The following is a 50,250-nucleotide window of genomic DNA, read 5'->3' as shown; positions in this document are numbered from 1 at the left end:
TTCTATGGTGAGAGATGGTGTCATGTGGGATCCTAAAATGGTTTAAAATTAGGAATTGACACCATAGTCACTTGTTAGCTATTTACGACTTGATAGCCTGATGTTTTAGCTTTTGATAAATAATATAAGCTAATAATTAAACCTACTACAAAACCAACTATATGACCCAGTTTAGGAAAGCCAGAATAAATTATATCTAAAGCCATTGCAGGAACAATACAAAAAATTAAAGCTAACTTTAACCATATAGATTTATTTAGCCCTTTAACCATTAATAATAAGCCACAAGCGGTTAAACCCAATACAGCTTGTGAAGCTCCTGTTCCAACATTATAAGGCGCAGGGATAAATATAATACTCGCTAAAGTACCAACAACTCCCGAAACAAAAAATAGTAAGGTAAGGTTCTTTCCGCCTAGTTGTTTCTCAGTAAAGTAACCAATGAAAAACAATGAGATTGCATTAAATAGCATATGAATAGGTTTAACATGAACAAATTGAGAAGAAAATAAACGCCAGAGTTCTAAGTTCCCTAATTGTTGAAATGTAACGCCACCATATTCTCGTAACTCTAAAATTTTAACTTTACTAAATATAGAGCCATGAACTTCATAAGCTACAAAAGATGAAATGCATAATACCAATATACAAAGTATTAATGTAAAGATAGGAAAATAGAATTTCACGCCGAATCATCCTTAATAGCTAACATCTTTATCAAAGGACACTTTCCCTATTTTAGCGCGAAAACGTCCTTATTTTGTGAACTTATATTAATAGCAAATAGTGTAAGTTATTACCAGCTATAAATATTATGCTTGCTGTAGGTTATTTCGCTATGTAAAAAAGGGAAAGTTTCCTCTTATTCTTACTAAGTTAATAACGACTCACCTGAATGACCGCTTATAGCTCTAAGCCGACTAATGGATACATGCAATTTGCAGATACTCAATACTTTAAAAACCTTCGCTATATTACCAAGCTGAAAAGTAACTCCAACAGCACACTATTTTGCCATTATAGGGGCTTGTTATTCTGTTTTTAAGACCATACTTTTGATTGGGTAAGTATTACTAGCACAAATAGTATCTCAGTGATCCCGCCAATTACAAAATTGGCATTTAATACAATACGCAAAAATACTCTAAGGCAGCATAATTGCACTAATATTAGTTACAAATCGTTACTCGAATACACACTTAAAATAGGGAACTTATAATCGGCAAACGATACAGTTACCGATTGTGTTTCGTTGCCTTTAAAACCGAGTTTAAATTCCATTGGCATGAATCGGCTGCCGTCAGCAAAAAGCGCAAGTAAGTGCTCCTCGCCTAATTCGCGATTGCCCGACGATAAGTTAGTTAGCGTTATAACAGCCCAGCGTTCACCCTCTTCATTGCTCATTAATACATAATTAACGATTTTAAAATCCCCTTTTTTAGGGGTTATGTTGCTATCGTTTGCAAACGATAAGTGCATGCTATTTGGTACTGCACGGTCAACATTTAGCGCTTTAATAGAGTCGGCTTGGGTTGCCCACGAAAGCACCAATAAAATAATCACTAAGACTTTATTCACTGTTAGTTCCTTTTTATTACCAAGTAACATACCTAGTAAATTACATAACAATAACTGTTTAAATTATATTCGCATTCCATACCTATTATGTAAACAAACAATCATCGTTATTTACCCAGCGCTTTGGCTGCGCCACTACAGACTAAGCGCTCATTCAGTGTGCTTGCGCTACTTTGGGGTAATAACGAGTGATAAGAGTAAATAATTCAAAGCTAACTTAAAGTAAAAAGCGCGATTAAACAGGAGTATAAACGTATGGCAAGCACACATAAAAACTCAACAATGAATTTATCTGATCCCAGTAATAGCATTCAAGTAAGAGGGGCACGCGTTCACAACTTGAAAAATGTAGACGTTGATTTACCTCGTAACGCATTGGTTGTTTTTACAGGAATATCGGGCTCTGGAAAGTCGTCGCTTGCGTTTGGAACGCTGTTTGCTGAGTCGCAGCACCGTTACCTTGATTCAGTATCGCCGTACGCCCGAAGGTTGATAGATCAAGTTGATGAGCCCGATGTTGATTCTATTGAAGGGCTGCCGCCTGCCGTTGCTTTGCAGCAGCAACGCGGCGCACCGTCGGTTCGTTCATCCGTTGGCAGCATAACAACTATTTCTAACGCGCTACGCATGCTTTACTCACGCGCAGGCGAATACCCCAAGAGGCAAGGTATACTTTACGCCGATGCGTTTTCGCCGAATACGCCACAAGGTGCGTGCCCAGAATGCTCAGGAATAGGCCGAGTGTTTGAAGTAACCGAAAAGCTACTTGTGCCAGACGATACAAAAACTATTCGCCAGCGCGCCATTGAAGCGTGGCCACCAGCATGGCAAGGTAAAAACCTAAGCCGTATACTTACCTCGCTTGGTTATGACATAGACACGCCTTGGAATAAGCTTTCTAAAAAAGCGCGCGATTGGATTTTATTTACCGACGAAACACCTACTGTGCCGGTATACCCAGATTACACCTATGAGCAAACACAAAATGCGATAAAAAATAACGAAGATCCAAGCTACATGGGAACGTTTTCAAGCGCTAAACGCTTTGTTTTACAGTCTTTTGCTACTACCCAAAGCCCGCGTACAAAAAAGCGCGTATCGCAGTTTATGCAAATATCGCAGTGCCCTACTTGCCAAGGTAAAAAATTAAAACAAGCATCGTTAAGTGTTAAATTTGCAGGGCTTGATATTGGCGAGCTATCTCAACTTACATTAAACGAGCTTGCTAAAAAACTAAGTAATGCCGCCAATACCAAAATAAATAAAAATACAAAAAATCCAGAGCAAGCCATTGTTACGCAGCGCATTGCCAGCGATATTCTTACCCGTATTGAAGCACTAACCATGCTTGGTTTAGGGTACTTGTCGCTTGAGCGCACAACGCCAACGCTCTCACCCGGAGAACTACAACGATTGCGACTTGCCACACAAATTCGCTCTAAATTATTTGGGGTGGTTTACGTGCTAGATGAACCTTCAGCGGGTTTACACCCTGCCGACACACAAGCACTTTTAAAAGCGCTCGACGAGTTAATAGCGGCTGGCAATTCTGTATTTGTTGTTGAACACGATCTTAGCGTTGTTAAACATGCCGATTGGATTGTTGATGTAGGCCCTGATGCAGGAGTGCATGGTGGCGACATTATTTACAGCGGCCCTGTTGAAGGGTTAAGCAAAGTAAAAAATTCGCACACTGCCCGCCACCTTTTTGCTAAAGACGCCAGTCAAAAATCTACTCAAAATAGCGCTCAAAAAAAGGAGCAAAGGCAGCCAAAAGCGTGGTTAAAATTGGCTGATATTGAGCGTAACAACCTTAAAAAACTCAATGCAGAATTTCCACTAGGTGTTATGACAACCGTTACTGGTGTTTCGGGCTCTGGTAAATCAAGCTTAGTAAGCCAAGCGTTAGTAGAGCTTGTTTACGAAGCGCTAGGGCAAAAAGTAGTAACACAAGCGCCAACCGACGAAGCCGACTTACTCGAACAGGAGCTGCAAACACACACCAGCGGAAAAATCATTGAAGGTATAAATAATATAAGCCGCCTAATTACCGTAAATCAAAAAGCGATTGGCCGTACCCCTCGTTCAAACTTAGCTACCTACACGGGTTTGTTTGATCACGTGCGTAAACTATTTGCTTCAACACAGAAAGCAAAAGAGCGCCGTTACGATGCTGGTCGCTTTTCGTTTAATGTTGCTAAAGGTCGCTGTAAAAACTGTGAAGGCGTTGGCTTTGTGAGTATAGAGCTACTGTTTTTACCTAGTGTTTATTCACCTTGCCAAGTGTGTCATGGCAAACGTTATAACGAGCAAACACTTGAGGTTACATATCGCGATAAAAACATCAGCGAGATCCTCAATTTAACGGTTGAATCGGCGCATACCTTTTTTGAAAATGAACCTGCAATACTGCGAGCACTCGATGCACTTATGCAAGTTGGTCTTGGGTATTTACGTTTAGGGCAACCTGCCACTGAGCTTTCGGGCGGTGAAGCGCAGCGTATTAAATTAGCAACCGAGCTGCAACGTGCGCAGCGCGGTAACACCCTTTATATTCTTGATGAGCCAACCACAGGTCTGCATCCATCGGATGTATCAATGTTAATGGCGCAGTTAAATAAATTAGTTGATGCTGGCAATACCGTCATTATGGTTGAACACGATATGCAAGTAGCCCGCAATAGTGACTGGGTTATAGATGTAGGACCCGGTGCTGGCGAAGAAGGCGGCTTAATTGTAGCGCAAGGGAAACCTACAAAGGTAGCTCAATCTAAAATAAGCCGAACAGCACCTTTTTTGAATGGCGCAATTTAGAGAGCAGGTGAACACTAAATAACAAAAAAGAGCCAATGGCTCTTTTTTGTTTTTAGCTTTTTAGCTTTTTAGCTTTTTAAAAAGCGTTCTATTTTAGGTTTTACCGTAACCGACATTATCAGCATTATAGTTAAACCTATTGGTAATGCAGCTAATAAACCTTCAGCCCATCCAGTTAAAAATAAACGCATATCCGCATAGCCAATATTATTAGTAGCGGTAACAAACGCCATCACCGACTCCATGATCAGCGCCATAAAAACACTAATCACTAAATTACGTTTAAGCTCACTGCTATTAGGTAATAACTGGGCAACTAGCGTATGTATTAAGGTCATCATTACAAAACCAACAGGCACCATTACAAGTACTGCACTTATAAATGAAGTAAACCAGTCTGCATAAAAATGCTCTGTAACACCCACATTCATATAAGTCATAATGCCAGTTAGAGTACCGCCAATTAAGGTAATAATACTAACCATAACCAGTATTTTATAAATTACAAGTGTTTTTTTAGGCTCAACCATTACTGGATTTGCTGATACGGATGTACTCATTTTTGGGCATGCCTCACACGTTAAATAGATGATAAAGTCAACTATAGCAAATTAATTGATAATATCAACCTTTTAGTTTTAAATGCTTTGGATCGGGAGTACGTAGCTTTTTTACCAATGGGTGGTTCAATATTTTTAGTTGAGTTAATACCAATTGTGCGACTTCGCGTGCACCAAGCTGATTTAAATGCGTATCATCTGTTACCCCAAATGGGTAGTTAGGGAGTAAATTTGCACCAATGTGCATAAAACGAAGTGCAGAACCTTTATCACCCAAAGATTGAAAATAAGCCGTGGTTACCTTTTCCATATCTATAAAATCAACACCTGTTTCTTGTGCAACCTGACGGACTTTATCAGCGTATATAGGGTGTGTCTCTTTTAAAGTACCCATTTTGTTAAAGTAACGACGCGTAATTGGAGTGAGTAAAATAGCATGTGCTTTTTTAGCATTAATATCATTAATGAAATGAGTAAGATTATCTGCAAACTGATCCGGTGAGGTATACCTATCTATTTTTTTCTTGGATTCATCATTGTGGCCAAACTGAATAAACACGTAGTCACCAACTTGAATATTATCTATTATTTTTTTCCATAGCCCTTCGGTTTTGAATGTACGCGTGCTGCGACCATTTTTAGCTAAGTTGACCACCGAAACTGATTCATTAAAAAAAATGCTGAATGGCATACCCCACCCTGTTTCAGGATAGTCTTTAACATCTTTAATAGACATGGTTGAATCCCCAGCCATATATATATGTGTTGTACCTTGTTTACTCATTGCAAAAAAACTACTTAATATTAGTATTGAGCCTACTATTTTTTTTATCATTATTATCTCCTGCTTACGAAATAAGCTATAACGCTTGGCTAATTGACTGATTTAATTCAAAGGCTTTTATTAAAAATAACACAACTGCCACCGGTGGCAAATAAAATAATATATAGTCAATATATTATTCAGTTGTGTTTAGAGAGTGTTGAACTTTTTGGATTGATATTTGTTCAACTTAGGGGCGATCAAATCGCTTTGCTCGGTTTTTTGCCTAGTGGGCTAAGTAAAAACCGAGCAAAGCTTCCGCATCCGCCTTGTCTAAACGGCTGCAAATTTAACCTCGAAAGATAAACAAACCCTAGTCTATCTCAGATAATTAAATGTTAAATTATGTGAACCAAGTATTAATTTTATTGTTTTTATTATTTGACAGTCGCTATTTTTAGGTATAGTTTTCATCGCGCGCCACCGGTAGCAATTTATATCGTTCATTCATTGGCATTTTAAATTAAATTACTTAAACATATATTTTTCAGTCATTTATGTTAAATATAGCAAACACATGGCAAAACACCGACACGGCCATGTAATTTATAACAATAAAACACAACTGGGATCGCAATGGCAGCAATTACACACAACTTTAAACTAAACACACTCATGACCTATCTTATTTTAGGTGGCGTAATTACTAGCAATGCTTTTGCAGCTGAGCAATCACAGCAAAAGGCCAGTGACGACAGCGATGACATAGAAATCATTCAAGTAAAAGGTTATCGCGGTAGCATTAACGCAGCTCTTATGGCAAAACGTGAAGCTGTTGGCACACGCGAAACCATTATTGCAGAAGACATTGGTAAATTCCCCGATTTAAATGTAGCAGACTCTCTTGCTCGTGTACCCGGAATTTCAATTGAAGAAGATGCCGGCGAAGGTCGTCAAATCACGATTCGTGGTTTAGGTTCTCGCTTTGTTAAAACAACTATTAACGGTATGGAATCAGCATCTGCTGGTGCTGCAACAGATGCTGCTGGCGGTTCAAATACTTCTCGTGCATTTGATTATAATGTATTTGCATCTGAGCTTTTTACTCAAATTGATGTCGATAAAACAGTTTCTGCCGAAATGGAAGATGGCGGTATTTCAGGTAATGTTAATTTACAAACGGCGCGTCCATTTCAGTATGATGGTTTTAAAGGTTCTTACAACGTAAACGCCCGCTACAACGACATTTCTGAGGATGTATCCCCTCGCATTTCATTTATGCTGAGCAATAACTGGGATAACAAATTTGGAGTGTTAGCATCGGTTGCTTACAGCGATGGAACAGTACAAAGCGAAGGATCATCAAGTGTGCGCTGGACCGTCAATAACCCAAAATACCAAGATGATGGTTTACCTGTAACGCAAGGCGGCACTAACTATTTAACGGCTTCGCCTAAAACACTATTACAAGAAAATGGTAACTATACTGATGATAATTTAGATGGCTTATATTTACCGCGTATCCCTCGCTATTCTATTTTTTCTAAGCAGCAAAAACGTTTAGGTGCAACGGTTGCTTTTCAATACGCTCCCACCGACAACCTGTCTATGAATTTAGACATATTACATGCAGCCCTTGATACAACAATGGATGAATATCAATACTCTGTATTGTTACGTGACCAAAAAGACATTGTTCCAGAAAACATCCATATAGATGATAACAATACAATTGTAGCGGGAGCCTATTCTAATGCAATTATTCGCTCTGAAGCTCGTCAAGATAAGGCTGAGTCTGACTTTGACCAAATAAGTTTTTCTGGTGATTGGTATATTAACGATCGCCTCCAAATGAACTTTTTAGTTGGTATGGGTAAATCTGATTTAGACGTTCCTTACTCTAGAACATTTGCACTCGATAGCGCAGGTTCGACTGTTGCTTATAGTTACGATAGTAATATTGACCCTTTGGAATTAATAAATAATCCAGGTGGAGTAGCAATAAACAGTGGTGAGTTAAATTCGACCATGCCTTCATTTGCATTTGCTGCTGGCCAAGCCCCTGGCGCCACATTTACACGTACCGATTTAGAAAATTCAATGGTAGATGGTAACAACTACGCCGCAGCTCTAACACGTAACCGCGCTCAAACAATTGAGAGTGAAAATAGTACAGCTAAAATCGATTTTAGCTACGAGATAAATGACCAATACACAGTTAAATTTGGTGTAGGTCAACGTTCGTTTGAAACAGAGCAGCATGATTATCGATCTTCGTGGAAAGACCTTAATATAGAAACAAATAAAACCAGTGGAAAAAGTGCTGAAACACGCGTTATGGATTTAGATAATTCACAAATAAATGGCTTATTATTTTCAACTACGTTAGATAAACAAGGTGTCAAATTTGGTAATGATGCTTCAGTACCTGCCACATCTACACTAAACGATGGCACATGGTTAACGCCTGATTACAATGCAATGATGGCTGCATTTTCAGGTCGTGATTTTTTCGAAGCTAAAGAAGAATATAAACGCACATATTATATTAAAGAAGAAGTAACAACAGCGTATGCTCAACTTAACTTTAGGCACGACATTTTTGATAATGAACTGCGCGGTAATATAGGTTTACGTTATGTTGATAATAAAAATACCAGTCGCATCGTTAATTTAGACCACATCTATAAAGATGGTTACACAGCAGGTCGCGGCGACGGTGCAAATTTTGATAACGGCTACAGTTGGCGCGAATCAGTAAGTAAAGGTGACGAATGGTTGCCATCGTTAAATATTGCTTACGATATCACTGAAGATCTAGTTGGTCGCTTTAGTTATTCACATGCGATAACTCGCCCTAAATTGTCTGATTTACGCTCATCGATTAGTGTTAATGTCCCTGATGAAAACGATCCTACAGCATCAATTAAACGTGGCGCGGGGCCCTCTTTACAACCCTACAAATCGAAACAATATGATGTAGGCCTAGAATGGTATTTTGCAGAAGAGTCGCTTATTGCAACTTCATTATTTTATAAAGATATTACTGGCTTAACTAAGGACAGTAGTGATGAGGTATTAACGCAAGATGAGTTGGATCGACTCGGGATTGATATTGGTGATATGGATCCAAGTACTATAACTTGGCAAGTATCTCAACTCGTTAATACGGATGCCGAGGGTATGTGGGGGGCTGAATTTATCTATCAGCAACCTTTTACATTTTTACCTGCACCATTTAATAATTTAGGTCTGCAATCAAACTATACCTACATTGATTATTCTCGCGATGTTGAAGACCCTTTTTATGGTACTGAGCTAAATTTGGTAGAAGAAGAAACGTCCAAAAATTCGTACAACATTACACTTTATTATGAAGAAGAAAGCTGGTCGGCACGTTTTTCTTATAACTACCGCAGTGGGTATAACAAACAGTACCTCAATGAATATAAGGATGAATCTACTTTTGTACGTGGTTATGATGCAAAAGCTAAACTTAACTTTTCTGCTCGCTATGAGTTGAGCGAATCGATGAGTGTGTCGTTTGAAGCAGTTAATTTAACGGACGAAAAACAAGAACAATGGAATGATATTTATACCCAGCGTCCTTATGAGAGCTTATCCTCTGGTCGTCAATTTTTAGTAGGCTTGCGCGGATCATTCTAACAATGATCTTACCTAAAATAGCCGGTAACTTTGTTACCGGTTATTTTATATCAAAAAGCTATAGTGATTTTAATTATCACAAAAACAAATTGCCACCGGTGGCAATGGCTGATAAAGTTAATTTATAATAACTAACTCAATAATATTTAATCGTGTTAGTTAAGCGTACCAACAGCACTACTAATAATAAATAAGGTGCCACACTGTAGGATACATACATGGATAATACACGTAGATTTTTTATAAAGGCAGTTGCATCTAGTACATTACTTGGAGGAGCGTTAATTGGATGTAAATCAGTCCCCCTTGTCGATATGCTAAGCAGCCCTGTAAAAGGTGATGACTGGAAAATGGCAGATGCGATTAAATCATCCATTAAAGTCCCCTCGTTCCCAGATAAAACATTTAATATTATCGATTTTGGCGCTAACGGCGATAATAAAACTAACAATACTGTCGCAATTAATAATGCAATCAAATCCTGTAACGCCCAAGGAGGGGGACAGGTAATTATTCCTCAAGGTCAATTTATAACAGGCGCAATTCACCTACTTTCTAATGTTAATTTACATCTAGAGGAAGGCGCTATACTCAGTTTTAGTACAAGCCCTGAAGACTATCTTCCAGCTGTATTTACCCGCTGGGAAGGCCTGGAAATGATGGGTTACTCACCACTTATTTATGCTTTCGAGCAAGAAAATATTGCTATAACAGGCAAAGGGATTCTTGAAGGTAATGCAAATAATACCACTTGGTGGCCATGGAAAGGTAAGCACAAAGAGGCTCACTGGGAGCTTTTAACTGACAATAATGGCCAGATAATTGAGCAAAAAACAGCTCGAGATAAGTTAATGCGAGATGCTGAGCAACATATCCCCGTTGAGCAGCGCATTTATGCTGATGGCGCTTATTTACGCCCTCCTTTTATACAACCTTATCGCTGTAATAATGTACTTATTGAAGGTATCACAATTAAAAACTCGCCATTTTGGCTAGTAAACCCTGTACTTTGTAATAGTGTTACGGTTTGCGATGTCACTTTTTCAAGCCATGGACCTAATTCTGATGGCTGCGACCCTGAAAGCTGTAATCACGTCCATATTAAAAATTGTGTATTTGATACCGGAGATGACTGCATTGCAATTAAATCAGGAAGAAACGCTGATGGACGCAGAGTAAATACAGCCTCACAAAATATTGTCATTGAAAACTGCCATATGAAAGAAGGTCATGGCGGCGTCGTAATAGGCAGTGAAATTTCTGGCGGTGTGAATAATGTTTTTGTACAAAATTGTACTATGGATAGCCCCCATTTAGAGCGTGCTATTAGAATCAAGACCAACTCAGTTCGAGGTGGTTTAATTGAACACATCCGTATTCGTAATATTGAAGTTGGTACCGTTAAAAATGCGATTGTAATTAACTTTTACTACGAAGAAGGCGATGCGGGGCAATTTGATCCCATTGTCCGCGATATAAAAATAGACAACTTACATTGTAAAAATGTACTCAGTAAAGCCCTTTATCTTAATGGCTTTGCCCGTGATCCAATTAAAGATATTACGCTAACAAACAGCCACTTTGACCAAGTCGGTGATGAATCAATCGTTAACCATGTGACTAATTTTACCATTGATAATGTCACACTAAACAAACAACCAATGTCATTAGCTAAAATAACCCAGTAAAAGGTAGTAAATGAATGAGCAATAAACCGTTTTCCGCATTAATGGCATCACAACCTATTTTACCAATCATTCAAGCTAATGATGAACAACAAGGTATTGATATAGCAAACGCAATGTACGAATCAGGGATTCATCTTGTTGAAGTTGTATTAAGAACAGAGCAATCGATTAATGCCTTAAAAGCTATAAAACACGCAATACCAAACCTTATTGTTGGTGCAGGAACGGTGACGAGTACACATATTTTGGACAAGGCACTTAACGCAGGTGCTGATTATATTGTTACTCCTGCCGTCTCTTCTAAATTACTGGATGCGCTTTCTAGCTGTGAAGTTCCATGCTTACCTGGTGTATCAAATACTTCTGACATATTACTTGCAACAGAGTTTGGTTTTAATGAACAAAAATTATTCCCCGCTTCTCTTGCTGGAGGCCAGCCTTTTTTAAAAGCAGTATCGAGCGTATTTAAAGATGTTCGCTTTTGTCCAACAGGTGGAATAAATCAAGATAATTATCAAGAATATTTAGCTCTGAGTAATGTTTTTGCCGTAGGTGGTACATGGGTAGCCAATCCTCAATGGGTGATAAATAAACAGTGGCAACTTATTACACAGGCATGTTCACACGTACTCGAAGCTAAATAATTTAAGTTTATAAAATTTGCCACCGGTGGCTAAATAGGTAAAAGAAATGAATGCAGGAATTTCCATGACGAAGAATATTGAACAATTAAAATTACACCCGGACCGTCTTTTCTCAAGTGATCCAAGCGTTATTAAGATTGCACGCCAACTGTATGAAAAAATAAAGGATTTACCAATTATTAGCCCACATGGGCATACGGATCCAAGTTGGTTTAACGAAAATAAGAACTTTGGCAACGCAACTGAACTCTTTATTAAACCTGATCACTATGTATTTAGAATGCTGTACAGCCAAGGTATTGACCTTACCACGCTAGGGATCCCCGAGCATGGCCTTGAAGGCGATATGGAACGCTCGAGAAATGCGGATCCAAAAAAAGCGTGGCAAATTTTTGCTGACAATTATCACCTATTTGCTGGCACACCAAGTGGTTACTGGTTAGATGCGGTATTTAGTGATGTATTTAACTTTACAGAAAAACTTTGCTCTGTAAATGCACAAGACTACTATGAAAAAATAACGGCGGCCTTAGCAACAAAAGCATTTAAGCCACAAGCACTGATGGACAGATTCAACATTGAACTAATTGCAACAACTGAAGGTGCTTTGGATACACTCGCGCACCATAAAGCGATTGCTGGTACATCGATGGAAAAACGTGTTATTACCTCGTTTAGACCAGATGATGTTGTTGATGCAAGCCGAGAAGACTTTATTGAAAATATAAAAAAACTAGGTGAACTAACCAGCCAAAATACTGCTACATGGCAAGGTTATCTAAGTGCAATTCAAACTCGCCGTGATTACTTTAAACAAGAAGGCAGAGCAACAGCAACTGATCATGGTCACCCTAGTGCACTAACTGCTGATTTAAGTTTAAATGAATGTGAAGCCCTTTTTGAAAAATGCCGTACAGGTCAAGCAACAGAACAAGAACAAGAGCTTTTTCGCGCCCAAATGCTAACTGAACTGGCTGGAATGAGTATAAAAGATGGCCTAGTGATGCAAATTCATCCGGGGGCACACCGAAATCATAACTTACCAATATTCAATCAATTTGGCCGAGATAAAGGCGCAGATATACCAAGTCAAACCGAGTATGTTAATGCACTTAAACCGCTGTTAAGTAAATACGGAAATAACCCAAATCTAAAGATTATTCTATTTACCCTTGATGAAACAACTTACAGTCGTGAACTTGCGCCCCTCGCAGGCCACTACCCTAGTTTAAAACTAGGCCCAGCATGGTGGTTCCATGATAGCCCCGCAGGTATGTTAAGATTTCGTCAGCAAGCAACTGAAACTGCTGGATTTTATAACACGGTGGGCTTTAATGATGATACGCGAGCATTTTTATCAATTCCTGCACGTCATGATGTAGCACGCAGAGTAGATTGCCGATATTTAGCCGAGCTGGTAACAAATCATCAAATTAATGAAGAAACAGCTCACACGTTAGCTTATCAATTAACCTATGGGTTAGTTAAAAAAGCATATAAATTAGATTAGCTTATTTAATTAACAGCCAAGTACTTTTTGCTTGGCTGTTATTATTGGGAGAAGATTATGACAATAAACGCCCCTTTAAAACAGTTTGCACTCACATCCGGTGCTATTATTTTTGCAAGTTTGTTTCTATCGGCTTGCCAGCAAAAAGAAAGCATTGCAGCATTACCAACACTTAAAAAAGCGCCCCCTTTAGCACAAATAGAAATCAGTAACCCCTCTGATTTTGCACGTCCTGATGAGCCTATCTACGTGAGCTACTACGACTTAGGCCTCACATCAAAAGAAGCATTCAGCGTTTTCAGTGCTGATGTGGAACTTCCAAGTCAAGCAGTTGATATTGACTACGATGGCACTGTTGACGGACTTTACTTTGTTGTTGATTTAAATAACAGCACACCTGTCAGTATTACTATTGAAAATACACCTGTTAGTGTTAAACCTGTCGATAAAGTAAAACGAGTACAGGCAGATCTTGCCCATAAAGTTGCTGGGCAATGGCACCCGCATAGTCGCCCCCCTAAACACCAAATAAATACAGGTAAAAAAGAATACGTTGGAGGTCATTTTGAAAATGTTAAATCACTTACACCGCCAGATTACTATACGGACCATTCAAATTGGATACGCTATGAAGGACCCGGTATTGAATCAGACAAAGTAGGCTATCGCTTTTATTTAGATTGGCGAAATGGCTTTGATATTTTCGGTAAATTAACACCAGAACCCGTGTTACACCAAGTTGGCTTAGATGGATATGAATCTTATCATCACAAAGCACGTTGGGGGATGGATATCCTTAAAGTAGGAAGCTCTCTCGGTGCAGGCGGCTTTGGTGTAATGAATACAAAAAACCAGCTTGAGCACGTCGCCAATGTAAAAACACGGACAGCACGCATTGTCGAAAATGGCGATTTACGCGCGAGTGTACAGCTAGATTATAACGACTGGAAAAGCTCATATAATCAACAAAATCTTGTTGCTGATATTAGTATGCATGCAGGTTCACGCCTAGCAAATGTAGCACTAAAGCTAAGTAAAGACTTACCGAATATGGCTACAGGCATTGTTAAACATGAAAATACTGTGTTCATACAAGGTGATTTAAGCAACTTAAGTAACTATGGCTATAGCTATATTGCTAGTTGGGGTAAACAAAGCTTAGATAAATCACCACTTGGTATGGCTATTTTTTTCAAAAAAGGCGATCTAAAAAAAGTAACTGAAGATAAAAACAACTATCTCGCGATACTTGAGCCTAAAGGGGATAAATCTCAGCAACGTGTTAATTACTATTTTGCTTCAGTGTGGCAACCAGAAAGCGGCATAAATAGTAAAGATGCTTTTATTGATTATTTAAACAAGGAAGCCGAAAAATTAACACAAAAACCACGTTTGCGAATTAAAACGCGTTTATCAGCAGCTCAATTCAAAGCACCACTTGATGCAAAAAGTGCTTTAAAGTGGACACAGGCATTAGCTGACACCGAGCTTTCTCATAAAGTACTTGGTTATCACTATATGGGCTGGGATGTAAACCGTAAACGCTTACCAAAATTTGAATACGATATCATTGGTATTCAGCCTTACGCATATAATCAGTTAGCTCTATTGACCGGAAAAAAACAGTACAGCGAAGTCATTGAAAAAGTAACCGCGAGCTTCATTTCTGATCAAGGTAAAATTTATGCGTATAAAAAAAGTAACTTCAATATTGATAACATCCCCCCCGGCCAAAACTTAATTAGCTTATATGAGCGTACAGGTGAGGCTAAATACCGTGTAGCTATTGAAACACTTAGAGAACAATTGCACGATCAACCACGCACCTCTGCTGGTGCTTTTTGGCATAAAAAGAAATACCAAGGTCAAGTATGGTTAGATGGTGTTTACATGGGTATGCCATTTTTAGCTCATTATGCAAAAAAATTCGAGCTTGGTCATAAACAGCAAGAAACGCTTAATGAAGTAGTCAACGAATTTAAACTTACTCGCGAATTTTTACGCGACTCAAATACAGGGCTTTACTACCATGCATGGGATGAGCTAAAAGCACAAAGTTGGGCTGATAAAAACACAGGATTGTCGCAAGAATTTTGGGCTCGCGGCATGGGCTGGTTAGCCATGGCTGTTGTTGATGTACTGGATTATATTCCGACAGAAAATATCGAGCAGCGTGATTTTTTAGTCACAATGATTGGTGAGATTGCCGTTAGCCTTAAAAGTGTTCAAGATCAAAACACCGGAACATGGTGGCAAATACTTAACAAACCTGCGCAGCGCGGTAATTACCGCGAGTCGTCAGCCACAGCAATGTTTATTTACTTTTATGCCAAAGCAATCAATAAAGGCTACGCAGCTAAAGAATATACTGCTTTAGTAAAATCAGCTTATAAAGGTTTACTCAGTGAATTTACCCTTGTTCATAAAGATGGAACTGTTTCTATGCTAAATCAATGCTACGTAGCAGGGTTAGGTTTTGGTCGTGATGGAAGCTATGACTATTACATGAGCGAACCTATTAGCCGTAACGATCCCAAAGGTGTTGCACCATACATTTTGGCTGGTATCGAAATGGTTAAGCTACTAGGTATAGATAACTCAGTAAAGTAAGTCATTCTTCAAAATAAGGTTGCGTTACTATGCATTTACCATTTAGTTCAGCTGTATTTTCAGTGCTTATCTGTATTTTTTGTTGTGTTTTTACTTTGAAAGCCGAGCCATTACCAAATGAAAATTTATGGTCTATCAGAATGGCTGAATCAGAGATGCAGCGAAACCCACAGGCGTATACCCTCGATTGGCGCAAAGCGCCACGTTGGGATTACACACACGGCCTTGAGCTACTCGCATTCTCTCGGCTTTATCAAAATACAAAAGACAAACGCTACTTTGATTATATACGTGAGTATGTTGATAGCTTAATTAATGAAGATGGCACCATTAAAAGCTATCAACAGAGTAAATATAATATTGATATGCTCAACGCCGGTAAATTATTGTTTTTTATGTATGATGAGACTAAAAACAATAAATATCGCTTAGCAATCGATACTCTTTACAAGCAGCTAGAACATCATCCTCGTACTAAAGAAGGTGGGTTTTGGCATAAAAAGCGTTATACCTCCCAAATGTGGCTCGATGGGCTTTATATGGGTGCGCCCTTTTATGCACAATATATACGCCGCTATGGCAGCGAAACTCAATTCGACGATGTAATCAAACAGTTTGAATTAATAGAAAAATACCTTTATCGCAGTGATACTAAACTACCTGTACATGGGTGGGATGAATCTAAACAACAGGCATGGGCAAACCCTAAAACAGGAAAATCGCCTAATCATTGGTCTCGTTCTATTGGTTGGTATGCCATGGCAATGGTCGACGTACTTGACCAACTCCCGAACAATTACAATAAAAAAACGTGGCTAAACACACGCTTTAAGGCGCTAATTGATGCCGCTCTTATTTACCAAGATAGTTCTGGCACCTGGTTTCAAGTAACTGATAAAGCAAGTATTAAAGGCAATTACCTAGAATCATCAGGCAGCGCTATGTTAACTTATGCTATGGCTCAAGGTGTTATGAACGGCTACCTTCCTGCGGACTACTTGTTACATGCACAGCGAAGCTACAACGGTTTAATTAAACAATTTATTTTAGTCGATGCAACGAACCAACGTATTTCTTTTACTCAGACATGTGCCGTAGCAGGCCTTGGTGGTACACCCTATCGCGATGGTAGCTTTGGGTATTATATAAGTGAGGATATTCGAGCCAATGATCCTAAAGGCGTAGGGCCATTTATTTTAGCTAGCCTTGCTTTGATGCGTTAAGGCCTAATAATGCGACCAATAAATATAATAATACTGTTAAAATTTTTTGTATATTACCTCGTTACTTTTTCATTTTCAGCCAAATCAATTGCCCCACCAGACGCGGCCTATGTAACAGATAATACTGGTATTAAGCGCGTTAGTTTAAATACCGACGATTATACAAATCCTATATTACACGCCGATTATTCCGATCCTGATGTTGTTGCTGTCAATGGCCACTACTACATGACCGCGTCTAGCTTTAATTCAGCCCCAGGATTGCCAATACTTCATTCAACCGATTTAGTTAATTGGTCTTTAATTAATTACGCACTAACAGAACAGATCCCCGTAACGCATTACCAAAAAGTGCAACATGGTAATGGTGTTTGGGCACCAAATATACGTTATCACAATAACTTGTTTTGGATATTTTACCCAGATCCTGATTTTGGTATTTATGTTACCACGACAGCCAATCCAGCAAAAAAATGGAGCAAACCGCGCTTAATTTTATCAGGAAAAGGACTCATCGATCCAACACCTCTGTGGGATGATAACGGTAAAAGTTACTTATTACATGCTTGGGCAAAGAGTCGTTCAGGCTTTAATAATGTTTTAAGTTTGAGGGAAATGACAAGCGATGCATCATCGGTAAGCAGCCTATTTACTCATATCATTGATGGCAAAAATTTCCCTGGATATAGGACGATTGAGGGACCCAAATTTTATAAGCGTAATGGCTATTATTATATATTTGCCCCAGCAGGTGGCGTTGATTTAGGTTGGCAATCGGTGTTTCGTAGTAAAAATATCGCCGGTCCTTACCAAGCTAAAATAGTTATGAATCAAGGTAATTCTATTATTAATGGCCCGCATCAGGGTGCTTGGATACATACTGACTTTGATGAAGATTGGTTTATCCACTTTCAGTCAAAAAAAGCGTATGGCCGTATCATACATTTACAACCAATGCAGTGGAAAAATGATTGGCCTATCATCGGCAAAGACGAAGACGGTGATGAAATAGGTGAGCCTGTTTTACGCTATAAAAAACCAGTGCATAGCGATACAGTGACGATTAAATCACTTAAAGCGAGTGATGATTTTACCGCTGAACAACTGGCTCTACAATGGCAATGGAACGCAAATTCTGATGTACGTTGGTATTCGCTAACTAAAAAGCTTGGTGTTTTGCGCTTATATCAGCAGAAAAAAATAGCCGAAAGCAATGACAGCTTGTGGTTAACACCTTCTCTATTACTACAAAAATTACCCACAAATACCTTTACTCTAACCACTAAACTTACGTTACCTAAATTGCCATTAAAAGGCCAAGCAGGACTTGTTTTATTTGGTGAGAACTATGCATGGATCGGTATTACTTATGATAAAGAAACGCAAACTAATCAACTGGTTTACGCACAATGTATAAATGCACGTAAAGGCTGTAATGAACACTTAAAAGAACCTCAACCTTTCTCTGGTAATAATGTTGAGTTACGTATGACAATGCAACCCACTGGCGATGCTATTTTTAGTTATCGCACTAATAGCACAGATCCTTTTCGAATTATTGGTGAACATTTTAGTGCTACAAAGGGACGCTGGGTAGGAGCAAAAGTGGGTTTATTTCATGTTGCATCTAAGCCAAACGCAACGCAATTTATAGATGTTGATTATTTTCGATTCACACCAACAGAGCAAAATTAAAAATGCGTAATAGCAACAGATTAATTCATTGTATTATACTCATTCTAAGTACCTTTTTTGTAGTATCATCCGCATATGGAAAAGAGTACACGTTGCAAAATAGGTATAAAAAATTAATAAAGGATTACCCACAAATACAGTTACCCTCACAAACAATACCCCGCGAAATCTTGTCCTATCAGGATGTTGTTTATAAAAAAGTTACCGACCATGTATTAGCAATGTCTATTTATCGCCCCAAAAATTCAACCGCTTCCTTACCACTTGTTGTCATGATTCATGGTGGGGGCTGGCAATCAGGAACACCTGAACTATTAAAAACATTAGCATTTTCTATTGCAGCACAAGGGTTTGTGGTTGCAGTGCCTGCATATAGATTATCAACAGAGGCGCAATATCCTGCTGCAATTAATGATTTAGCCACTGCGCTGAACTGGCTTACAACTCATAAAGCACAATATAATATAGATACATCAAAACTAGCGCTAATTGGCAGCTCTGCAGGAGGGCAAATGGCGGCCTTACTGGCCTACAGTCAAGGGCAATTAAAAGAAACTAATAACCCACTTATAAAAGCTAACGTATTAATAAATATTGATGGATTGAGCGATTTTACAACACCTATAGCCCTACGCTATGAAAATGACCCAAGTAAAAAAATAACATCTGCGAGTGCTTGGCTCGGTTCGCGATATGAGGATAACCCCCAACGTTGGCATAATGCGTCACCAATTAACTATATTAACGCAAGCTCACCCGCGACCTTATTTATCAATAGTAGTGCTAAGCGTTTTTATGCAGGCAGAGAAAAAGCCATTCAAAAGTTAAATTTTCTGGGTATAACCACTGAAGTTTATCAATTTAAAGATGCTCCTCATTGTTTTTGGCTATTTCAACCGTGGCAAACAGACACAATAAAAGCAATGACGTTATTTTTAAAAAAACAGCTATAACGGGTATTTTATACCAACCGGCTTATATATGGGGGGTCTATTTAACGATAAGAAAATTGCACTATAACTAGGCAAAAATTTTATATCTAATTGTTCTAAATAAAAAATTTTTAACAACGTTATAGAGTGATTTAATTCATTAAATTGTTCAAGTATTTATGCCGATTGGTATTATTCGCTACATTGCCCTGTCGACTCTCGCTTAACTAAAGTGGGCGTAACCGTTTTTTGAAGTGGTAACTTTTCTTTTGTTGCACGTGACTTATTTATTAACTTTTGTACTGCTAAACATGCCATATTATAAACAGGTCGACGAATCGTCGTTAACGAAGGAATAATGCGCGACGCTAAAATATTATCATCAAATCCTGCAACTGAAAGCTCATCGGGTACTTTGATATTTAAGTTACTTGCAACGCGTAATGCCGCTGCGGCCATTTCATCATTATTAGCTACAATAGCTGTTGGTCTATTAGGCGTGTCTAACAGTGTTTGTGCGCACATTAAGCCACTTTCGTAATTATTTTTCCCTTCCACAATACGACTGTCTGGTAGTTGCACATTGTAAACCTGTAACTCAGCCAAAAAACCGGCTAAACGCTCAGTAGATGAACGAAAATGTTGCGGCCCAGAAATAAAACCAATATCGGTATGACCAAGTTCAACTAAATGGCTTGCCATATCACGCATGGCTGCACGCTCATCCGAGACAACTATATTGTCTGCATCATCTAAATCAACAGAGGCAAGGCGTACATAAGGACATTGTGCTTCACGAAGAGCCGCCGCAAGTGCTTTATTTTCAGATACTGGTGGTAGGATAATCACGCCATCTAATTTTGAGCGTGAAATAAAACGTAAGCAATCATCAATAAAGTCCTCATGCTTTGACGACCCGGGGTGAACAACTAGCTCATAACCCAGTTCGGCGCACACACTTAGAGCACCGCGTTGTACTTGGTCAATATAAAGCGCATCAGGGTTATCATAAATTAGTCCTAATAAATAAGAACGACTAGATGCGAGTCCACGAGCCTGCTTATCTGGTGAAAAGCCTGTTTCTTTAATTATTTCCAGTACCCGCTCACGCGTTGCCTCACCTACTGCTGGTGAGCAGTTAATTACGCGAGAAACAGTACGTTTTGAAACACCTGAAAGCCGTGCTACATCATTGATCGTTACTGACATTATAAGTTCCTGAACAAGGGTAATCTTCAATTTTACCAGCTACTTGATGTCTGTAAAGAAACCATTGCAGTGATTAGTCTTTCAAGGCAAAAATGAACCCAAAAATAAATTATTTTGTAAGACAATAGTTATAACAGCGGTTGGCTTTTACGCAAAATAAATTCGACCAACCGCTTTTTGTATAGCCTATTGTAGTAGATTCAGCGCTGTTAGCGTAAAAATAACGGCTTGAGTCAAATTAATTATCCCAAGTTCAGATCATGTTACTCAATAAGACCTAATAAGCGAGGTAAAAACTCACTCACAGCAGGTACGTAGGTAACAAGCATTAAAACTAAAAACATAACAATATATAATGGGATCATTGGCTTAATAATTTTATGAAGAGACGTTTTAGCCACTGCACAACTTACAAAAAGTACACTTCCTACTGGTGGCGACACCAATCCTATGGATAAGTTTAATACAATCATAATACCAAATTGTATGGGCGACATACCAAACTGTTCGGCCACAGGCAAAAATATTGGCGTAAAAATAAGCACCGCAGGAGTCATGTCGATAAACGCGCCCACTAGAATTAAAATCAAGTTTATGAGTAATAATATAATAATTGGATTATCACTGAGTGTTAAAAAGAAATCACTGACAATTTGCGGAATATGGGTAAATGATAGCAGCCAAGACATTGCAGAAGAAGCACCAATGATGAGCATTACAATCGCGGTTGTTTCACATGCTTTTAGCAATATTCCAGGTAACGCGGCTAAACTAATTTCCTTATAAACAATAACAGATAATATTAACGCATAAATTACCGCGATTGCCCCCGCTTCGGTTGCAGTAAATACCCCTCCAATAATACCGCCTATTACAATAAAAATAAGCAGTAAACTAGGAAAGGCAGCCAACACTTTTTCAATAACAATGTTTAACGGTAGGCGTGCTGTTACAGGGTATTTATTTTTAATAGAATACACCGCACAAACAGTCATTAATGCAAGTCCAACTAATATACCGGGAAGGTAACCTGCTATAAATAATGCCGCAATTGAAACACCACCACTGGCGATTGCATAAATAATTAAAATATTACTGGGTGGAATTAGCATGCCCGTCGTGGATGCCGTTGCGGTGACAGCAGCCGCAAAGTTTTCACTGTAACCATGTTTTTTCATCTCTGGTACCATAAAACTACCAATCGCTGAGGTTGCAGCTACAGCAGAACCTGATATTGCACCAAATAGCATACACGACAAAACATTTACCAACGCTAAGCCACCAGGTAAAAACCCTATTAATGCCATCGCACATTCGATTAACCGCTTGGCGATCCCTCCTTGGCCCATGATAAACCCAGAGAGAATAAAAAATGGAATAGCAAGTAAAGCAAAACTATCTAATCCACCAGCTAGCTGTTGGGCGATAGTCGTCGCCGCCGGCGTAAAATCCATATGCATTAATAAGGCGAGTAAAGTAGCTAAACCAATGCATATTGAAATAGGGACATTAATAAGTAGTAATGCAAAAAAAGTAACGACGAGAATTATTGCTGTAAAATCCATTACACCTCCTCCTTCTGTCTAGTAGCGGCTAATTGAAGTAAATTATCTAAGCAATTAATCGCAATAAGTACCCCGCTTAATGGCAACACTAAATAAACAAATCCCATATTAATGCCTAAAGCTGCTGATGTTTGCTTCAAATCAAAGCTTAATAGCATCAATAAAGCGCCCCCATAAATTAATAGACTGCTGGCTGTTATTAGCGCTATTAATTCTATAAAAATAGCGCATTTGTGCTTTAGTCTCGGTTTCATTTTTTCATAAAACAGATCAAGCCCTAAATGTGCACGTGTTCGATAAGCGTAGGCTGCACCTAATACGCCAATCCAAATAAGCAAAAAGCGCGCTAATTCTTCGGTATATGAACTTGGCGAACGCATTATAAATCTCGAAAAAACCTGCCAGCAAACCACTGCAACAATGGCAACCATAGCCATAATCAAAATACGCTCAATTAGGTGATTTAAAAGTGTGTTAAATTTACGCATCATCTCTCACTACATTGCTTTAATTTTTGTTATTACTTTTGCAACAGGAGTGTTGTCAAAAGACGCATGAAACTCAACGACTTGATCGCGAAATGCTTTTTTATCTGGATAGGTTACTTCAACACCCGCTTCAATTACTTTTGCAAGGGCGTCATCAGAAGCGGTTTGCCATAACGAACGCTGGTACTTTACTGAATCAGCCATTGCTTGGCTTAGCCATTGCTGCTGCTGGGTATTTAACGAATCCCACACACTTTGGCTGGCTATAATCACATCAGGTACAAATGTGTGCTCATCCAATGAATAATATTTTGCTATTTCATAATGGCGAGATAAGTAATAACTAGGTGGGTTATTCTCTGCACCATCAACAACACCTTGTTGCAAAGCTGCATAGAGTTCACCCCATGCAATAGGCGCAGCTGCACCACCAAGGGCTTGGACAGTGGCAACCGCAGTTGGACTATTCAGTACTCTTATTTTTTCACCCACTAAGTCATCAGGTGTGTTGATTGGTTTATTCGTTGTATAAAAACTACGGCTACCCGCATCGTAATAACCCAGCCCTTTAAGTTTTGCAGTTGCAACCTTATCGAGTAAATTTTGGCCTGTTTCGCTATTGAGTACTCGCCAAAAATGTTCACTATCTCTGAATAAGTAAGGGATACCAAATACTTTCATTTCAGGTACAAACCCTTCAAGAGGACTGGCTGATACTTTGGTTATAGCAAGGCTGCCTATTTGTAATAGTTCAATTAACTCTCGTTCAGAACCAAGTTGGCCACCTGGGTAAATTACTATCTCCATACTCCCCTTTGAATAGTAATCTAGCCGCGTTGCCATATATTCCATCGCCTTGTGAACCACATGACGAGTATCAAGTGTATGCGCTAATGTTAAACGTATGGTTTTTTTATCATCGCTACAACTGGTGAGTAGCCCGATCGATAAAACCAAAAAAACGACATTGAGAAGATTCTTATGCATTATTATATTTCTTCTTATCAGTGTGTGAATAAGCGATTGTACGAACTACATTACCTCAGTTCATGCGGCTGATATTTATCCATATCATCATAATCTAGATTTTCGCCAGCCATCCCCCAGATAAAACTGTAGTTTTGAGTACCCGACCCAGAATGAATAGACCACGCAGGTGAAACAACGGCCTGTTCATTATGTATCCATAAATGGCGCGTTTCTGTGGGTTCTCCCATAAAATGGCACACAGCTTGATGCTCTGGTATTTCAAAATAAAAATACACTTCATTACGTCGATCATGTTGATGAGCAGGCATTGTATTCCATACACTACCAGGCTTTAGCTCAGTCAAACCCATTTGTAATTGGCATGTCTTTACAACTGTATTAATCAGCATTTGGTTTATATCACGCTCGTTAGACGTTTCTAAAGCGCCTAAATGCAAGACGTTTGCATCATTACGGGTAACTCGTTTATTTGGGTATTTATGGTGTGCTGGCGCCGAATTTAAATAAAACTTAGCTGGATTTGTGTTATCACAGCTTTTAAATGTCACATTTTTTGATTCTTTACCTATATACAAAGCATCTTTGTAGTTAAGTTCAAACGTCTCATTGTCTGCGGTTACCGTACCTCGGCCGCCTACATTGATAATGCCCAATTCACGTCCATTCAAAAAATGAGCTGCTTTAAGGTTATCTAATGTCTCTAGCGTTAAAGCTCCTGCAGTTGGAACCGCACTACCTACCATAAAACGTTCGTAATGCGTGTACAGCCAATAAATTTTGTCTACTTGCATAAGCTTATCAACCAAAAACTCATCTCTGAGCTGCTGTGTATCGTAGCCTTTCACTTCATTTGGACCAACGGCGTAACGTGACTCAATTTCTGTACTCATAGTTTGCTACCTAAAATAAAGTTATCGTGCTAACCAGCCGCCATCAACAGCTAAAATATGTCCATTAACATAATCGCTAGCAGCTGATGATAAAAAGATGGCGGTTCCAATTAAATCCTCAGCTTCACCCCAACGCCCTGCTGGTATACGTTTTTCGATCTCACTGTTTCGAGTAGGATCATCTTGTAAAGCTTGTGTGTTATCGGTTTTAAAGTAACCGGGAGCAATTGCATTTGTTTGAATATTATATTGCGCCCATTCATTCGCTAATGCTTTAGTAACGCCTGCAATAGCATGTTTACTTGCTGTGTAAGCAGGTACTGTCATGCCACCACTATATGAAAGCATTGACGCAATATTGATAATTTTCCCTTGCCCTTTTTTAATCATTGCAGGTGCAAGTGCCTGAGCAAGTAAAAAACTAGCATCAACATTTACTTTCATTACGTTTTGCCACTGCTCGTACGGATAATCTACGGCTGGACTTCGAAAAATAGTGCCACCTACATTAATTAAAATATCAACAGTCCCAGCATACTCTAATGCACGCTCCGCAAGCGAAATAACAGCATCTTCGCGGCTTAAATCAGCATATAATTCAATCACTTGCCCTGATTCATTGTTAATCATCTGGCACGTGTTTTTGCAACCATTCTCTTGGCTACTGCTACATATAATATTTGCACCTGCTTGAGCTAAACCCAAGGCTATTTGCTGCCCTAATCCACGGCTGGCCCCAGTTACTAAGGCCGTCTTTCCCTTTAAATCGAATAAATGCATGCTCATTGCCAATTCCTATCGTTAATCTCTATATTTATATAATGTAAATAAAATAATTTGAGTTGTTAAAAGCCATTCTTCGCTACCGGTGGCAGTTTGTCAAATTTAATTTGCCACCGGTGGCATTTATAAGTAGTATGAAATCAACAACAGGCCAATCGATACTCAAAATGGGTTATATTATGCAAACATTGAATAGAAAAAACTTTAATAAAAACAAATACCCAACAAAAATAATGCAATTTGGTGAAGGTAACTTTTTACGCGCTTTTGTCGATTGGCAAATAGATAAATTAAACCAAACGAGTGATCTAAGTGCAGGCATTGCAATTATTCGCCCAATTGATTACGACACATTACCGCTGCTAAATACACAAGATGGTTTGTACACCACTATTATTCGTGGCTTAAATGAGCAAGGTGAAACCGTAAGTGAAGAGCGTATTATTGGTTGCGTTAATGAAGAGATCCCTATTTATAAAAACCTTGAGCGTTTTTTAGAGCTTGCTACAAATTCTGATTTGAAAATCATTTTTTCAAATACAACTGAAGCAGGCATAGAGTACATTGATTCAGACAAGCTAGAGGATAAACCTGCAAAAGCATTCCCAGCAAAGCTAACACAATGGTTATTTCATCGATTTAATCACTTTACTGGCTCAGCAGAAAGTGGCATGGTCATTATTCCGTGCGAACTTATTGATTACAATGGCGAAAAGCTCAAAGAAATCGTTTTAAAGTACGCAAAAAATTGGCAATTACCAGAAGAGTTTACCCAATGGTTAAATGTACATAACCATTTTTGCTCAAGCCTAGTTGACCGTATTGTGACAGGCTTTCCACGAGACGAACATCAACAACTGCAAGAGTCACTCGGTTATTTAGACAACTTTATGGTCACTGCCGAGTATTTTCACTTATTTGTTATTCAAGGACCAAAACATCTCGCTGAGTTATTGTGTTTGAAAGACAGTGACGTAAATATAAAAATTGTCGACGATATTTCACCTTACAAACAACGCAAAGTGGCTATTTTAAATGGAGCACATACAGCGTTAGTGCCGCTGGCATATATGGCAAATATTGACTCGGTTGGTGATGCCCTTAGTGCTCAATTATTTGAACGATATTTAACTCAACTCATTGCTGATGAGATTATTCCGACCCTTGATTTACCCGCAGATGAGCTAAAGAAGTTTGCCAGCGATGTACTTAACCGCTTTAGAAACCCCTATATTTGCCATCTACTATTGTCTATTTCACTAAACAGTATGACTAAATTTAAGACACGCCTGCTACCTCAGCTATTTAAATATGTGGAATTAAACCAAAAGGTTCCTGAGTTAATTGCGATGGCAATGGCTGGACAAATTTTATTTTACCGTGGTTTACGTAATGATGAGCCTATAGCTCTCAGTGATAGCGAACAATGGTTAGCGTTTTTTAAAGACAACTGGCTGGAGTATGACCGCGGTAGCTTAAGTATTGAACAATTGGTTGAAAAGTTCCTAGCCTGTGATTGGCACTGGGAAACAAATTTAAATGATATTTCAGGCCTTAAACAAAGCATCGTAGGTTATCTACAGAGTATGTTGAACACCAGTGTAGCAGCCACCATTGAAAGTAAATTAGGTCAATAAAATGAAACCATTAATCAAATTACACCCAACCGATGATGTAGCAATTGCCATGCGCAATATTGGAGCAGGCGAAACATTACCGGTTGATGGCATCGACATTTTAGTAACTCAAGATGTAGACAAAGGCCATAAAGTAGCTTTGCATGACATAGAAAAAGACGAAAAAGTTATAAAATATGGTGCTCCAATTGGCTTTGCTTTAGCTAATATACCAAAAGGTACGTGGGTTCATACACACTGTGTTAAAACCACCCTAAACGATGAGCTTGAATATCAATACACCCCTGAGTTTATTGACCAAGCAGCAGCAACTCCATCACCCGATGTTAATATTTATCGTCGTAAAAATGGCGAAATTGGTATACGCAACGAGATTTGGCTTATCCCTACTGTTGGCTGTGTAAACGGTATGATTGCACAAATGAAAAAAGAGTTTATGCAACGAAACCCTGATCTTGGCATTGACGGAATTCATGTTTTCCCTCATCAATTTGGCTGCTCACAGCTCGGTGATGATTTAGAAACAACCCGTATTCTTTTACAAAACATGGTATTGCACCCTAACGCAGGCGGTGCATTGGTTGTTGGCTTGGGGTGTGAAAACAACCAATTAAATGTGTTTAAAGAAGGGCTTGGGGATTTTGATGAAAACCGCGTTAAATTTTTAATCACACAACAAGCTGATGACGAAATTGAAGATGGTGTCGCTCTTCTCGAAGAAATTTATAGTCGAATAAAGCACGACAAACGCGAACCTGGAAAATTAAGTGAAGTTAAATTTGGTTTAGAGTGTGGTGGCAGTGATGGCCTATCGGGCATAACAGCTAACCCTATGCTAGGTGTGTTTTCAGATTATTTAATAGCCCAAGGCGGTACAACCGTGTTAACCGAAGTACCAGAAATGTTTGGTGCCGAAACGCTATTAATGTCGCGTTGTAAAGACGAAGCAACCTTTCATAAGTTAGTTGAAATGGTTAACAACTTTAAAGGTTATTACAAAGCACATAATCAACCCATCTACGAAAATCCGTCACCTGGAAATAAAAAAGGCGGAATAACCACATTGGAAGATAAATCACTAGGGTGTACACAAAAAGCTGGCAGCAGCAAAGTACAAGCCGTCTTACACTACGGTGAACGTTTGAGCGTACCCGGTTTAAACTTACTAGATGCACCTGGCAATGACCCAATTGCAACAAGTGCTTTAGGTGCTTCTGGTTGCCACATTGTACTATTTACTACTGGTCGTGGCACCCCTTATGGCGGCTTTGTTCCTACGCTTAAAATTGCCACTAATTCAGAGCTAGCCAAGAAAAAAACACGCTGGATAGATTTTGATGCTGGTGTGCTCATCAACGATGTAAGTATGGAGCAAGTGCATGGTGAGTTTGTTGACTTGCTTGTTGAGATAGTTAACGGAAAACAAACCTGTAATGAAAAGAATGATATTCGTGAAGTCGCTATCTGGAAAAAAGGAGTCACGCTTTAAATGTCTATCAAAAAAATAGCAATTATTGGCGAGTGTATGGTTGAGCTATCGGGTCAATTATTTTCTTTTATGCAACAAAACTATGGCGGTGACACAATGAATACCGCTATTTATTTGAAAAAGCTCGCAGGTCAAAGTGTTGACGTAAATTATGTTACTTGCATGGGTGCCGACACTTTGAGCACCGCGATGATAAAGCAGTGGCAAAAACATCAATTAAATACTGATTTTGTACTTATCGCACCTGATAAACAGGTTGGTTTGTATATGATCCAAAACGATGTTCAAGGAGAGCGCTCTTTTCAATATTGGCGAAGCGACTCAGCAGCAAAATATTTGGTAACACATCCTGATTTTAACCATATTGTCGCGCTTCTTAGTCATTTTGATGCTATTTATCTATCAGGGATATCACTCGCTATTTTATCAGTTAAAGATTGCAATACCCTGCTTGAAATTCTGAAAAAGCTTGCTCATCAAGGTGTCGATATTATTTATGACAGTAATCACCGCCCGGCTCTTTGGGCAAGTGATGAACACTGTAAAAAAACCAACAAAGTCATGTATGCGCTTGCTAATTTATCATTGCTCACTTTTGATGATGAAGTACAAATTTGGGCCGATAATAATATTACCGCTTGCCATTCTCGTTTACACAAAGCCGGCGCTCAGCATGTGCTCATAAAAACAGGTGCTGATGGTTGTCAGTACAGTAATAAAAACACCTCAGAGCCCCGCTATTTTAAAACCAACAAAGTCGATAATGTTACTGATACAACAGCGGCTGGGGATTCATTTAACGCGGGGTTTCTAGCATACTGGCTACACGGTAATTCAATAGAGGACTGTGCCAAAGCTGGTAACTTATTAGCCGGACAGGTTATTCAACACCGAGGGGCGATTGTAGGTATTGATACTGATTCAATAAAAACGTCAATAATAGGTCGTTAATGATGAAGTTTACTTTTTTCGTTATTTGTCTATTGGTTAGTTGCAACATCCACTCAAAAACACCAGCCATTGGAAGTGAGCCCAGTACTATTTTGTATGTTGATAAGCATAACCCTAAATATTTCAGCTCTATTCAACAAGCTATTGATGCGAGTACTCACTTTAAACGCGTTATTATTTTAATAAGTGCTGGCGAATATAACGAAAAGCTATTTATAACTCGTAATAACTTAAGTTTAGTTGGTCAGTCGCAAAGTAATACGCGAATTACTTTTCCTGAGCTTAGAAATAACTGGCGAAAAAATCACGACAGTGATTGGGGGGCGGCGGTTGTAAATATTAACGGTAGCGATATAAATATCGTCAACTTACAAATCACTAATCACTACGGCCGAGAACACAACACTAACGAGCACCAGTTTGCGGTTCGTAGTTTTGAAAACGCCACCCGCATCACCTTGCATCAATGTAACATTAGTTCCGACGGGGCCGATACTCTGAGTTTGTGGAATAAAAAAGATGGATTATATTACCATTCATATTGCTCATTTACTGGCGCAACCGATATGGTGTGTCCTCGTGGTACCGCGTTAATTGAGCATTCTAAATTCTTCAACATAAAGCAAAGTGCCACTCTTTGGCATGATGGCGAACTCAATGTAAATCAAAAGCTCGTTGTAAATGACAGTGAATTTGATGGTGTAAAAGGTTTTTGGTTAGGTCGACATCATTATGATGCACAGTTTTATTTAATTAATAACCAGTTCTCTAGCCACATGGCTGACAAACCAATATTCAAAAAAACCTACCCTGATAAAAGCCGTAATAAGGCAAACAAATTTGGCGCTCGGTATTTTTTTGCGAATAATCAAAACATTAATAGTTATTCATGGGCACGTAATAATTTTCAGCCCACTAACACTTATTTAGCCCAACAAACTGTCGAACAGTGGGTATTTGGTGATAAATGGCAACCAAATGCCGTACTTCATAATTTAGCACAACAAATAAATAAAACTGCTTTTGCTACTGATAGCTTTAGCTTATAAACATAACAATTTTAGGGTGCATACTTTGAATACAATCAATAAGAAAATTAAATATTTAAGTTTAAGTGTATTTGTTTTATTAGTGGGCGTATTCACCTCTCACGGGTATGCACTCGACTCAAATTTAGCCTTTAAAAATGCCGATGGATACGGGAAATACACGCAAGGGGGGCATGGCGGCAAAATCTATATTGTTAACTCACTGGAAGATAATCCTAAAAACCCAGCAAAGGGAACACTTAGACACGCCTTAAAGCGTAAATACAAGCGCACAGTGGTATTTAATATCTCCGGTGTTATTCATTTAAAAGAACCCATTATTGTAAAAAGTGGCTTTTTAACTATTGCAGGGCAAACCTCTCCAGGTGGCATTACCGTTGCGGGTGCGCCAGTTCAAGTTTCGGATGCTGATCATATCATTATTCGCTATATGCGTTTTCGCCTTGGTACATTTAAATTAGCTGAAGATTCGATGTCTGTGCGCAATAGCCGAGATATAATAATTGATCACTGCTCATTTAGCTGGTCAGTCGATGAAACTGCTAGCTTTTATAATAACCAACGATTCACGCTGCAAAATTCAATTGTAGCTGCGAGCCTTAATCATTCAATCCATCCCAAAGGGCGTCATGGCTATGGTGGAATTTGGGGGGGAAATAAAGCCAGTTTTATTAATAATGTCATCGCTCATCATAATAGCCGCACACCACGATTAAATGGTTCACGCTTAAAACCCCCTTACGATGAACAGTTTGAATTTGTTGAATTTTCCAACAATATCATTTTTAACTGGGGCAGCAATAATGTTTATGGTAGCGAGAATGGCCGCTTTAACTTAATAAACAACATTTACAAACCGGGACCCGCAAGTAAAGCAATACAACTTGTTGATTTATGGTACTCGCCAAATATAACGAAGTCTCAAGCTTATATATCTGGTAACTATTTTGAGGGAGATGAGGAAATAACTGCCGATAACCGACTGGGTGTAAACTATCGCACTAGCAAAGATGCAAAACGTAAAAATATATCAATGGATGATAAACGACTCAGTCGAGTTAAGTTAGAGCCAATCAATGGTGCTGCAAACAGTGCGACAATAAATAGTACTCAAAAAACCTATAGCACACTTATAAAGGAAAAAAACGTAGGGGCTAATTTTAATGCCAATGGCATGTTTTTAGATAATATTGATACACAAGTGTTAAACCAAGTAGATGGAAGTACGCCTATTAACGGCAAAGGTTTAATAAACAGTGAACTAGAAATGATTAAAAGCTGGGAAGAATATGAACGACAATTTCTAGGATTCCCTGACATAATTGATAAAAATAAAGATGGTATAAATGATCGTTGGGCAGCTAAAAACCCAACTAACCAACATAATATAAACGCTTATATAAATTCGATTACGGAGTAATCATTCTTCACTTTTATTATATGAAGGCCGGCTGGTGAATAAAGTCATCCGGCCTTTGAATAGGTCAAACTTAGAGATGACAAATATGCTCCTTCGCTAAGCGATTACCCTAGCGCTAACCAGATACCTACAGCAGCCATTAAGCTGCCAGCAATACGGTTCATCCATTTTATATTATCGCCACGGCTTAAAAATAAACGCAGGCTTTTACCGCCTGTTGCGTAAGCTAACATACATACAAATTCGCTCACCATTATTACACTTAACAACACCAAAAGCTGAGGAGCTACAGCATGCTCAACACTTATAAATGGCGGCAGTAGTGAAATCATAAACGCCCAGCCCTTAGGATTTGCAATTGCAGTTACAAAACCTTGGGTAAATAACGACTGCCTACTTACATCACTTGGCTTTGAGGTATCAATAGACATTTTTCCTTTGGCTCGCCACATGTTAACGCCAATATAAATTAAGTACGCGCCGCCTACCCACTTTAAAATAGCGAACGCATCTGGGTAATTTAGCATTACGCTTGCAACGCCTAATACCGCAGCTATAGCAACACTTGCGACACCTAATAGCTCGCCTATCATCATCCATAATGTGCGGCGCACGCCAATGCTCATACCCAAAGTCATAGCGAGCGTCATACACATACCAGGGGTGATAGACACAAAAAAGAACGTAGGAATAAAAACCGCAAGCGCTGCTACATCAATCATTAATTTACTCTCATATTAAAAGCAAAAACGCGGCTATAAGTAGCCGCGCTGTTACTTACTCATGTTTATTACTATTTCCCAGCACTTACCATTGGTTCAGTAATGACCTCTACTGGCTCAACTGTATCACTAAGCAAGTACTTGTCTAACCACTGCTCTTGTTCCCACAATACATGCAATAAGCTTTTACGCGCGCGGTAACCATGTGCTTCATAAGGAAGCATTACTAAGCGGGCATCTTTACCTAAACCTTTTAGGGCTGCGTACATGCGCTCACTTTGCATTGGGAAGGTTCCTGAATTAGGATCTTCTTGGCCGTGGATCATTAGCATTGGTTCGTTAATTTTTTCAGCATGGAAAAACGGCGACATATTAGCGTACACACTTTGTGCTTGCCAAAAATCACGCTCTTCTCCTTGAAAACCAAACGGCGTTAATGTGCGGTTATACGCGCCACTGCGGGCAATACCGGTTTTAAATAAATCGCTATGAGCCAATAAGTTAGCAACCATAAATGCACCATACGAGTGCCCTGCTATGGCAATTTTATCTTTATCGGCAATACCTTTTTTAACTAATACATCAACAGCTGCTTGCGCACTTGATACTAACTGCTTTCTAAAGTTATCGTTTGGCTCGCTGCCATCAATACCCACTATTGGCATTTTAGGGTCGTCAAACACGGCAATCCCTTTGGCAAGGTAAGGCATTGGGCCCCAATAACCAATGTAGGTAAATGCATAAGGCGATTCGCGTACTTGCGATGCAACCGCTTTATCTTTGTATTCAAGTGGGTAAGCCCACATAAGTACCGGTAACGGGCCTTGTGCTTTGTCATACCCTGGTGGTAAATAAAGCGTACCAGAAAGCTCAACACCGTCGTCGCGCTTATAACGTAATTGCTCTTTAGTTACCCCTTTAAATGCAGGGTACGGGTGCTCAAATGTTGTTAGTTGCGTTAGCGTGTCGTTATCTAAATCGCGTATAAAAAAGTTAGGTTGCTCTGTTTTAGATTCACGAATAGTAATAAATCGCTCACCTTCGTCGTCAAGCAGTGCGCGTACGCGCTCGTAGTATGGCGCTTGTGATTGCCATAAACGCTTACTGCTATTTGTTTTAACATCGTACCTATCTAAAAACGGCACATTACCTTGCTCTGAAGCACCATTACCGCGCAGGTAAATATAACGCCCGCCTACAATCTTAATAACGTTAGCACCTAAATCGTTGTGCTCGTAAATTGCATTACCTGGATCTTTATACGCATCGTTATAACTACGCTCTGAAAATAAAACGCGGTTTCTGTCGGCATTTCGTGGTTGTACGATGTAAGTACGTACTTGGCGATCACTAAAGCGCCAATCTGTCAGCATTGCAATGTTCTCGTTGCTCCACTCCATTCCCCCGTAACGGCGCTCTACTTTGGCAAACAATTTAGGCTCGCGTTTAAATGGTGCACGTAAGCTGTAAAGATAATCGTGGTGCTCAACGTCGGTTTTCATGTCGCCGCCATCTTGCGCCTGCGCCCAAATAACTTCAGCGCCTTGATCGGCTCGCCATTCAAAATCACGGCGGCCAGTGCGAACACTGTCGTAACCTTGCGGAATATTATCGGCAAGAGGTTGCTTTGCAAGTTCGGCTAAAACATAACCGCGCATGCCCCATATTTGCCAAGTGCTTGCAAAACGGCTGTACGGTACTTGATACGAAAATGGCTGGCTAATACCTGCAACCAATATATTTGTCGAATCAGGTGATATCGAAAACGCTTTAAATAAAGAAGGACGTCCAATTGCTTGGGCATTACCATCAAGTGTTATGTAAGCCAGCTGACCTAAGCCATAAAATTTAAACTGCGCTTCATCAAATGGGCTTGTTAATAGATTTTGATAAGTGCGGGCGGGCGCTTTTTCACCAGTGCTTTGTTGAATAACAGGCACTACATTTTGACTGTCGTTTTGCAAAGCAGGTTTACCAACATTTACCGCCAAGTTTGCCACTATGGCGCTACTGTCAGGTAACCATTCGTAGGGAGTTGCTGTTATTACTGAATTGAGTGCTGCACTTGAAAGCTCTTTTGCTTGTTTTGTTTCAACATTGTAAAGCCATAAATTTGCTTGGCTAGGTTGCTCAACTATAAACGCTAAATACTTGCTGTTAGACGACCACTGAGGAGAGCGAATAATACCGCGTGGTAAATTATTAATACTAATCACTGTACCAGTGCGAACATGTTTAAGTTCAACAGCGCTAAACTTAGCGCTCACACGAGAACGCGAAAAATTAGCTGGGTTCAATTTAATCCCTGCAAGCTTAAGCTCTTCTTTTGCAAGCTCATCAAGTGTTACCACTCGTTTGCGTTCAAATAATGCAAGCCACTGACCATCGCTCGACAAGTAACTAGTGGGGGCTAATTTAGCATCAACCAAAGCTGCAAGCTCTGGTGAGGGCATTTGATACCCTTGTTCTGCATAACTTGCTGGCAATAATGCAACACAACAAATAAAGGCAACTAACAGCCTAAAAGCGTTCATGTTTTTATCCTTTTGTTATTTTTTACTTTTATAAACGTATATAAACACGTTTTGCTTTGTTCATAAAGCATTTAGCTCGTTTAAAGTATTCCAATAGATGACTTAATAGTGTTATTTAAGCTACACTATTGCGCTATTTATTAACTATTTCGGCACTTTAAGTACAATGCAGAACAGAGCTAAATCAGTCACTATTTTTGATGTTGCAGATCTTGCTGGTGTATCAAAGTCAACCGTATCCTTGGTGCTTACTCAAAGCGATAAAGTCGGCAAAAAAAGTAAACAAAAAGTACTAAAAGCCATTGACGAACTAGGCTACATTTACAATCGCGATGCAGCAGCTATGCGCTCAAGGCGCTCTAACTTAGTCGCTATTGTAATAAACGATTTAACTAATCCGTATATGGCGCAACTCGCGACTAACCTTGAGCGTATTTTAAACGAAAATAACTTACAAGCCATGATAGTAAGTAGTAATAATAATCTTGAGCTGCAAACAAACGCGGTTAAAAACTTAAAAGAATACAACGCCGCCGCATTTATTATTTGCCCTGTTGCTAATACTTGTGCCAAATGGCTCGATACTCTCAGCGCACAGCAAAAAGTAATGACCTTAATGCGAGAAGTTCCCTTTAGCGCAGCGCCATGCGTACTTCCCGATTATAAAAAAGCCAGCCACGTAGCCAGCATGCATTTGCTTGCACAAGGCGTTACACATATTGCATTTATAGGAAGCGAGCTAACGCTAAGCGACTCTCAAGCACTTCAAAGTGGCTTTAATACTGCTTGCTCACAGCACGGCGTTACGCCTTTGGTAGCCATATCATGCAGTCAAAACCAAGCGCTTAGTGCTAAAAATGCATTTATTGAAGCTTACGCAAAACACCCTCAGTTAAGCGCCCTTGTATGCGAAAATGATATAATTGCACAAGGTGTTTTTGCTGCAATACAGACGCTTAACATACCAACCAATAACAATATAAAAATAGCGAGCTGCTACCACTTACCTTATTATAGCGTTATGCCTTACAGCTTAAGCACCGTTGTAATTAACACACATGACATTGCTAAACGTTGTCACCTAGTACTCAAAGAATTGCTACAAAACACAGCTCCGCCAGTAAAAACACTGGTAAATGTAAACTCACTAATTAGAGATTCTAGCCAATGAAAAAAGTGCTGGTAATTGGTTTCGTATGGCCAGAACCAAATTCATCTGCTGCGGGAACGCACATGATGTCGTTATTAAATACTTTTAGAGCGCAAAACTGGGACGTTGAATTTGCAACGCCCGCGCAGCGCACAGAGCACATGGTAAACCTTGACGCTTTTGGCATAACCAGCCAAAGCATTGCACTAAACTGCGATAGCTTTGACGAATACGTTAAAGCCTATAACCCAGATATAGTCATGTTTGACCGCTTTATGATGGAAGAACAATTTGGCTGGCGCGTCGATAAACATTGCCCTCATGCGATTAAAATTTTAGATACCGAAGATTTACAATGTCTGCGTAACGCTCGTCACGAAGCGTTTAAAGGTGAGCGTGAGTTTACAATCAGCGATTTACACTCAGACATAGCAAAACGCGAAATCGCCGCTATTTTACGCTGCGATTTAAACTTAATTATTTCAAGCTATGAAATGCGTTTACTAAGCAGCGTATTTAAAATAGAGCCAAGCTTATTGCACCATTTACCATTTATGGTCGATTTAAGCTCATTACCTGCAAGTACAAAAACGTTTGAGCAGCGCCAACATTTTATGACCATAGGCAATTTTAGGCACGCGCCAAACTGGGATGCCGTGTTGCACTTACAAAAGATATGGCCACTTATTCGCAAGCAACTTCCAAAAGCAGAACTTCATATTTATGGCTCTTACCCACCACCAAAAGCCACAGCGCTAAATAACCCTAAAACAGGATTTTTAATAAAAGGCTGGGCCGATAATGCGTTTGATGTAATGCAAAGCGCACGTGTATGTTTAGCACCACTGCGCTTTGGTGCTGGCATTAAAGGTAAATTGCTTGAAGCCATGATTATGCAAACACCCAGCGTTACCACCAATATTGGTGCTGAGGGCATGCATAATGATTTACCATGGCCTGGTAAAATAGCCAACACCGCCGACGATTTTGCCAATGCAGCTGTTGAAATGTACACCAATCAAAGTGACTTTGAACAAGCGCAGCAAGATGGCAACACGCTCCTTAATACGCTTTACGATAAAGTACAATTGAGCACGGTGTTAATTAAAAAAATCGATTCAATAAGTAGCGATTTAAAAGCTCATCGCGAAAAAAACTTTACAGGCCAAATGCTCAAACATCATACAATGCGCAGCACCCAATACATGTCGCAATGGATAGCTGAAAAAAATAAAAAATTAGATTAAAAATGACTAGACACACACCAATTAGTGTTTAAAATCGCGCCCATCAAACGTGGGCAGTTTTAGCTGTATTGTCTATATTTTTAGCTTAGTTATCGCAATATTTGGTCCAAAAAGATTTGAAAACTGCAACCTTTACAGAAAAACGCAAATTTATCGTTAAATTGGGTAAAATGCTTCACAAGTATGGTACGCCTGCTTACCGCCTAGAAGCCCACCTAATGGAAGTCGCTACCTATTTAGGACTTAAATCGTCGTTTGTTATGTCGCCAACTTCGGTAACGTTTGTTATTTGGACTGATGGCCACGAAGACGAGTACACCCATGTTGCTCGTGTAGACCCTGGCGATCACGATTTAGGCTCACTTGCCGATACCGACGACCTTGTAAACCAAATGCTTGACGACAAGTTAACTTTACAAGAAGTTGACGCCCAGTTAGATGCTATTTACGACATGCCAAACCCATACAATAAACTTGTTACGGGCGTTGCCTTTGCAACTTCTGGTGGTGCGTTTGCCATGTTAATGGGTACTAGCTGGACTGATGTTATTTGGTCATCGCTACTTACTTTGGTTGTTTATGTGTTTGTACTTTGGTCTGGACGCTCAAAACGCGTAGCTCATATGCTTGAGCCATTGGTAGCCATAATATCGGCAATACTTGCATGTGCAGTAAGCGTGTACATAACGCCCGAAATAAACATACGCTTGGTGGTACTTTCGGCCATTATTGTGTTTATACCCGGTTTAGCACTTGCGCTTGGCTTAGCAGAGCTTGCAGCACGGCATTTAGTGTCGGGTACAGCAAGAGTCATGGACTCGTTTATGCTGTTATTTAAACTCTATTTTGGCGGTTTTATTGGTATAGGTATTGGCTTTGCACTCTTTGGGCAAGCTGACTTTGTACAACCTGATCCTCTACCAAAGTGGACAGCATGGCTGGCTATATTTTTACTTTGTAGCAGCCTAATCGTTATTTTTAGAACCAAACTTAAACACGCTGTGTGGTCTATAGCATCAGGCTTTATAGCGTACGGCACCAGTATTGGCTCGGCTATGTACCTTGATTACACGTTAGGTACGTTTGTGGGTGCTTTATCGGTGGGTATATTTAGTAACTTGTTTAACCGCGTTGCTAATGCGCCGGCCTCTATTGTGGCCATGCAAGGCTTAATTGTATTAGTACCAGGTAGCAAAACCTATATTGGCTTAAATTCACTCATTGAAGGCCAAGACTTTATATATGCAGAGCATATAGGCCAGCAAACGTTTTTGATATTTATGTCGCTTGTTGCAGGGCTAATATTTGCAAACGTCGCCCTACCGCCTAAAAAGAGTTTGTAAGTGATACTGAGCACTCGCTTTACTTTAATTGAGTAAAGCGAGTGAAACGTTAAGCTAAAAACAACCGCCAAGTAGCAATTGAGGCCAATACTAAGTGTTTTAGCTCATTACATTGCACTTGAGTCAAACTCAAAAACCTCATAGTGATTCCAACGTAAAAACAGTTCACCGCTTTCTAAATAACCTGAACTCTGGATAATAAATCTATCTCAAGCAGCTATTTTCAGCGCTAACTGCGTTGAATTTACTTGCAATAGGCCAGCTATTGACGCGTAAATTCGCCTTGTTTTCACTAAAAATCTCTGGCTAGAGAAAATAAATTTAAATATCACTATGATTCAATATTTTAGTAAATCTCTTAACCAGAGTTCAGGTTAAATACAGATTTATGTCATCACTTGATGGATAGCAAAAATCATCCCAGTGATCACAAAAAACTATCCAAGGTAGGGCTAATGCTGTTTCTTGATCCCAGCAAATTGTTACTGTTTGCGAATCATTTACTAAGCCCTTTAACCATTGGCGTGTTAACTCACTCCCTTGTGTGGAGTCGAATCTTTTTGCTCCAACCGGAAAGTTAATGGGTGTGGCGGCAATTAATGCTCTTGCTTGATCTTCACTCAATGGATTGAGTTTATTTAATGTAGCTTTAGAAAAATCACCATGGGATGAGCTAATCCAGCGCCATGCTAAAGAAAAGTCTTCAATTTTAATCAACGCTCTATACCTACTTTTATAAACACGTAATTGACCTCATAGGTTATTACTATTACCTACTCTATACAAACTTCATGTTATTTTACTTTTAGTTCAACAAGTTAAAAGAAAGCACTATGGTTTATTAATATTTAAGAAAGTATGTCCGACGTTTTTTACATTACGTGAAAGGCATACCTTTGCAATAAGCACATAATAGAGGACATTATTGCTTCATACTTCCCTATTGAGCCAAAGTACTCAATAGGGAAGTAACTTAACTAACGTAACCAATTAGTTTTACCCAGTTCGACAACTTCATCGCCTTTTCCATTTATTAACGCCTTCATCATGTAAACACTAAAGCCTTTTGCTTGCTCTAATTTGATTTGCGGTGGCATTGAAAGCTCTTGTTTTGCGGTATCGACTTCTAAAACAACAGGTCCTGAGTGGTTCATCATCTCGTTCATTGCCGATGGCAGTTTTTCAGGGTCGTCCACATGAATCCCTTTTAAGCCACAGGCTTGTGCAATGTTAGCAAAACTTGGGTTTTCTAAATCGGTATCGCTTGATAAAAACCCACTGGCTTTCATTTCCATAGCCACAAAACTGAGTGAGCGATTATTATAAACAACAATCTTTATTGGTAAATTAAGCTGCTTAAGCGAGATTAAATCGCCCATTAACATCGAAAAGCCACCATCACCACACATTGCAATAACTTGGCGGTCTCTATCTACAGATTGACCCCCCATTGCCTGCGACATGGCATTTGCCATAGAGCCATGATTAAACGACCCAATTAACCGGCGCTTACCATTCATTGATAAATAACGCGCAGCCCACACTGTTGGCGTACCTACATCGCAAGTAAAAACAGCATCGTCAGCTGCTTGCTCGTTTAGTAAACGCGTTAGGTATTGCGGGTGAATTAAATTTTGCGAGGTTTTTCCACTGGCAAGTTCATCGAGTTCTTTTCGCGATTCTTTATAGTGCTTAACACTCTTTTGTAAGTGCGAGTCTGTGCGCTCACCTTCAATATACTCAAGTAATGTGGCCACTGAATTTTTTGTATCCCCTAGCACGCCACAGTCAATTTGCACGTGTCGCCCGAGTGACGCAGCCTGATTATCAATTTGTAATATGGTGGTATTTTCGGGATAAAAAGCACGATAAGGAAAACTAGTACCAATCATAAGTAACGTATCGGCTTCTTGCATTGCATGATAGCCCGACGCAAAGCCAATAAATCCGGTCATACCAACATCGTAAGGGTTGTCGTACTCTATAAATTCTTTACCGCGCATAGCATGCACAATTGGTGCTTGTAGTTTTTTTCCAAGCGCAACAATTTCGTCGTGGGCATCCTTACAACCAGCACCGCACAATAAGGTGACTTTTTTACTTTTATTAAGATGAGTCGCCATTGCTTCAATATCAGATAAAGCGGGAGTATGCGTTGCTGGTTTTGGCACGTTCCACTTCGGTTTAATAGCTTTTGGAATATCTTTTAATGCAATGTCGCCAGGTAACACAAGTACACTTACACCTTTGTTTAGTATTGCTTGTCGCATTGCGGTTTCTAGCAGGTACGGCATTTGCTCAGGGCTCGACACCATTTCACAATACACACTGCATTCTTTAAATAATTCTTGCGGATGGGTTTCTTGAAAATAACTACTGCCAATTTCAGATGAAGGAATGTGTGCGGCAATTGCTAATACTGGTACATTATTGCGCTGACAATCAAATAGGCCGTTAATTAAATGAAGGTTACCTGGCCCGCAAGAACCCGCACACACCGCAAGCTCCCCTGATAAATGCGCTTCGCCACCTGCTGCAAATGCGGCAACTTCTTCATGTCGCGTTCCTAGCCATTCAATTGTGCCCATTTTTCGCAGACTTTCACTAATGCCATTAAGTGAATCGCCAGTTACTCCCCAAATACGTTTTACGCCAGCTTGTTCAAGGGTTTTAGTGATAAAACTTGCGATATTTTGACTCATAATATAGAACTCCTAAATATTCAGTTATTCTGTAAATTGATTTTTCGCCTCTGATCTATCAGGTAAGTCATCGTTTCGAAATGCACTCAATTATTGAGAATCGATAAGCTTAAATATTTTAATAATGATAGATATATTACTACTGAGACTTTACTAACAAACGCCTAGTTTTTCTGCGCCCCCATACTGATACATAAAACATGAATGTCCGCTTTAAAGTGCTTATGAATATGCGGGTGCGAGATTTTTAGTGGCTTAACTATGAATATGTTATTATGCGCTCAATTATTTTACTGAATGCTTTTCTCTTACTTCTATGTCAAATTCTGCTTCTTGCTTTACATTATTCTCTCAAAATATTGATGCTCTCGCGCTTTCTGAAAAGTTTACTTTCCCTTTTTATTACGAGCCGCAACCATTAGCTGTAGCAGCCACTAAACAATTACAGCAACAACTTGAAACGTTAACGCATTTAAAAGCAGAAAATGCAGGTAAAATGTTTGGGGTTTTAGTGGTGCAAAATGCTAAGCAACAATTAGGCTTTTTAAGTGCCTATTCGGGACAAATTGAAGGTGATAAAGGTAATATTAGCTTTGTACCGCCTGTTTCTAGCATGCAACTTCAAGACGATACCTATTTGGCTCAAAGTAAAATAATTAACGATATTAATGCTCAAATTGAGCAATTAGAAAATAGTGAACAACTACTTGAAGTTAATAGCAAACTTGATGATGCAACACAGAGCTACCAGCAAGCGCTATTAGCTCAACAGGCGGTAATGCAAGCCGGTCGTCAGCAACGAAAAATACAACGTATCGAAGGCGAATTAGAGCTTAGCGAAAGTGATTTTGAGCAGTTAAAAAATAAGCTTGCAGGGCAAAGTATCGTAGAAAAAAAGCAACTACTGGCACTTAAAGCCTATTGGCAAAATATAATCGAGTCACTGCAGCAAACACACATCAGTATTTCTGATGAAATTGCTCATTTAAAAAAACGCCGTAAAACGCTTTCTAAAAGCTTACAAAAAAAGCTATTTGCACAGTACCAATTTTTAAATGCAAATGGAGAAACTAAAGATTTAAATGCTATTTTTGCAGCATTACCTGAGCACACGCCTCCTTCGGGTGCTGGCGATTGTGCAGCGCCTAAATTATTACAATACGCCTATAAACATGACTTAAAGCCACTTGCTATGGCAGAGTTTTGGTGGGGAGCAGCGCCTAAATCAGCAATTAGGCAGCATAAAAACTACTACCCTTCTTGTTACAGTAAATGCCAACCAATACTTGGGCACATGCTAAAGGGTTTAGATGTTGAAGATAACCCGCTACTTATCAACCCAGCTCAGGGTAAAGATTTAAGTATTATTTATAAAGATGACGACTTACTTGTGGTAAATAAGCCCGCTGAGTTTTTATCGGTACCTGGCGTTAATATTGATGACTCAGTTTATATGCGAATTAAAACGCAGTTTCCAGAGGCATCAGGCCCACTAATTGTACATAGACTAGATATGTCGACCTCTGGATTATTGATGATCGCACTTAATAAACGCGTGCACAAAGCACTGCAAAAGCAGTTTATTGAACGCACCATAGATAAACGTTATGTCGCATTAGTTAATGGTAACGTGGCTGAGGATAGCGGAATAATTGATTTACCCTTAGTGCTCGACTTTGATGATAAACCGCGCCAAATGGTGTGTTACAAACATGGTAAGCCATCACTTACTACCTGGCAGGTTTTAGAGCGTAACAACAATATTACCCGATTACAGTTATATCCTAAAACAGGGCGAACTCATCAATTAAGAGTACATTGTGCCCACAGTTTAGGTTTAAACATGCCAATTATAGGCGACACACATTACGGGCAAAAGGCAGATAGATTACATTTACATGCAGAATACTTAGCATTTACTCACCCCATTACGCTCAAGCATTTGGAGTTTGAAGTCGCTGCTGATTTTTAATCAAATGCATATGGCCACAACTGCTATATTATACAAATTATGGTTTTTATTAGTTAAATTGAAATCGTTTATGATTAAGTTTTTTTCAAAAAAAAAATATAAAAATAGATTCAAAAAATAGCTTAACAAACAATATAAACAAAATTATTTCACTGATAAAAATAAGTCATCAAAGGGTTAAAATGACTAGAAATATACAAATAAACATTTTAGATAATACTTTATGGGCAAAGTGTATTGCTCTAGTCTCGTTTTTACTTTTGTGTAATTTTGCCTCAGCTAACGATGAGCCATATCCGCAAAATTACCAAGCGGCTCAAGCTCTCATCAATAACATAAAACTAAATGAAATAGACTATCTTCAAAATGAAGACAAACTCGCTCAAGCGTTTAAAATAAGCAGAGAGCAAAATTGGGAAAAACTTCATCTAGAAGCGGCCGCTTTGTATGCGGAGCTACTTTTTAGACAAGAAAAATACGAGGAGTTAAACACACACTTGTCTTATTACTTAAAGAACAAAGAGTTACCAAATCAAAAAAGTGTTCATTTATTATTTCTCGAATCACAACTCAAGTCTTTAGCAAGAAAGCCAAACCCAGCTCCAGCACTAATACTAGCCACGAAATTAGAAGAGAGCTTGCAACAGTATTCGACTAAAGAAAAAATCATTATTTTACGAGCACTTGCTTACTATTACACAGATACAGATGCACTGAAAAAAACCCTAAATGTTGCACTGGAGGGGCTAGAATTAGCATTAAAAGATGACGACTCAGCATCTCAAGGATACTTTTTTAGAAAAATAGCCGATGCATACAATTATCTAAATGAAAAAGACAAAGCCGTATATTATGCAAAGAAAGCGGTTGAAGCATATGAAAAAACGCAAGATGAGCTTTTTACTGCAAAAGCATATTGGAGTTTAAGTAATGTATTGCTTGAGATAAAAAAACCTAAAGATGCCTTAATATATCTAAACAAAGCATTATTTTATTTTAAAAAAGTTAATGCGCAAAAAGGCCTAACCTTTGCCCAATACTCAATTGCCAGTATTGAGTACTTACAAGCAAACTACGACAGAGCCTTAACTTTAACTAAAGAAAACATTGAGCTCGCTCGTTCTGCAGATATTTACGACATGCAACTTGCTTCACTCATTTTGTTAGCTGACATATATATAAAACTAGATTTACTTGATCAAGCAAATGAAGCAAACGATGAGGTATTTTTAAAATTAGATAAATTCAGCCGCAGTATTTATAAAGCCGAGTTTCTAAGTAAACGCTATGAGTTAAAGCGACACCTTAACTATACTGACGAGGCTTTTGAAGCAATTGAACAAAAGCTCCTTTATACAAAAAAACACTACGAAGCAACCAGTGAAAATAATATAAAAACACTGCAGGTCAAGTTTGAAGTAAAAGAACAAGAAGAAAAAATACAACAACTAGAATACGCAAAAGACATTAGTGAACTGCAAGCAAAAGAAGAGTACCAACAAAAAATAATTTGGCGACTTAGCGCTGCTATTGCGTTTATTTTAGTTATTGTTTCATTCTTTTTATTTTACAAACAGGCTCGACAACGTCAAAAATATCACGATATTTCATTAACAGATTATCTAACAAATAGCCCTAATCGTAGAGGAATAATGCGCGCAGCAGAAGCAAAGCTTGATGAAGGTAAAATGACGATAGCAATTGTTGACTTAGACTACTTTAAAAAAGTTAACGACCAATTTGGTCACGATGTTGGAGATTTAGTTCTTATTGCCTTTGCAAAAGCTGTAAAAGAAACACTAAGTGGTGATCATCAGTTTGGCCGCTACGGCGGCGAAGAATGGTTGTTTGCACTAAATTCGGTTGACGAACTAGCTATTCGAAATATATTTGACCAGCTCGCCACTAGGTTTACCGAGCATTGTAGTAATATAAAAGACCTTCCTAGTGATACAAAAATCACTTTTAGTGTGGGAGCCTCTGTAAGTAGCCCTTTAAAAAGCACACTAGATGTTCTTATTAAGCATGCAGATAAATTACTTTATAAAGCAAAAGAAAACGGAAGAAACCAAGTCGTTGTTGATTAAATAAACACAGCTAAAAGTACTTGCTCAGTTTATTGACTAAAGTCCATCTAAAACCATCTGTTTAATTTTATATGCTTTTACAAAATGATCTAATTTATGGGTGTGTATCCACCAAGTAGCGGCCTCCATAAGTAGCTCTGGGTCGTCGTTTTTATTGGCAAAAAATGCATAAAAAGAAAGCCCTACATTTTCGCCTTTAACTGCTATTTTTTTATCGCACACGGTAATTATTTTTGCTCTTAGTTCTTCTCTCATACATACCTTATTTAATTATATTTTTACTATTAAAATACGCCATTTAAAACGCTAACGATTAGCTGTAAAAGGCTTCTATCAACCAAGCCATGATTCTCAAGCTCTTTATTAGGCGTATTTACTTTTGCAGCTTTGCATTCATTATCTAATGTCTCATTTTTACGTGTATCGGTTTCGTATGCAATATCTGCTTGTTCCATACATTTTGCCGAGCCTGCGTAAGGCTTCGCCGTACAAGCGCTTAGTAATAATAAAAGTGAAATTGCTATCAACAATTGCTTCATAACCAATCCTATTTTTACGCAACTTATTTACTTTAAATCACAGCTGCAAGTTAGCCTATTTACTTTTTTACCACCATTACAAAAAATTCAAAAAAGAACTTACCAATAGTATCAAAAAAAGTGTCGTTTTTTTCATCCCTTTTAATTTGTGCGCTAATGCATTGATTATAAACCTGTGAGCTTGTTTGAGCACCATTCCGATCAAACGTTTCTGCTTTTTCAATGCATAAGTTAGGGTCAGAACGCGAGGCAGTACTACATGCACTCAGTAGAGCGCACAGCAATAATGCGGCGATGGGGGTTTTTATGTTCATCCTTAAACTATCCTATTAAGTTAACGTGCTACTAGGCATTTATGTGTGAGAGTAATATATAGGTTGTACCTAAATAACACTGATACTTTATCACTGCTATAAAATAAACAACCAGTAAATATTTGTAAGGTTCTGTAGGAATTTATACTCCTTTTAAAATTGAACTACGCAAAAGCCTGAAATTATTGCATTCAGATCACTGTAAAATTTACAGTGATAGCAGCCTAAGAATAAAAAATTAATATGAATTCATTAAAATACAATAACTTAATATTTGGCATTTAGTTTGCTAGTTAGTGATATGAGCAAATAAATTGTAAAAGGACTAGTTATGAATATTTTTGAAGCACTACGTCACGATCATGATAAACAACGAGAATTGGTAGATGCGCTTATTCAAACACACGGCGACACAGAGCAGCGCCACAGGCTAATGGATGAGCTAAAAACAGAATTAGAAGATCACGCAAAATTTGAAGAACGTTACTTTTATAACCCACTTATGTTTGATGACTTAACTCATGAAAAAGCGCGCCACAGCGTAGCTGAACATCACGAAATTGATGAATTAATTGAACAACTTGAAGATACTAAAATGAGCTCGTCTGCATGGTTAGTTGCAGCTAAAAAGCTACACCATTTAGTACATCATCATTTAAGTGAAGAAGAACACGAAGTGTTTCAATTAGCGGGTAAAGCACTTACCGAAGGGCAAAAAGAGAGCCTTGCTGAGCAATACAACGACGCTATGCATTAGTTGCATAACATATAAATCGACTTCCACACACTCCCTGTGTACTTATTGGTTATAAGCCATATGGCTTATAACCATTTTTTCTTTTACTACTTCACAGTAAATTTCACGTCTTGGTCGCGTAATAAGTAAAGTGCAAAACACGCAGCCCACATTGGCCATGCAGTGAAGAATAATAAGTTGTTGAAGCCATCAATGTATTGGTTATAAGATGAAAGCGTAGACAAACCATGCATCACAAAAATCACACCATAAGTAATGCGTTTTTTAATACCCGCTAAAAAAGCCAATACTAATACAAGTTGCAGAGCACCGATAACATAAGCAACCATGTCTGATGAACCGCTGATCCCATAAAAGTGCTCGAAAATACGTGCGCTATGGCCTGGATTTACGAATTTATCGAATGTCCACATGATCATTACAATAAAAACGCCCAAACGAAGCGATAAAAGAGACCACTGCAGACGCTTTTGTACGTCTGAACTCACTGAACCTGTCATAAAATTCCCTCAAAAATGTATAAATAAACCTTGAAGTAATCAAGACCGTATTAGTTAGTTTTTATTTCAACACAGCGTAATTATTTTTGCTTATTTTACTTTTAGAAAATAAAGCGTGGATTATTTGAAATATGCAGATTTATTATATGAAAGTTAATACATAATAAAAGGTTAACTACCCGAAAGTAGACTACAATAAAAAGCCGATTAAAAGCAATAATTTACAGGGAATATCATACAATTGCTCTATTGATGTTTCATCTACTAATGAAACAACATTACTTAATTACAGCCCCTAAAAAGCAACTGTTTTTATAATGTTCTATAAACAAAAAGAATCGAAGGTTTACTGAAAGTTATTTTTAAACCTTTCGGTCTTTATCGCCATCAACATATAACCGTAGAGAGAAAACGTTTGAAACACGCATACTTGGCTTTATCCTTAGCCGCCATATTAAATACACCACTTAACTCATTTGCAGCTGAAGAATTAAAAATAACAAAAAATGATGCAATAGAGCACATTGAAGTGGCGGGCCAAATTACTAAATCTCAAGGTCTTTCAGTTAAAGATACCACTGTAGATGGCCCGTTTGGTGATAACTTAGCACTACAAGATATAGCCCGCTCGGTAACACCAATTTCAAGTGAGTTAATAGAGCAACTTAATATTACTACGCTACAAGATGTATTAGCAGTAAGCCCTAATACCTATTCAGCGAGTGGCTTTGGTGCACCAAGTTTGCCAACAATTCGCGGACAATTGGGTGAGCTTTTTCAAGATAGTACACGCCGCCAAGCTGGCAATAATGGTTTTGGGGTGCCGTTATCGTTCAACGCAGTAGAACAAATTGATGTTGTAAAAGGCGCACCGCCGGTTCTATTTGGCTCAAGTCAACGTAACGGCGGCTTTGTGAATCTACATTCTAAAAAAGCATCTACCGATGAAAGCAAAGGCAAAGCAAGTTTATCCGCGGGCCGGTGGGATCAATACCGCGTTTTGGTCGATTACAGCGCACCGATTGTAAAAGACAAAGTTGGCTTTAGAGTGAGCGCTGAGCACATAGATAACGGCAGTTACTATGATTTTTCAGGTACTAAAAGTGACAGCCTATTTGCTGCCCTTCGGGTATTACCTGATGACAAGAGCAGCTGGGATCTTAACTTTGAGTTGTACCAAGTTGAATTTACCGATAACGCAGGTATTAACCGCCCAACACAAGCACTCATAGATCATGGCTTATACATTACTGGCCAAGGCGTACAAGCAAATGGCAGTACAATACCAGCGGCTGGTTCTATTGTTTCACCTACTGGGCAAGTAAAAATAGACCGTAGTACGGTACTTACCGATCCTGATAATCAAAACGAAGCCACTACTTACTTACTACACAGCATTTATAAGCGTGAACTTTCCAGCAATGCATCAATAAAAAATATTACGTATTTTCAGCACTTACAACGCGAAGAAATTGCACAAAACAGCTTTGTTGAAATTATAGACGGTGCCGATACCGCGCAAAATCGTACCGAATTGACTTACCAATGGAGCAATGAACAGCAAACAATTTTTGCATTTGATGTGCGCTATAATCGCGTATTAGGCTATAGCCAATTTACTACCGAAGCCGACTTGCCTATTGATTTAACTGGCCCAATTTCAAATCGCCGCATTCCTTTAACTGATGCACAGCAAGCGCGTTTAATTGAAATTAGCCCAGGTGTATTTGTATCCCCTGGTGGTCAGTACGATATTAATAACGATGGCAGCGGCGACTTTAACTTATCAGACACTACCGATTCGCGTTCATGGCAAACAGGTTTTGCTATTCAGCAAGATTCTGATTGGACAGATAAGTTTCATACAAGCGTAGGTTATCGTGTTGATTATTATGATGTAGATGCGCACGACCCAATCGCACCACAAGGTCAAGTTGCAGCAAGTGATAGCATTAATGACACGCTGCAATCGGGTCAAGTTAGCTTTAATTACAAACTAAATAATGATTACACCACTTACGGTGCAGCAAGTTATAACGAAGCTACATCAAACAGCATGGCTGGCGGTACATCACTGGGTGGCGACAACACAATCAGTGCACAAAATTTTGCTACCGAAAACACCCTTGTTGAGTTTGGTTTAAAATACGCACCAACCGACAGCAATTGGTACGCCGATGGTGCTTTGTTTAGCCAACGTCGTAGTTTACGTAACCGCGATGGAAGCAA

At 39.0% G+C, this 50,250-nt stretch carries 39 protein-coding genes (1 of these 39 cut by a window edge); 21 read left to right on the top strand and 18 right to left on the bottom strand.

Annotation, left to right across the window (positions count from 1 at the left end):
• Nucleotides 1-74: 74 nt before the first annotated feature.
• Both NRL14_RS13610 and NRL14_RS13605 read right to left on the bottom strand, forming a co-directional pair.
• The gene (locus NRL14_RS13610) at nucleotides 75-686 is read right to left on the bottom strand and encodes a rhomboid family intramembrane serine protease (RefSeq protein ID WP_149605182.1); all 612 of its coding nucleotides are present in this window, start codon (nucleotides 684-686) and stop codon (nucleotides 75-77) included.
• 487 nt (nucleotides 687-1,173) lie between these two features.
• Nucleotides 1,174-1,578, bottom strand: coding sequence for a hypothetical protein (locus NRL14_RS13605; protein WP_306724889.1), 405 nt, complete (start codon nucleotides 1,576-1,578; stop codon nucleotides 1,174-1,176).
• A gap of 255 nt (nucleotides 1,579-1,833) precedes the next feature.
• Here NRL14_RS13605 and uvrA point away from each other — a divergent pair, with 255 nt between their 5' ends.
• The gene (gene uvrA, locus NRL14_RS13600) at nucleotides 1,834-4,392 is read left to right on the top strand and encodes an excinuclease ABC subunit UvrA (RefSeq protein WP_306724888.1); all 2,559 of its coding nucleotides are present in this window, start codon (nucleotides 1,834-1,836) and stop codon (nucleotides 4,390-4,392) included.
• Between the two features lie 68 nt (nucleotides 4,393-4,460).
• Here the strand turns inward: uvrA and NRL14_RS13595 are convergent, their stop codons facing one another.
• Nucleotides 4,461-4,952: a DUF2798 domain-containing protein gene (locus NRL14_RS13595; protein ID WP_306724887.1), complete on the bottom strand. Its 492-nt coding sequence runs from the start codon at nucleotides 4,950-4,952 to the stop codon at nucleotides 4,461-4,463.
• A gap of 64 nt (nucleotides 4,953-5,016) precedes the next feature.
• Nucleotides 5,017-5,787 (bottom strand): rhamnogalacturonan acetylesterase, encoded by a 771-nt coding sequence (locus NRL14_RS13590; protein ID WP_306724886.1) that lies wholly within the window; start codon nucleotides 5,785-5,787, stop codon nucleotides 5,017-5,019.
• Between the two features lie 564 nt (nucleotides 5,788-6,351).
• Between NRL14_RS13590 and NRL14_RS13585 the strand changes: the two genes are divergently transcribed.
• The 8 genes from NRL14_RS13585 (at nucleotide 6,352) to NRL14_RS13550 (ending at nucleotide 19,704) form a co-directional block, all read left to right on the top strand.
• Nucleotides 6,352-9,381, top strand: a complete 3,030-nt coding sequence (locus NRL14_RS13585; RefSeq protein WP_306724885.1) for a TonB-dependent receptor — start codon at nucleotides 6,352-6,354, stop codon at nucleotides 9,379-9,381.
• A 218-nt stretch (nucleotides 9,382-9,599) separates the two neighbouring features.
• On the top strand, nucleotides 9,600-11,069 hold the full coding sequence (locus tag NRL14_RS13580; protein WP_306724884.1) for a glycoside hydrolase family 28 protein: 1,470 nt from the start codon (nucleotides 9,600-9,602) through the stop codon (nucleotides 11,067-11,069).
• Nucleotides 11,070-11,083: 14 nt separating this feature from the next.
• On the top strand, nucleotides 11,084-11,713 hold the full coding sequence (eda, locus tag NRL14_RS13575; protein ID WP_007377238.1) for a bifunctional 4-hydroxy-2-oxoglutarate aldolase/2-dehydro-3-deoxy-phosphogluconate aldolase: 630 nt from the start codon (nucleotides 11,084-11,086) through the stop codon (nucleotides 11,711-11,713).
• Nucleotides 11,714-11,777: 64 nt separating this feature from the next.
• A complete protein-coding gene (gene uxaC / locus NRL14_RS13570) occupies nucleotides 11,778-13,223 on the top strand; it encodes a glucuronate isomerase (RefSeq protein ID WP_188085296.1) in 1,446 nt (481 codons plus the stop codon).
• Between the two features lie 57 nt (nucleotides 13,224-13,280).
• Complete coding sequence (locus tag NRL14_RS13565; protein ID WP_306724883.1) at nucleotides 13,281-15,833, top strand: glycoside hydrolase family 88 protein; 2,553 nt, start codon at nucleotides 13,281-13,283, stop codon at nucleotides 15,831-15,833.
• Between the two features lie 29 nt (nucleotides 15,834-15,862).
• Nucleotides 15,863-17,056 carry a glycoside hydrolase family 105 protein gene (locus NRL14_RS13560; RefSeq protein WP_306724882.1) on the top strand — a complete coding sequence of 398 codons (1,194 nt, stop codon included), beginning with the start codon at nucleotides 15,863-15,865 and terminating at the stop codon, nucleotides 17,054-17,056.
• 9 nt (nucleotides 17,057-17,065) lie between these two features.
• On the top strand, nucleotides 17,066-18,751 hold the full coding sequence (locus tag NRL14_RS13555; protein ID WP_306724881.1) for a glycoside hydrolase 43 family protein: 1,686 nt from the start codon (nucleotides 17,066-17,068) through the stop codon (nucleotides 18,749-18,751).
• A gap of 221 nt (nucleotides 18,752-18,972) precedes the next feature.
• Complete coding sequence (locus tag NRL14_RS13550) at nucleotides 18,973-19,704, top strand: alpha/beta hydrolase (protein WP_157770570.1); 732 nt, start codon at nucleotides 18,973-18,975, stop codon at nucleotides 19,702-19,704.
• A gap of 171 nt (nucleotides 19,705-19,875) precedes the next feature.
• On the opposite strand, the gene NRL14_RS13545 is transcribed toward NRL14_RS13550, so the two are convergent.
• The 6 genes from NRL14_RS13545 to NRL14_RS13520 all read right to left on the bottom strand — a co-directional run bounded on the left by NRL14_RS13545 (nucleotide 19,876) and on the right by NRL14_RS13520 (nucleotide 25,611).
• On the bottom strand, nucleotides 19,876-20,892 hold the full coding sequence (locus NRL14_RS13545) for a LacI family DNA-binding transcriptional regulator (protein ID WP_007377232.1): 1,017 nt from the start codon (nucleotides 20,890-20,892) through the stop codon (nucleotides 19,876-19,878).
• A gap of 263 nt (nucleotides 20,893-21,155) precedes the next feature.
• On the bottom strand, nucleotides 21,156-22,457 hold the full coding sequence (locus NRL14_RS13540; protein WP_306724880.1) for a TRAP transporter large permease: 1,302 nt from the start codon (nucleotides 22,455-22,457) through the stop codon (nucleotides 21,156-21,158).
• Nucleotides 22,457-22,948: a TRAP transporter small permease gene (locus NRL14_RS13535; RefSeq protein WP_007377230.1), complete on the bottom strand. Its 492-nt coding sequence runs from the start codon at nucleotides 22,946-22,948 to the stop codon at nucleotides 22,457-22,459. Before NRL14_RS13535 ends, NRL14_RS13540 begins: the two co-directional genes overlap by 1 nt.
• 6 nt (nucleotides 22,949-22,954) lie before the next feature.
• Nucleotides 22,955-23,932 carry a TRAP transporter substrate-binding protein gene (locus tag NRL14_RS13530; protein ID WP_033015175.1) on the bottom strand — a complete coding sequence of 326 codons (978 nt, stop codon included), beginning with the start codon at nucleotides 23,930-23,932 and terminating at the stop codon, nucleotides 22,955-22,957.
• Nucleotides 23,933-23,982: 50 nt separating this feature from the next.
• Nucleotides 23,983-24,825 carry a 5-dehydro-4-deoxy-D-glucuronate isomerase gene (gene kduI / locus NRL14_RS13525; RefSeq protein WP_306724879.1) on the bottom strand — a complete coding sequence of 281 codons (843 nt, stop codon included), beginning with the start codon at nucleotides 24,823-24,825 and terminating at the stop codon, nucleotides 23,983-23,985.
• A 21-nt stretch (nucleotides 24,826-24,846) separates the two neighbouring features.
• Nucleotides 24,847-25,611 carry an SDR family oxidoreductase gene (locus NRL14_RS13520; RefSeq protein ID WP_306724878.1) on the bottom strand — a complete coding sequence of 255 codons (765 nt, stop codon included), beginning with the start codon at nucleotides 25,609-25,611 and terminating at the stop codon, nucleotides 24,847-24,849.
• Nucleotides 25,612-25,742: 131 nt separating this feature from the next.
• On the opposite strand from NRL14_RS13520, the gene NRL14_RS13515 reads away from it, so the two are divergent.
• Genes NRL14_RS13515 through NRL14_RS13495 form a run of 5 tightly spaced genes read left to right on the top strand, consistent with a single transcriptional unit; the run spans nucleotide 25,743 to nucleotide 32,154 of the window.
• Complete coding sequence (locus NRL14_RS13515) at nucleotides 25,743-27,245, top strand: tagaturonate reductase (RefSeq protein WP_306724877.1); 1,503 nt, start codon at nucleotides 25,743-25,745, stop codon at nucleotides 27,243-27,245.
• A gap of 1 nt (nucleotide 27,246) precedes the next feature.
• On the top strand, nucleotides 27,247-28,734 hold the full coding sequence (locus NRL14_RS13510) for a UxaA family hydrolase (RefSeq protein WP_306724876.1): 1,488 nt from the start codon (nucleotides 27,247-27,249) through the stop codon (nucleotides 28,732-28,734).
• The gene (locus NRL14_RS13505; RefSeq protein WP_306724875.1) at nucleotides 28,735-29,685 is read left to right on the top strand and encodes a sugar kinase; all 951 of its coding nucleotides are present in this window, start codon (nucleotides 28,735-28,737) and stop codon (nucleotides 29,683-29,685) included.
• A complete protein-coding gene (locus tag NRL14_RS13500; RefSeq protein WP_008134479.1) occupies nucleotides 29,685-30,734 on the top strand; it encodes a pectinesterase family protein in 1,050 nt (349 codons plus the stop codon). Before NRL14_RS13505 ends, NRL14_RS13500 begins: the two co-directional genes overlap by 1 nt.
• Before the next feature lie 25 nt (nucleotides 30,735-30,759).
• A complete protein-coding gene (locus NRL14_RS13495) occupies nucleotides 30,760-32,154 on the top strand; it encodes a polysaccharide lyase family 1 protein (protein WP_306724874.1) in 1,395 nt (464 codons plus the stop codon).
• A gap of 104 nt (nucleotides 32,155-32,258) precedes the next feature.
• Here NRL14_RS13495 and NRL14_RS13490 read toward each other — a convergent pair whose 3' ends face one another.
• Both NRL14_RS13490 and NRL14_RS13485 read right to left on the bottom strand, forming a co-directional pair.
• Nucleotides 32,259-32,876, bottom strand: coding sequence for a LysE family translocator (locus NRL14_RS13490; RefSeq protein ID WP_306724873.1), 618 nt, complete (start codon nucleotides 32,874-32,876; stop codon nucleotides 32,259-32,261).
• Between the two features lie 71 nt (nucleotides 32,877-32,947).
• On the bottom strand, nucleotides 32,948-35,410 hold the full coding sequence (locus NRL14_RS13485) for a prolyl oligopeptidase family serine peptidase (RefSeq protein WP_306724872.1): 2,463 nt from the start codon (nucleotides 35,408-35,410) through the stop codon (nucleotides 32,948-32,950).
• Between the two features lie 166 nt (nucleotides 35,411-35,576).
• Between NRL14_RS13485 and NRL14_RS13480 the strand changes: the two genes are divergently transcribed.
• The 3 genes from NRL14_RS13480 to NRL14_RS13470 all read left to right on the top strand — a co-directional run bounded on the left by NRL14_RS13480 (nucleotide 35,577) and on the right by NRL14_RS13470 (nucleotide 39,150).
• Nucleotides 35,577-36,581 carry a LacI family DNA-binding transcriptional regulator gene (locus tag NRL14_RS13480; protein WP_008134483.1) on the top strand — a complete coding sequence of 335 codons (1,005 nt, stop codon included), beginning with the start codon at nucleotides 35,577-35,579 and terminating at the stop codon, nucleotides 36,579-36,581.
• Nucleotides 36,578-37,807, top strand: a complete 1,230-nt coding sequence (locus tag NRL14_RS13475; RefSeq protein ID WP_306724871.1) for a glycosyltransferase — start codon at nucleotides 36,578-36,580, stop codon at nucleotides 37,805-37,807. The genes NRL14_RS13480 and NRL14_RS13475 overlap by 4 nt, the downstream gene beginning before the upstream one ends.
• Nucleotides 37,808-37,923: 116 nt before the next feature.
• The gene (locus tag NRL14_RS13470; protein ID WP_008134486.1) at nucleotides 37,924-39,150 is read left to right on the top strand and encodes a threonine/serine exporter ThrE family protein; all 1,227 of its coding nucleotides are present in this window, start codon (nucleotides 37,924-37,926) and stop codon (nucleotides 39,148-39,150) included.
• Between the two features lie 369 nt (nucleotides 39,151-39,519).
• Here the strand turns inward: NRL14_RS13470 and NRL14_RS13465 are convergent, their stop codons facing one another.
• Nucleotides 39,520-39,867, bottom strand: coding sequence for a hypothetical protein (locus tag NRL14_RS13465; RefSeq protein ID WP_007377216.1), 348 nt, complete (start codon nucleotides 39,865-39,867; stop codon nucleotides 39,520-39,522).
• Between the two features lie 260 nt (nucleotides 39,868-40,127).
• Nucleotides 40,128-41,852 carry a ubiquinone-dependent pyruvate dehydrogenase gene (poxB, locus tag NRL14_RS13460; protein WP_306724870.1) on the bottom strand — a complete coding sequence of 575 codons (1,725 nt, stop codon included), beginning with the start codon at nucleotides 41,850-41,852 and terminating at the stop codon, nucleotides 40,128-40,130.
• 316 nt (nucleotides 41,853-42,168) lie between these two features.
• Here poxB and NRL14_RS13455 point away from each other — a divergent pair, with 316 nt between their 5' ends.
• Nucleotides 42,169-43,824, top strand: coding sequence for a pseudouridine synthase (locus tag NRL14_RS13455; RefSeq protein ID WP_306724869.1), 1,656 nt, complete (start codon nucleotides 42,169-42,171; stop codon nucleotides 43,822-43,824).
• A gap of 182 nt (nucleotides 43,825-44,006) precedes the next feature.
• Nucleotides 44,007-45,911 (top strand): GGDEF domain-containing protein, encoded by a 1,905-nt coding sequence (locus tag NRL14_RS13450; protein WP_306724868.1) that lies wholly within the window; start codon nucleotides 44,007-44,009, stop codon nucleotides 45,909-45,911.
• Nucleotides 45,912-45,947: 36 nt separating this feature from the next.
• Here NRL14_RS13450 and NRL14_RS13445 read toward each other — a convergent pair whose 3' ends face one another.
• From NRL14_RS13445 to NRL14_RS13435, 3 genes are read right to left on the bottom strand one after another with little or no spacing between them, the layout of a single operon-like run.
• Entirely contained in the window at nucleotides 45,948-46,166 is a 219-nt protein-coding gene (locus NRL14_RS13445) for a DUF6500 family protein (RefSeq protein WP_149605202.1), read from the bottom strand.
• 29 nt (nucleotides 46,167-46,195) lie between these two features.
• The gene (locus tag NRL14_RS13440) at nucleotides 46,196-46,450 is read right to left on the bottom strand and encodes a hypothetical protein (RefSeq protein ID WP_007377211.1); all 255 of its coding nucleotides are present in this window, start codon (nucleotides 46,448-46,450) and stop codon (nucleotides 46,196-46,198) included.
• 59 nt (nucleotides 46,451-46,509) lie between these two features.
• Entirely contained in the window at nucleotides 46,510-46,764 is a 255-nt protein-coding gene (locus NRL14_RS13435) for a hypothetical protein (RefSeq protein ID WP_306724867.1), read from the bottom strand.
• 331 nt (nucleotides 46,765-47,095) lie between these two features.
• Here NRL14_RS13435 and NRL14_RS13430 point away from each other — a divergent pair, with 331 nt between their 5' ends.
• Complete coding sequence (locus NRL14_RS13430; protein WP_306724866.1) at nucleotides 47,096-47,521, top strand: hemerythrin domain-containing protein; 426 nt, start codon at nucleotides 47,096-47,098, stop codon at nucleotides 47,519-47,521.
• An 86-nt stretch (nucleotides 47,522-47,607) separates the two neighbouring features.
• Here the strand turns inward: NRL14_RS13430 and NRL14_RS13425 are convergent, their stop codons facing one another.
• The gene (locus tag NRL14_RS13425; protein WP_306724865.1) at nucleotides 47,608-48,021 is read right to left on the bottom strand and encodes a hypothetical protein; all 414 of its coding nucleotides are present in this window, start codon (nucleotides 48,019-48,021) and stop codon (nucleotides 47,608-47,610) included.
• Between the two features lie 415 nt (nucleotides 48,022-48,436).
• On the opposite strand from NRL14_RS13425, the gene NRL14_RS13420 reads away from it, so the two are divergent.
• Nucleotides 48,437-50,250 carry the 5' portion of a TonB-dependent siderophore receptor gene (locus tag NRL14_RS13420; RefSeq protein ID WP_306724864.1) on the top strand. It continues 547 nt past the right edge of the window, so only the first 1,814 of its 2,361 coding nucleotides appear in the window; its start codon is at nucleotides 48,437-48,439; its stop codon lies beyond the right edge, outside the window.

It is taken from the genome of Pseudoalteromonas sp. 20-92, from assembly GCF_030847595.1.
In the GTDB taxonomy this organism is placed as follows: domain Bacteria; phylum Pseudomonadota; class Gammaproteobacteria; order Enterobacterales; family Alteromonadaceae; genus Pseudoalteromonas; species Pseudoalteromonas fuliginea.
The sequence above is the reverse complement of the archived record's forward strand: the minus strand, read 5'-3'. Positions and strand labels throughout refer to the sequence as shown.

Excerpts from the sequence above, each read along its gene's own strand:
- NRL14_RS13520 (WP_306724878.1), bottom strand. The coding sequence starts at position 25,611 with ATGAGCATGCATTTATTCGATTTAAAGGGAAAGACGGCCTTAGTAACT.
- uvrA (WP_306724888.1), top strand. The coding sequence starts at position 1,834 with ATGGCAAGCACACATAAAAACTCAACAATGAATTTATCTGATCCCAGT.
- uxaC (WP_188085296.1), top strand. The coding sequence starts at position 11,778 with ATGACGAAGAATATTGAACAATTAAAATTACACCCGGACCGTCTTTTC.
- NRL14_RS13500 (WP_008134479.1), top strand. The coding sequence starts at position 29,685 with ATGATGAAGTTTACTTTTTTCGTTATTTGTCTATTGGTTAGTTGCAAC.
- NRL14_RS13430 (WP_306724866.1), top strand. The coding sequence starts at position 47,096 with ATGAATATTTTTGAAGCACTACGTCACGATCATGATAAACAACGAGAA.
- NRL14_RS13490 (WP_306724873.1), bottom strand. The coding sequence starts at position 32,876 with ATGATTGATGTAGCAGCGCTTGCGGTTTTTATTCCTACGTTCTTTTTT.
- NRL14_RS13545 (WP_007377232.1), bottom strand. The coding sequence starts at position 20,892 with ATGTCAGTAACGATCAATGATGTAGCACGGCTTTCAGGTGTTTCAAAA.
- poxB (WP_306724870.1), bottom strand. The coding sequence starts at position 41,852 with ATGAGTCAAAATATCGCAAGTTTTATCACTAAAACCCTTGAACAAGCT.
- NRL14_RS13450 (WP_306724868.1), top strand. The coding sequence starts at position 44,007 with ATGACTAGAAATATACAAATAAACATTTTAGATAATACTTTATGGGCA.
- NRL14_RS13455 (WP_306724869.1), top strand. The coding sequence starts at position 42,169 with ATGTCAAATTCTGCTTCTTGCTTTACATTATTCTCTCAAAATATTGAT.
- NRL14_RS13555 (WP_306724881.1), top strand. The coding sequence starts at position 17,066 with ATGCGACCAATAAATATAATAATACTGTTAAAATTTTTTGTATATTAC.
- NRL14_RS13585 (WP_306724885.1), top strand. The coding sequence starts at position 6,352 with ATGGCAGCAATTACACACAACTTTAAACTAAACACACTCATGACCTAT.
- NRL14_RS13510 (WP_306724876.1), top strand. The coding sequence starts at position 27,247 with ATGAAACCATTAATCAAATTACACCCAACCGATGATGTAGCAATTGCC.
- NRL14_RS13440 (WP_007377211.1), bottom strand. The coding sequence starts at position 46,450 with ATGAAGCAATTGTTGATAGCAATTTCACTTTTATTATTACTAAGCGCT.
- NRL14_RS13445 (WP_149605202.1), bottom strand. The coding sequence starts at position 46,166 with ATGAGAGAAGAACTAAGAGCAAAAATAATTACCGTGTGCGATAAAAAA.
- NRL14_RS13530 (WP_033015175.1), bottom strand. The coding sequence starts at position 23,932 with ATGCATAAGAATCTTCTCAATGTCGTTTTTTTGGTTTTATCGATCGGG.
- NRL14_RS13475 (WP_306724871.1), top strand. The coding sequence starts at position 36,578 with ATGAAAAAAGTGCTGGTAATTGGTTTCGTATGGCCAGAACCAAATTCA.
- NRL14_RS13580 (WP_306724884.1), top strand. The coding sequence starts at position 9,600 with ATGGATAATACACGTAGATTTTTTATAAAGGCAGTTGCATCTAGTACA.
- NRL14_RS13535 (WP_007377230.1), bottom strand. The coding sequence starts at position 22,948 with ATGATGCGTAAATTTAACACACTTTTAAATCACCTAATTGAGCGTATT.
- NRL14_RS13550 (WP_157770570.1), top strand. The coding sequence starts at position 18,973 with ATGTCTATTTATCGCCCCAAAAATTCAACCGCTTCCTTACCACTTGTT.
- kduI (WP_306724879.1), bottom strand. The coding sequence starts at position 24,825 with ATGAGTACAGAAATTGAGTCACGTTACGCCGTTGGTCCAAATGAAGTG.
- NRL14_RS13560 (WP_306724882.1), top strand. The coding sequence starts at position 15,863 with ATGCATTTACCATTTAGTTCAGCTGTATTTTCAGTGCTTATCTGTATT.
- NRL14_RS13425 (WP_306724865.1), bottom strand. The coding sequence starts at position 48,021 with ATGACAGGTTCAGTGAGTTCAGACGTACAAAAGCGTCTGCAGTGGTCT.
- NRL14_RS13515 (WP_306724877.1), top strand. The coding sequence starts at position 25,743 with ATGAAATCAACAACAGGCCAATCGATACTCAAAATGGGTTATATTATG.
- NRL14_RS13505 (WP_306724875.1), top strand. The coding sequence starts at position 28,735 with ATGTCTATCAAAAAAATAGCAATTATTGGCGAGTGTATGGTTGAGCTA.
- NRL14_RS13565 (WP_306724883.1), top strand. The coding sequence starts at position 13,281 with ATGACAATAAACGCCCCTTTAAAACAGTTTGCACTCACATCCGGTGCT.
- NRL14_RS13595 (WP_306724887.1), bottom strand. The coding sequence starts at position 4,952 with ATGAGTACATCCGTATCAGCAAATCCAGTAATGGTTGAGCCTAAAAAA.
- NRL14_RS13480 (WP_008134483.1), top strand. The coding sequence starts at position 35,577 with ATGCAGAACAGAGCTAAATCAGTCACTATTTTTGATGTTGCAGATCTT.
- NRL14_RS13485 (WP_306724872.1), bottom strand. The coding sequence starts at position 35,410 with ATGAACGCTTTTAGGCTGTTAGTTGCCTTTATTTGTTGTGTTGCATTA.
- eda (WP_007377238.1), top strand. The coding sequence starts at position 11,084 with ATGAGCAATAAACCGTTTTCCGCATTAATGGCATCACAACCTATTTTA.
- NRL14_RS13540 (WP_306724880.1), bottom strand. The coding sequence starts at position 22,457 with ATGGATTTTACAGCAATAATTCTCGTCGTTACTTTTTTTGCATTACTA.
- NRL14_RS13435 (WP_306724867.1), bottom strand. The coding sequence starts at position 46,764 with ATGAACATAAAAACCCCCATCGCCGCATTATTGCTGTGCGCTCTACTG.
- NRL14_RS13590 (WP_306724886.1), bottom strand. The coding sequence starts at position 5,787 with ATGATAAAAAAAATAGTAGGCTCAATACTAATATTAAGTAGTTTTTTT.